35 protein-coding genes and 1 rRNA gene are annotated in these 42,913 nt (G+C 47.3%); 16 read left to right on the forward strand and 20 right to left on the reverse strand.

What is annotated here, in order from left to right:
- Positions 1 to 367 precede the first annotated feature (367 nt).
- The 3 genes from JMX98_RS10170 to fadB form a co-directional block, all read right to left on the reverse strand.
- Entirely contained in the window at positions 368 to 1,273 is a 906-nt protein-coding gene (locus tag JMX98_RS10170) for a hypothetical protein (protein ID WP_201586337.1), read from the reverse strand.
- Positions 1,274 to 1,478: 205 nt separating this feature from the next.
- Positions 1,479 to 2,651, reverse strand: coding sequence for an acetyl-CoA C-acyltransferase FadA (gene fadA / locus JMX98_RS10175; protein ID WP_201586339.1), 1,173 nt, complete (start codon positions 2,649 to 2,651; stop codon positions 1,479 to 1,481).
- Between the two features lie 248 nt (positions 2,652 to 2,899).
- Positions 2,900 to 5,059 carry a fatty acid oxidation complex subunit alpha FadB gene (fadB, locus tag JMX98_RS10180; protein ID WP_201586347.1) on the reverse strand — a complete coding sequence of 720 codons (2,160 nt, stop codon included), beginning with the start codon at positions 5,057 to 5,059 and terminating at the stop codon, positions 2,900 to 2,902.
- Between the two features lie 752 nt (positions 5,060 to 5,811).
- On the opposite strand from fadB, the gene JMX98_RS10185 reads away from it, so the two are divergent.
- Together JMX98_RS10185 and JMX98_RS10190 are read left to right on the forward strand one after the other, a co-directional pair.
- On the forward strand, positions 5,812 to 6,873 hold the full coding sequence (locus JMX98_RS10185) for a polyprenyl synthetase family protein (RefSeq protein ID WP_413786550.1): 1,062 nt from the start codon (positions 5,812 to 5,814) through the stop codon (positions 6,871 to 6,873).
- 40 nt (positions 6,874 to 6,913) lie between these two features.
- Positions 6,914 to 7,732, forward strand: coding sequence for a DUF72 domain-containing protein (locus JMX98_RS10190; protein WP_201586349.1), 819 nt, complete (start codon positions 6,914 to 6,916; stop codon positions 7,730 to 7,732).
- 232 nt (positions 7,733 to 7,964) lie between these two features.
- On the opposite strand, the gene JMX98_RS10195 is transcribed toward JMX98_RS10190, so the two are convergent.
- Positions 7,965 to 8,594: a superoxide dismutase gene (locus JMX98_RS10195; RefSeq protein ID WP_201586350.1), complete on the reverse strand. Its 630-nt coding sequence runs from the start codon at positions 8,592 to 8,594 to the stop codon at positions 7,965 to 7,967.
- 506 nt (positions 8,595 to 9,100) lie between these two features.
- Here JMX98_RS10195 and rdgB point away from each other — a divergent pair.
- The 6 genes from rdgB to JMX98_RS10225 all read left to right on the forward strand — a co-directional run bounded on the left by rdgB (position 9,101) and on the right by JMX98_RS10225 (position 16,132).
- Positions 9,101 to 9,772 carry an RdgB/HAM1 family non-canonical purine NTP pyrophosphatase gene (rdgB, locus tag JMX98_RS10200; RefSeq protein ID WP_201586355.1) on the forward strand — a complete coding sequence of 224 codons (672 nt, stop codon included), beginning with the start codon at positions 9,101 to 9,103 and terminating at the stop codon, positions 9,770 to 9,772.
- A 447-nt stretch (positions 9,773 to 10,219) separates the two neighbouring features.
- Entirely contained in the window at positions 10,220 to 11,557 is a 1,338-nt protein-coding gene (gene tig / locus JMX98_RS10205) for a trigger factor (protein ID WP_201586357.1), read from the forward strand.
- 521 nt (positions 11,558 to 12,078) lie between these two features.
- Positions 12,079 to 12,717, forward strand: a complete 639-nt coding sequence (gene clpP, locus JMX98_RS10210) for an ATP-dependent Clp endopeptidase proteolytic subunit ClpP (protein WP_172953052.1) — start codon at positions 12,079 to 12,081, stop codon at positions 12,715 to 12,717.
- Between the two features lie 132 nt (positions 12,718 to 12,849).
- Positions 12,850 to 14,121 carry an ATP-dependent protease ATP-binding subunit ClpX gene (clpX, locus tag JMX98_RS10215; protein ID WP_198336427.1) on the forward strand — a complete coding sequence of 424 codons (1,272 nt, stop codon included), beginning with the start codon at positions 12,850 to 12,852 and terminating at the stop codon, positions 14,119 to 14,121.
- Between the two features lie 321 nt (positions 14,122 to 14,442).
- Entirely contained in the window at positions 14,443 to 15,456 is a 1,014-nt protein-coding gene (locus JMX98_RS10220; protein ID WP_227680127.1) for an SDR family NAD(P)-dependent oxidoreductase, read from the forward strand.
- A 319-nt stretch (positions 15,457 to 15,775) separates the two neighbouring features.
- Positions 15,776 to 16,132 carry a c-type cytochrome gene (locus JMX98_RS10225; RefSeq protein WP_227680128.1) on the forward strand — a complete coding sequence of 119 codons (357 nt, stop codon included), beginning with the start codon at positions 15,776 to 15,778 and terminating at the stop codon, positions 16,130 to 16,132.
- Between the two features lie 99 nt (positions 16,133 to 16,231).
- Here JMX98_RS10225 and JMX98_RS10230 read toward each other — a convergent pair whose 3' ends face one another.
- The 3 genes from JMX98_RS10230 to argS all read right to left on the reverse strand — a co-directional run bounded on the left by JMX98_RS10230 (position 16,232) and on the right by argS (position 20,282).
- Positions 16,232 to 17,323 carry a PTS transporter subunit IIC gene (locus tag JMX98_RS10230; protein ID WP_265089369.1) on the reverse strand — a complete coding sequence of 364 codons (1,092 nt, stop codon included), beginning with the start codon at positions 17,321 to 17,323 and terminating at the stop codon, positions 16,232 to 16,234.
- 243 nt (positions 17,324 to 17,566) lie between these two features.
- On the reverse strand, positions 17,567 to 18,388 hold the full coding sequence (locus tag JMX98_RS10235; RefSeq protein WP_201586359.1) for an SPOR domain-containing protein: 822 nt from the start codon (positions 18,386 to 18,388) through the stop codon (positions 17,567 to 17,569).
- 64 nt (positions 18,389 to 18,452) lie between these two features.
- Positions 18,453 to 20,282 (reverse strand): arginine--tRNA ligase, encoded by a 1,830-nt coding sequence (gene argS, locus JMX98_RS10240; RefSeq protein WP_201586360.1) that lies wholly within the window; start codon positions 20,280 to 20,282, stop codon positions 18,453 to 18,455.
- A gap of 478 nt (positions 20,283 to 20,760) precedes the next feature.
- Between argS and JMX98_RS10245 the strand changes: the two genes are divergently transcribed.
- Positions 20,761 to 20,979 (forward strand): DUF2788 domain-containing protein, encoded by a 219-nt coding sequence (locus tag JMX98_RS10245; protein WP_075102521.1) that lies wholly within the window; start codon positions 20,761 to 20,763, stop codon positions 20,977 to 20,979.
- Positions 20,980 to 21,060: 81 nt separating this feature from the next.
- On the opposite strand, the gene cmoB is transcribed toward JMX98_RS10245, so the two are convergent.
- Together cmoB and cmoA are read right to left on the reverse strand one after the other, a co-directional pair.
- A complete protein-coding gene (gene cmoB, locus JMX98_RS10250; protein ID WP_201586361.1) occupies positions 21,061 to 22,092 on the reverse strand; it encodes a tRNA 5-methoxyuridine(34)/uridine 5-oxyacetic acid(34) synthase CmoB in 1,032 nt (343 codons plus the stop codon).
- A 60-nt stretch (positions 22,093 to 22,152) separates the two neighbouring features.
- Positions 22,153 to 22,929, reverse strand: coding sequence for a carboxy-S-adenosyl-L-methionine synthase CmoA (gene cmoA, locus JMX98_RS10255; protein ID WP_201586362.1), 777 nt, complete (start codon positions 22,927 to 22,929; stop codon positions 22,153 to 22,155).
- A 289-nt stretch (positions 22,930 to 23,218) separates the two neighbouring features.
- Between cmoA and msrA the strand changes: the two genes are divergently transcribed.
- From msrA to JMX98_RS10270, 3 genes are all read left to right on the forward strand, one after another.
- On the forward strand, positions 23,219 to 23,740 hold the full coding sequence (gene msrA / locus JMX98_RS10260; RefSeq protein WP_201586364.1) for a peptide-methionine (S)-S-oxide reductase MsrA: 522 nt from the start codon (positions 23,219 to 23,221) through the stop codon (positions 23,738 to 23,740).
- 64 nt (positions 23,741 to 23,804) lie between these two features.
- The gene (locus JMX98_RS10265) at positions 23,805 to 24,071 is read left to right on the forward strand and encodes a DUF1499 domain-containing protein (protein ID WP_201586366.1); all 267 of its coding nucleotides are present in this window, start codon (positions 23,805 to 23,807) and stop codon (positions 24,069 to 24,071) included.
- A gap of 240 nt (positions 24,072 to 24,311) precedes the next feature.
- A complete protein-coding gene (locus JMX98_RS10270) occupies positions 24,312 to 25,778 on the forward strand; it encodes a lytic murein transglycosylase (RefSeq protein ID WP_201586368.1) in 1,467 nt (488 codons plus the stop codon).
- Positions 25,779 to 25,952: 174 nt separating this feature from the next.
- On the opposite strand, the gene JMX98_RS10275 is transcribed toward JMX98_RS10270, so the two are convergent.
- From JMX98_RS10275 to JMX98_RS10290, 4 genes are all read right to left on the reverse strand, one after another.
- Positions 25,953 to 26,252 carry a hypothetical protein gene (locus tag JMX98_RS10275; RefSeq protein WP_075102515.1) on the reverse strand — a complete coding sequence of 100 codons (300 nt, stop codon included), beginning with the start codon at positions 26,250 to 26,252 and terminating at the stop codon, positions 25,953 to 25,955.
- Positions 26,253 to 26,569: 317 nt separating this feature from the next.
- Complete coding sequence (locus tag JMX98_RS10280) at positions 26,570 to 27,598, reverse strand: DUF4062 domain-containing protein (RefSeq protein ID WP_201586370.1); 1,029 nt, start codon at positions 27,596 to 27,598, stop codon at positions 26,570 to 26,572.
- A 186-nt stretch (positions 27,599 to 27,784) separates the two neighbouring features.
- Complete coding sequence (gene murI / locus JMX98_RS10285; protein WP_227680129.1) at positions 27,785 to 28,834, reverse strand: glutamate racemase; 1,050 nt, start codon at positions 28,832 to 28,834, stop codon at positions 27,785 to 27,787.
- A gap of 218 nt (positions 28,835 to 29,052) precedes the next feature.
- The gene (locus tag JMX98_RS10290; RefSeq protein ID WP_201586371.1) at positions 29,053 to 29,802 is read right to left on the reverse strand and encodes a DUF1285 domain-containing protein; all 750 of its coding nucleotides are present in this window, start codon (positions 29,800 to 29,802) and stop codon (positions 29,053 to 29,055) included.
- A gap of 563 nt (positions 29,803 to 30,365) precedes the next feature.
- Here JMX98_RS10290 and JMX98_RS10295 point away from each other — a divergent pair.
- Entirely contained in the window at positions 30,366 to 32,003 is a 1,638-nt protein-coding gene (locus JMX98_RS10295; RefSeq protein WP_100749110.1) for an electron transfer flavoprotein-ubiquinone oxidoreductase, read from the forward strand.
- Between the two features lie 128 nt (positions 32,004 to 32,131).
- Here JMX98_RS10295 and JMX98_RS10300 read toward each other — a convergent pair whose 3' ends face one another.
- Entirely contained in the window at positions 32,132 to 33,628 is a 1,497-nt protein-coding gene (locus JMX98_RS10300) for an alanine/glycine:cation symporter family protein (RefSeq protein ID WP_201586372.1), read from the reverse strand.
- Between the two features lie 676 nt (positions 33,629 to 34,304).
- Here JMX98_RS10300 and JMX98_RS10305 point away from each other — a divergent pair.
- The 3 genes from JMX98_RS10305 to JMX98_RS10315 all read left to right on the forward strand — a co-directional run bounded on the left by JMX98_RS10305 (position 34,305) and on the right by JMX98_RS10315 (position 37,223).
- Positions 34,305 to 34,565: a DUF4212 domain-containing protein gene (locus JMX98_RS10305; protein ID WP_105244241.1), complete on the forward strand. Its 261-nt coding sequence runs from the start codon at positions 34,305 to 34,307 to the stop codon at positions 34,563 to 34,565.
- A gap of 3 nt (positions 34,566 to 34,568) precedes the next feature.
- Positions 34,569 to 36,437, forward strand: coding sequence for a sodium:solute symporter family protein (locus JMX98_RS10310; protein WP_105244242.1), 1,869 nt, complete (start codon positions 34,569 to 34,571; stop codon positions 36,435 to 36,437).
- 237 nt (positions 36,438 to 36,674) lie between these two features.
- Positions 36,675 to 37,223, forward strand: a complete 549-nt coding sequence (locus tag JMX98_RS10315; protein ID WP_201586373.1) for a hypothetical protein — start codon at positions 36,675 to 36,677, stop codon at positions 37,221 to 37,223.
- A 14-nt stretch (positions 37,224 to 37,237) separates the two neighbouring features.
- On the opposite strand, the gene JMX98_RS10320 is transcribed toward JMX98_RS10315, so the two are convergent.
- From JMX98_RS10320 to rrf, 6 genes are all read right to left on the reverse strand, one after another.
- On the reverse strand, positions 37,238 to 37,840 hold the full coding sequence (locus JMX98_RS10320) for a rhomboid family intramembrane serine protease (RefSeq protein ID WP_201586377.1): 603 nt from the start codon (positions 37,838 to 37,840) through the stop codon (positions 37,238 to 37,240).
- Positions 37,841 to 38,070: 230 nt separating this feature from the next.
- A complete protein-coding gene (locus JMX98_RS10325) occupies positions 38,071 to 39,096 on the reverse strand; it encodes a 5'-nucleotidase (protein ID WP_201586378.1) in 1,026 nt (341 codons plus the stop codon).
- A gap of 204 nt (positions 39,097 to 39,300) precedes the next feature.
- On the reverse strand, positions 39,301 to 40,590 hold the full coding sequence (locus tag JMX98_RS10330) for a TRAP transporter large permease (RefSeq protein WP_201586379.1): 1,290 nt from the start codon (positions 40,588 to 40,590) through the stop codon (positions 39,301 to 39,303).
- Positions 40,587 to 41,114, reverse strand: coding sequence for a TRAP transporter small permease (locus tag JMX98_RS10335; RefSeq protein ID WP_201586380.1), 528 nt, complete (start codon positions 41,112 to 41,114; stop codon positions 40,587 to 40,589). Before JMX98_RS10335 ends, JMX98_RS10330 begins: the two co-directional genes overlap by 4 nt.
- 17 nt (positions 41,115 to 41,131) lie before the next feature.
- Positions 41,132 to 42,190 (reverse strand): TRAP transporter substrate-binding protein, encoded by a 1,059-nt coding sequence (locus JMX98_RS10340; RefSeq protein ID WP_192993282.1) that lies wholly within the window; start codon positions 42,188 to 42,190, stop codon positions 41,132 to 41,134.
- A gap of 444 nt (positions 42,191 to 42,634) precedes the next feature.
- Positions 42,635 to 42,749, reverse strand: a 5S ribosomal RNA gene (gene rrf / locus JMX98_RS10345).
- Between the last annotated feature and the right edge of the window lie 164 nt (positions 42,750 to 42,913).

Genomic DNA, 42,913 nt, shown 5'->3' on the forward strand with positions numbered 1-42,913 from the left:
GTCATCAAAGCTTTTCATGCTGCTAGCCATTTGCTGGGCAAGTTTTTTAAGGTCGGTTTGCTTAGTCATTGCTTATTCTCCGGTTAGTGGATTATAAGCAGTTACACAAAGTTTGGGAAACTCTCCAAAAAGCAGAATGGTCAAGATACTAAGACCTAAATATGGTAAGAATACTTGCTTTAGTTTTAGCTTGATCGATTCTTTAGCACTTAGGCTTTGTGTTCGCTTTTGCTTGGCGCTTTTGCTTACTCTCTTTTTGTTTCTGCTTCTGTTTTTATCCTTATACCTGTACTGGCTTTGCGTGTTATTATCTCGCATGTACCATTACCACTTGTTTAGATTAAATAACACCCTAAATAGACGATGCTCAATATGATTTTTTCTTCATATTTTTTAAGAACGTTTTATCAACTTCAGCCCGTAAAATCATTGCCAAGCAAATAGCCATACCAATTATCAAAAATCTAATAGCTTTTATCAGCTCTTCAGTAGCAGCCTCTGAGAGTGTGCCAGCTCTAGCAACCAATATTAACGGCTCACATTCGACTTGTTGACACGTTGACTTGATAGCTTGTAAGTAACCAGCTTGAAGGTCTGAGTTTTTTAATTTTTCAAAATAATCAATTGATGATAAGTCCGAATTTATGTACTCAGGAATTTTGGAGTTGATAAAATCATTAATTTGCTGATGTTGGTCTTGTTCTGAAAGATTGTTGTCAATATCTGTTGAGAATCGTTTTCCCAGCCAAATATTTTCACTAGCTAAAAAAGGTAGTGCTATATATAAATATACTCTTAAGATAGTCTTAGACTTGCTAGGTACTCTCGTATCTATACTAAACTTAACTTCTTGCTTACTAACAGGAAAGGTAGTTATCTGAAAATAAGTTTGTTTTGGATAGCGTCGAACCTCCTCGACATGGCTCACCTCAATCGTATCGTGAGACACTTTAGATAAATAGGCTTGACTCGTAACTATTGTAGGAAATAAAGACAGTATCATTATAAAATAAAATACATTTGAGCTCTTCTCTTCAAATAATTTAAAACGCAATAGCTTTATTTTGGGTCTCATGTAGGTAAAGACGATAGCGCTGCTTAGTATTAGCGCAATTATTCCGTCCCAGAAAGTGTCCTTTAATGGCCAAATATTTAGGTGAATGTCTAATATCCAGCGTATTACACAATAAAGAAAGATAGTTGACAGACTTGACCATAAAAAAGGGAAGAATACCAGCTTAAGCTTTATGCTAGTGAGCGCTTTATCCAACATAATTTAATACCATCCATCTAACCCTTATTAGTCTCATTGCCAAGAACACCTTTTTACCATTAGCACTTACTACCGGTAAGGTTTTATTCTTTATAAGCACAAAAAAATGCCCCTAACATAGCGTTAGAGGCAACCATTATACAAGACGAAAGTCAAACTAATAAACAAATATCAGCTTTATTCATACCTAGACATTAGGTGAAAATTAAACACGCTCAATCACAGTCGCGATACCTTGACCAAGACCGATACACATGGTTGCAAGACCAAGCTCGGTGTCAGACTGCTCCATAGCGTTTAGCAAGGTAACCGTGATACGAGCACCAGAACAACCTAGTGGATGACCCAGTGCAATCGCGCCACCATTGATGTTGACGATATCTTGCTTGTCCGTCAGGTTCAAGGCTTTGAGTACAGATAGACCTTGGGCGGCAAAGGCTTCGTTTAGCTCGATGGTCTGCATGTCATCGATGCTCATGCCAGCGCGCTTCAAGGCTTTGTTGGTCGCAGGTACCGGACCGTAGCCCATAATAGCCGCATCACAACCAGCGACAGCCATGCTACGAATACGAGCGCGAGGCTTTAGACCAAGGTCTTTGGCTTTTTGCGCGCTCATGACCAGCATCGCTGCGGCACCATCAGAGAGTGCAGATGACGTCGCAGCAGTCACTGTACCGCCTTTAGGGTCAAACGCTGGACGTAGCTTTTGCATTTGCTCCATGGTCGCATCAGGGCGAATCACTTCATCAACGGTACATAGTTGCAAGCGGCCATCAGCATCGTGACCTTCGATACCGATGATTTCATTGTCAAAACGGCCTTCAGTGGTCGCAGCCCACGCACGGCGATGTGACTCAAGACCAAACGCATCTTGTTCCTCACGCGTGATGTTGTTCATACGGCCCAGCATTTCAGCGGTCAAGCCCATCATGTTTGACGCTTTTGCATAATGCTTGGAGGCGGCAGGGTTTAGATCGATGCCATGCATCATACCAACGTGACCCATGTGTTCAACGCCACCAATAACAAACACATCACCTTGACCGGTCATGATTTGTGCAGCAGCGGTGTGAAGTGCTTGCATAGAAGAGCCGCACAGACGGTTGACCGTTTGACCACCAGCGGTTTTTGGAATACCTGCCAGCAGGCCAATATTGCGGCCGATGTTCATGCCTTGCTCTAGTGTCTGGTTGACACAACCCCAGATGATGTCTTCGATGTCATTGGTATCAAAGTCATTACGTTCGACCAACGCACGTACCAGTTCAGCTGACAGATTATCAGCACGAACATGGCGGAACATACCGTTTTTAGATCTTCCCATCGCCGAGCGTACGCCATCTACGATGACCACATCTTTTGGACTTAAAGTTGTCATACTATCTTCCTTTTCAATTTTTATTGTCAGTGTTGTCGATTTAATCGGGCTCTATAGCCATCTATCACGCGATCCGTACATCAGTACGATAACTATCTAGATGTTTTCGCGCTGGATGTTGCGGCGCTGGATATTATCGCGGCAGGCCAAACCTGATAAAACCGACCAAAACGGTGCGTCTGCTATTTTTTTATCGCCGATAACGATGTCAGCAAACGCACCCCACTTATCCTAATACGGTATGCTCGTTACGCTGTGGCGTAAAAAGTCTCGCCAGCGGCTGCCATGTCGCGAATCTTTTGCGGCGCTTCATAAGCTTTGCCAAGGTGCGCGTATTTTTCGCATAGTGCCAAGTAGTTATCGAGACCCATTTGGTCGATATAACGACAAGGACCACCGCGGAATGGCGGGAAACCGACGCCCATAATCATCGCCATATCCGCCTCACTTGGCGTGCTGACGATGTTGTCTTCTAGGCAGCGTACGGTCTCATTACAGAAAGCCAGCATGGTGCGGTCGATGATGGTTTGATCATCAAACTCTTTTTTGTCGCTATCTGTCGTGGCTTTAAGTAGCTCATAAGTGGCATCGTCAGCGACTTTCTTTGGCTTACCGCGCTTGTCGGTTTCGTACTTATAGAAACCAACGCCATTTTTTTGACCTAGGCGCTCGTTTTCATATAGATGCTGGATAGCGCCTTTATAATCAGGCTTCATGCGGTCAGGGAATCCTTCTGCCATCACTTCTGCGCCGTGCACGCCCGTATCCAAACCGACGACGTCGATTAGGTAAGCAGGACCCATCGGCCAGCCGAATTTTTCCATGACTTTATCGACATGGGTAAAGTCCGCGCCTTGCTTAAGTAATAAGTCAAAAGCACCAAAGTATGGGAATAGGACACGGTTCACTAAGAAACCTGGGCAGTCATTGACGACGACGGGCACTTTACCCATTTTAGTTGCGAGCGCAACCGTGGTGGCAATCGCTTCTTCAGAGGACTTCTCACCGCGGATCACTTCAACTAGCGGCATACGATGTACTGGGTTAAAGAAATGCATACCAACGAAGTTCTCTGGGCGCTCAAGCACTTCTGCTAAATGCGTAATAGAGATCGTTGAAGTATTCGAAGCCAAAATCGCGTCTTCTTTGACTAAGCCTTCGACTTCTTTGAGTACCGCGTGCTTCACTTTTGGATTTTCTACTACGGCTTCGATAACGATATCAGTCTCGCTAAAGTCGCCATAGTTCAAGGTAGGACGGATACGGCTTAGCGTTTCGCCCATTTTCGCTGGGGTCATCTTTTTGCGTTCGACCATTTTGCCAAGTAGTTTACTCGCTTCACCCATACCCAAATCTAACTGCTCAGATTTGATATCTTTCATGATGATCGGCAAGCCTTTACTAGCGGCTTGATACGCGATACCACCGCCCATGATGCCTGCACCTAATACCGCGGCTTCATTGATTTCATGCGCTTGTTTGCTGTGTTTCTTAGCCAGCTTCTTAACCAGCTGATCATTTAAGAACAGACCGACTAAGCTCTCAGCTTGTGGCGTTTTAGCGGCTTTGGCAAAATAAGTGGCCTCAACTTCGATAGCTTTGTCACGTGGCAAATTGACGTGCTTTTCAATCGCTTCGATAGCGAGCGCTGGCGCTGGATACTGCTTAGGATTGGCTTTAGAGAAGATCATGCCTTTGGCGCTATTGAACGCCATCGCTTGCTCAAGCTGGTTTAGCTTTACAGGATTTAGCTTCTCTTCACGCTTGGCTTGCCAGTCAAGCTCACCTGAGATACATTTTTTGACTAGGTCAATCGCAGCGTCTTGCAAATCATCAGCAGAAACGGTCGCATCTACCAAGCCTAGTTTTAGCGCTTCTAGTGGTTTTTTTGGCTTACCTGTAGCGATTAGCTCAAGCGCATTGTCGATACCGATGACACGCGTACTACGTACCGTACCGCCGAAGCCCGGGAAGATACCTAATTGAGTCTCTGGCAGCCCGATGCTGGCTTTTTCGCTCATCACACGGTATTCACACACTAGAGTCATCTCACAACCACCGCCTAGCGCTGCGCCATTGATAGCCGCTACTTTTGGAAATGGCAAATCTTCAAAACGGTTAAAGGTCTCATTGATACTCACCACCCAGTCTTTGATCTCGTTTTCTGGGTTTTTAAATGAGCCAACAAACTCTGTGATGTCAGCGCCCGCGATAAACACGCCTTTGCTTGAAGTGACAATAAGGCCTTTGACATCGTCGGCTTTTTCTAGTGCGCTCACCGCTTCACCAAACTGTTTGTTGGTCTCGGCATCAAACTTGTTCACGCTCTCATTTTCGGCGTTGTATTGCATGTTGGCGATGCCATCTTCTAGCATTGTCACCGTGATGCGATTTCCTTGGTATACCATTTGAAACTCCTTGCTATATAACGAAAGCTACGTTTTGGATTACAATCAATAGCCAGTTACTGTTAGTAAAATGGGTAATAGCACTGTGCGCCGATGCTACCATCAAGACAAACCTCGTCTTGACGACAAACCACTAGCGGGCACACAGTGAAGATATCTTTATTATCCAGCGCTCATAGTAATGTACTTATTTTTACGTCGCTTGTACAACATCGTTTGGCGCTTTGTTTATATATTACAGGTATCTACTACGGCTGTCGGTGCTGATTGGGAAGCGCCATCGCATGTAGATGCAGCGATGACGGTTTGGGCAGTCCAGCTCACTCACGCCGGCGACTGCCTTTATCAGCCCATTTCCACGGCAATTAGTGTAGGGGATTATGCCCCTCACTGTCACAAGCTAATACCATACTCACAAGTCACTCTTAAGTCGAGACTCGCCTTTACCTAGTGGCTAACGTGCTTTAAGTGACCAGTTGTATACTCAGTGGACAGCCGCCTCATCACAACACATTCAATCACTAAATAAAACGGGCAATACGTAACGAGGATTAGTTGCAGGGCGTACTGCATTACATATGGCATTGTCTCTTGTGTTTTTTAGCGTGTTTTTTGACAAAAAACTGCCAAAAATTTGGCGCGGATATTACGCGCTTCATAAGCAGGGCCTGCTATCATGCTACACTATCGCTATTTTTCTTGTCTCTCTTATAAATGGTTGGATTATGACTGTCTCTCCTACTTCAGGCTTTATGTCTTTTTTGCGTATAAATGACGGCGCGCATGATAATGCTGATCACCATATCAATAATAAAACCAAGCAGTTTCATCAGATTGTGCGCACGCAGATTGCCAAAGATATCGAGGTGTTATTTGCGTATGCCAAGCTGCCAAGCCCGCTGCTGGATGCCTGCCAATATGTGATGACGGGGCAAGGTAAGCTGGTGCGTCCGCTACTGGTCGCTAGCGCCTTTGCCAGCGTGAATGATGACCGCTGGCAAAACGAGGCGCAGCCTATCAGCCCAGATATCTCTGAGACCATGACGCAAGGCAACACGGTAAACCCTCTATTAGAAAACCTGTTAGAAAACGACTCCGATTATGATATGGCGCGCCGAGCGGCATTGGCCGTCGAGCTGTTGCATGCCTATTCATTGGTACATGATGACTTGCCCTGTATGGACGATGACGCGCTGCGCCGTGGGCAGCCAACCGCGCATATCGTCTTTACCGAGGCAACCGCCCTACTGGCAGGGGACGTGCTCCAAACCCTCGCCTTTGAGGTACTGACCGCAGAGCTGCCGACTTTTGCGCCATTTGATGCCGCGATAGCCAGTCAGCTGCTCGCGGTATTTGCGCCGCGTGCTCGCCGTATGGTCTCAGGGCAAATGCTGGATCTCAATGCCGAAGCCAACCCCGATATTACCCAAAGCCAATTAGAAGCCGTCCACCGTGATAAAACCGGCGCGCTCATCGAAGCGGCGATGCTGATGGGCGGGATTTGTGCTGGCGCGACCGCGCAAGAGCGCATGGCGCTACAAGAATGCGCCCAGCATATTGGTCTGGCTTTTCAAGTCCAAGACGATATCTTGGATGTCACCACCAGCACCGACACCCTTGGTAAACCTGCTGGCAGCGATGAAAAACTGGATAAATCCACTTATGTCAAACTGATGGGAGTTGAGCAGGCGACCAGCTATGCGCAGTCGCTGTTTAATGACGGACGCGCAGCCATCTTGCGTGAGTTGGGCGGCAGTAAGGACACCAACGCCTTATTGGCACTCATCGAATGGCTATGGTCACGTAAAAAATAAGCTGAGCAATAAACATTAAAACCGATAAAAGGTGGTCAACATGGACGGCACCCCGACACCGCGTATCTACCTTGGCACCGGCGGATATAGCGATACCGACTTGCTTGGTACGCTGTACCCAGCCGGCACCAAAAAGACAGACTTCTTACGTGAGTACGCCAAGCAATATGGCGCGGTGGAGATTAACAGCACCTTTTATGCGCCCATCGGACAAAAAGCCTTTGCTGGTATGATCGATAAGGCCTACGTACAAGCCGATAGCGAGTTGAAGTTTGCCGTCAAGTTGCATCAAGACTTTACCCATGCACGCAAAGGCACAAGCGAGCATGCACAAGCATTTTTAAACGCCCTATCACCACTCATCGAAGCCGATGCGCTCGCGCCTTTACTATTGCAATTCCCCCATGGCTTTGATCGTACTCGTGAGCATCGGCTATATCTGGCCAATCTGGTCAGCTGGTTTGGCGACTACCCACTCGCCATTGAGTTTCGTCATAACGCATGGCACACCCCGCAAGTGGTCGATAGCTTTGTCAAGCAAGGTCTCATTTGGTGCAGCGTTGACTATCCTAAAGTCAGCGGTCTACCGCCATCACGATTGATATTCACCGAGCGCACCGGTTATCTAAGGATGCATGGTAATAATCTAAACTGGTGGGATGCGATGAGCGCCGCCGATCGTCATGATTATCGCTATAGCGAGGCGGAGATGCAGGACTGGGCACAAGCGATTGCCAATCAGCGACAGCATTTTGATACGCTGTATATCTTCTTTCAAAACACCGTCAATGCTCATGCTTATTATAATATTGCGATGCTGCGAGAGGCGTTGGGTAGGTTTGGTTTTGAGGTACTCTGAACAAGTTGAACGTTAAAACGTAGCGTGTCCCCTACATACCAACGGTTGTTTTAACCTTTGTTTTATATGAATAGCAGAAGCCACTTAAGATATAGGGTATTTTGTTTGAAAATTTACTTTTATAAATGGTGCGCAGGGCACACCCCACAGAAACTAATTTTTGATAATAGTAAACCAAAAAAGGACGCTTCTCAGCGTCCTTTTTTAAAATCAAAACCTTAAGTCTTAAAGATTACTCTTCAACACCGGCATCTTGACCTTTATATTTCGCGTTTGCGTAGTCCCAGTTTACGAGCTTGTCTAGGAACGTATCTACATAGTCAGGACGACGGTTACGATAATCGATGTAGTAAGCGTGCTCCCATACGTCACAAGTCAATACCGCGACTTGACCATGGGCCAATGGGTTGTCAGCGTTACCAGTCTTCGCGATTGATAGTTTACCGCCGACTTTATCAGCGACAAGCCAAGCCCAACCAGAACCAAACTGTGAAGTTGCTGCGTTTTTGAACTCTTCGCGGAACTTGTCATAGCTACCAAAATCTTCTTCGATTTTTGCTTTGAGATCACCAGTCGGTTCGCCGCCGCCGTTTTCTGGGGTCATGCAGTTCCAGTAAAACGTGTGGTTCCATACTTGCGCTGCTTGATTAAACATGGTTTGCTTGCTGTCATCTTTTGCCGTGGCTTTGATGATCTCTGGCAATGTTTTGTCTTCTAGACCAGAGCCTGGTAGCAAGTCGTTTAGTTTATTGACATACGCCGCATGGTGCTTGTCATGATGGTATTCTAGCGTTTCGGCACTGATATGTGGCTCTAGCGCGTCTTTTGCATAAGGTAGATCTGGTAGAGTAATGTTTGACATAATTATTTTATCCTTGCTTATTTGCCGCTCTTATCTCACCTGCCCCACAGAGGCAAGCAACATACCGAGCTAAATTGGCTGAGTTTATTGTTTGAGATGAATTTTATCGCTTAATACTTTTGTCGTTTAATACATGATATTTTTACTCACAATATCACGTATTGTCATGAATCCAAAAGTAACATTAGTGTTATTTTTTGCCCGAAAGCCAAGTGTTTGGCTTTGCGGGCGTTTATTAACTTAATATTCACAAGCTATAAGATATCATTCACTGAATCTTGGCACCTATTATAGCAACAGTACGCGGCAATATCAGTTACTAAATGTTATGGACGATACAACCTGTATAGCAATTGGTTATTTATCGAGCCACGCTATCTGGTTGTTTGAGCTTAACCGGTATAATAAATGGGCGGATGCGAGCCATTATGCATGCCTACTCTATTTAGCCTAACCCATTTACTGGTAACGTCTTCTTTTGTCCCTCGACTTGATGGAATGATTTTATGAGCACTACCACAGGCCAACTATCTGGTCACCCCATACCATTGCCAAATGAGGCAACCGCTGCCAGCCAGTGGATACTCGCCAGTAATAACAAAGGCAAGCTTGCTGAGTTTAAACGTCTATTTGCGGCGGCAGATTTGGATGTGACGATCGTCCCGCAAGGGCAGCTTGATATCGATGATGCCATCGAGGATGGGCTCAGCTTTGTAGAAAACGCCATCATCAAGGCGCGGCATGCCAGCCGAGACAGCAACCTGCCTGCCATTGCAGATGATTCAGGGTTATGCGTGCCCGTATTGGGCAATGCGCCTGGCATCTATTCGGCACGCTACGCAGGCGAGCATGGCAATGATGCTAAAAACAACGCCAAGCTCATCGCTGATTTGCAGCCTATTCGCGCCGCCTCGCCAGATACGCCTATCAAAGGCATGTTTGTTTGTGTGCTGGCGATGGTACGCCATGCCGACGACCCGCTGCCGATTATCGCACAAGGTCTGTGGCATGGTGAGATCTTGCAGGCAGCGCAAGGCGACGGCGGCTTTGGTTACGACCCCCTGTTTTGGCTGCCCAAGCTACAAACGACGGCCGCCAGCCTTAGCGCCGCTGACAAAAACAGCATCAGTCATCGCGGCCAAGCCATTCGGCAGTTATTGGCGCAGCTACCGCTATGACAGTTGACGCGCTCTAAAACAGCGTTAGCGCTAATGATGCATGTCATCAAACATAAGATAAATAAAGAACGCTTTATAGGTAAACACTAGGCAAACAGATAATTTTTACTTTAATAAACAGATAGATTATACTGTTCTACTTTTAAAATTTTGTTGAAGGCCGTTATTTGCCTGTATAATTCAGCAAAAAGCGTTATTATGCGCGGCATAAACGGTTTATTATTGATATTTGATAGCGTGTACTCAAACGCTGCCTGACAGCGCTTGGCCTTATAGCCGTGGCACAGTTAGGTTATAGGGACGCCTGAGGCGATTGCTTAAAGGCCAGCTGAGCGACTGCGTGCTATCACTATCCCCTATTTATTCCAACGGCAATCAGCAGCACACGCCCGTATTTTGACGTGCGATTGTCTATCATTATTATTTAACCCTAAAGGTGTAATTAACATGGCTACAGATTTGCAAGTCACAACCAACAAGCTATCTAATAAAGAGACTCAGCTGACGGTTAAAGTCCCCGTAGAAAAAATCCAAAACAAAGTAGAAGGCCGCATCAGCCAAGTGGCGAAAACCGCCAAAATCGACGGTTTCCGTAAAGGCAAAGTGCCAATGTCGCACATCCGCTCACAGTACGGTGCGGGCATCCAGCAAGAAGTGATCAACGATGTGATCCGTGATACGGTCTTTGAAGCGATCAAAGCTGAAGACATCCGCGCCGTTGGCATGCCAAACATCGACGACGTCAAACTAGAAGACGACTTTTTGGTGTATCAAGCCACTGTTGAGATCTTCCCAGAAATCGACGTACAAGGTATCGATGAAATCGAAGTTGAGCGTCACACTGCAACCGTCAGTGACGAAGACGTCGACACCATGATCGAAAACCTGCGAAAGCAGCGTCAAGAGTATGTTGAAAAGAAAGGCAAAGCAGCCAAAGATAACCAAGTGACCTTTGACTTTGAAGGCTCTATCGACGGCGAAAAATTTGAAGGCGGCTCAGCTGAAGACTTCAAATTGGTCATCGGTAGCAACCAGATGATTCCTGGCTTTGAAGCGGGTATCAAAGGCATGAAAGCTGGCGAAGAAAAGACCATCGATGTGACTTTCCCAGAAGATTATCAAGCCGAAAACTTAGCCGGTAAAGAAGCTCAGTTCAAAATCAACGTCAAACTGGTCGAAAAACCTAAGTTACCTGAAATCGACGACGAGTTCCTAGAGCTATTTGGCGTGACCGAAGGCGGCGTTGAGAAGCTAAAAGAAGACGTACGCAAAAACATGGAACGTGAAATCAAAAACGCTGCGCGTAGCCAAGTCAAGCAAGCGGCTTTTGATGCATTGCTAGAAAAGAACGAGTTTGACGTGCCAAACGCCATGCTAGAGCAAGAAATCGAGCGTCAGCGCAACATGATGATGCAGCGTTTTTCTCAGCAGTTCGGCGCTAGCGCTGACAGCTTTGACAAAGACATGCTGCCAAATGAGCTGTTTGAAGAGCAAGCGCTACGTGCTGCCCGTCTTGGCATCATCGTCGCTCGCATCATCGACACCAAAGGCCTAGAAGTCGACCAAGAGCGTGTCGAAAACTTCATCAAAGAAGCGGCAGAAAACTACGAAGACCCAAGCGAAGTCATCGAGTACTATACCAATGACAAGCAGCAACGCGCCAACATCGAGTCTGTGGTACTAGAAGACCAAGTAGTCGACTATTTGATCAGCCAAGGTAAAGTAACTGACAAAGAAGTCAGCTACCAAGACCTGCTCGCCGCTCAGCAGCAGCAAGCAATGTAATCTTGCTTAGTCGTCCAGCCAGACCATTACGATCATCGCTAAGCACGGGTGATCATTGGTAACGACGACCAAGGTAATACAAAAATGCCCTAACCATTGTGTTAGGGCATTTTTCTTGGTAGATAGTTATTGATAGAGTGCTGGCACGTACGCCCACCCTGACTGACTTTTTATCGAGTGTTTTTCATCATCGTTTATGACCAACCCCTTGATAAATGGTTGCAGACGCCTTATTAATAGACAGTCATTTATCAATTTTCACATTAAAAAGTTACTATTGCCTCAATAAAAAAGTTACCATTAGCTCAATTATTTTTTAGCGACACCTAGATGGTTTTATGGTGATAGTTTTATGGCATCTGGCTCGTACTAGGTATAAACGGCCGTATTTACAATGATAAGCCGTCAGCAAAGCTTGGCCACTCGCTACCCTCAAACCCTTTATTTTATGGACTTATACATAGGACATCTTTATGACAGATTATGATCGCATCACCGCCAACCCGCATTTTGATATGTTGATGAGTGCGCACAACGACGTACAAAACATCCAAAGCGCTCCACAGTCTGCCTTAGTACCCATGGTGGTCGAGCAGTCTTCACGTGGTGAGCGCTCGTTTGATATTTTCTCGCGCTTGCTGCGTGAGCGTGTGATTTTTTTGACCGGTCAAGTCGAAGACCACATGGCCAATCTTATCGTTGCTCAGTTGCTATTTTTGGAAGCAGAAAACCCAGACAAAGACATTCATTTATACATCAACTCGCCAGGCGGCTCAGTCAGTGCCGGTTTGGCAATTTTTGATACCATGAACTTTATCCAGCCTGAGGTATCGACCATCTGTATGGGCGGCGCGTATAGCATGGGTTCATTCCTATTGGCAGCAGGCCAAAAAGGCAAGCGTTACTCACTTGCCAATGCACGTGTGATGATTCACCAGCCATCAGGCGGCGCGCAAGGTCAAGCGACCGATATCGAGATTAATGCCCGTGAAATCCTCAAAATCCGTGATCGCCTAAACCGCATTTTGGCTGAGCGCACCGGCCAGCCGCTTGAAAAAATCGAAAAAGACGTCGAACGTGACTTTTGGCTCGATGCGCAAGAAGCCAAAGAGTACGGTCTGGTCGATGAAGTACTAGAGCGTCGTCCGACTTCGTTGTAGGCTTTGGGCGCCGCGCCATCATCGCGATATGCGCAGCCATTTTGTTACATTTTATGCCTGAGCACTTGCTGTTTGGGCATTGATGGACATACTCAGAATACTTATAAGCTTTAAATTTTAGGAGCGCCTTTTATGGCAGAAGATAACACCCCACAGTGCTCATTTTGTGGCAAAGCCAAAAGTGACGTACAACAGCTCATTGCCTCTGACGACGCCAATATCTGTAATGAGTGCATCGAGCTATGTACCGACTTAATCGCAGACAGCGCCGAGCAGAGCGACGATAGCGATATTGACACCTCGTGGGTCAATAAAAAACTACCAACGCCAAAAGAGATACGTGCCAAGCTTGATCAATATGTCATCGGGCAGGACGCGGCCAAAAAAGCCTTGGCGGTGGCGGTTTATAACCATTATAAACGACTAAAAGTCAGCCAGACTTTGGCCAATGACAACAAAACAGCCAAGATTGGCGCTGATGATGCCATGGTTGAATTGGCAAAAAGCAATATCTTGCTGATTGGCCCGACCGGCTCTGGTAAGACACTACTCGCGCAAACCTTAGCGCGCCTGCTCGACGTGCCTTTTGCCATGGCCGACGCCACTACCTTGACCGAAGCAGGCTACGTCGGTGAAGACGTCGAAAACATCGTGCAAAAACTACTGCAAGCGGCTGACTATGATGTGAGCAAAGCTGAGCAAGGTATCATTTATATCGATGAGATTGATAAAATCAGCAAAAAAGGCGACAACCCGTCTATCACGCGCGATGTATCGGGCGAAGGTGTACAGCAAGCCCTGCTCAAGCTCATCGAAGGTACAGTTGCTGCTATCCCGCCTCATGGTGGCCGTAAGCATCCACAGCAAGAGCTGATCCAAGTCGATACCAGCAACATCCTCATCATCGTTGGTGGTGCGTTCGCTGGCCTCGACCAAGTGATTCAGCAGCGTACCGAAAAGGGCGGTATCGGTTTCAATGCGGATGTCAGCTCAAAAGACGACAGCCGCCGTAGCTCAGATTTGCTTCAGCAAGTCGAGCCTGAGGATTTGATTAAGTTTGGTTTGATTCCTGAGCTGATCGGTCGTCTGCCGGTACTGGCCGCGCTCGAAGAGCTGGATGAAGAAGCGCTGGTGCAAATCTTGACCGAGCCAAAAAACGCGCTGGTCAAACAGTACAAGTATTTGTTTGATATGGAAGGCGCTGAGATTGAGTTTACCAAAGAAGCCCTCGATGCCATCGCCAAAAAAGCCATGGAGCGCAAAACAGGCGCGCGTGGTCTGCGCTCTATCGTAGAAAACGCCTTGCTAGAAACCATGTATGAGCTACCATCGATGAAAAACGCCAAAACCGTGATGGTCGATGAGTCGGTCATCAATGAAGGCAAAACGCCTAAAATTGCTTAATCTGAGCATGACCAAAGATAGCAGGACAAATGGTAGGCTATCTTGACAATAATCCTAAAAAAAAAGCGTCTGGCAGCAGTGCTCAGGCGCTTTTTTGTGTCCGCTCGTCTGTATGCATAAATATATATGCCCAAGCGCACAAAAGGCGTATAAAAAATCCATAAAAAATGACAGTGGCGTTTATCAAACCTTGTCAGGGAGACGCATAAATCATGCTAAGGTAGATTATCCATCTAAACCCGTATCTTTGGTAGCGATAGCGCGCCTGCGACATGCGGTTTAGATACCCACCAGGATGATGATGACAAAGGATTGTTTATTATGCGCAACCACATGGCCACTATGGCAAGCTCGCTACGCCGCCACCTTCCTATCGCCTCTCAACAAAATCACGACATCGCGCCATATTATCGCGATCATGTCGCTGCTATCACGGGCGCAGGCTCTGGTATGGGGCGTGAGCTGGCCATTCATTTGGCAAAAATGGGCTGTCACCTTGCTCTATCTGATATCAATCCTGAGCAGCTGGCGCAGACCAAGGCGCTGCTCATCGGCTACGATATCGACGCTTGCACCACAGTACTTGATGTCTCAGACCAAAAAGCCGTCGCAACCTGGGCAGAGGCGGTGATGAATGAGCATGGCAAAGTCAATTTTATCTTTAACAATGCAGGCGTGGCGCTGTATTCTACCGTAGAAGGCAGTAGTATCAGCGAGCTTGAATGGGTGATGGATATTAATTTTTGGGGTGTGGTCTATGGCACCAAGGCGTTTTTGCCTTTGATTAAAAATAGTGTCAAAGCCACTGAAACGGACAATAGCAATCACACAGACAAAAACGCCCGCCAGTTTTCTGAGCATGGTCATATTGTCAATATCTCCAGTCTCTTTGGACTGACCGCCCAGCCCTCACAATCTGCCTATAACGCCAGCAAGTTTGCAGTGCGCGGCTTTACCGAAAGCTTGCGCCAAGAGCTCGATATCCAGCGCTGCGGCGTATCAGCGACCTGTATCCATCCAGGTGGTATCAAAACCAACATTGCCAATAGTGCACGCGGTAATGACAGCATCAATGACATCGGCATGCGTACTGGCCCCAAAGCCATCAGAAGTTTTAATAAGTTTTTGAAGTTCGATGCCAGTGAAGCCGCTTGGCTTATTTTGCAGGCGGCCGCGACCAACCAGCGCCGCTGCCTGATTGGCAACGATGCCAAAATGATCGATGCCGTACAGCGTATCTTTCCCTCGGCATATAGCCAGATACTAAACGACGCCAACAAACTCTCACGTAAGCTCAAACCGCGACGTGCCAAAAAACCCAATCATGGCAGATAACTTTTTCTTGTTCTATCTTGAGTCGCCTCACTATAAAACAGACACAGCACAACTGAGGGCAGTTTTGCATCGCTTCTGGCGGCGTAGGCGCAGCAATCAAAATTGACACTCATCGCATATGAGACAGTTACCTACTGGTTTTACTTAGAATTGACACAAAAAGGCGCTTAACCCATGTGTGGTTAAGCGCCTTTTTTCGATTTATCGCTCGCGTCCACTCGCTACAAGAACGGGGCAATGGCTGCTTTCAGCGTTCGATGAACGGCACGCCACTGGATCTAGATTCAGTGGAGATGAATGCCTTTATCTCTTATATGACATGGCTATCACAAGATATGCCGATTGGGTATCGCCAGAAGGCCGTGGGTTTGTCAAGGTCGACAACACGCTGACCCCAGACCCCGTCAAAGGCAAGGAGATATTTGCCAAGACCTGTAGCACCTGTCATGGTGACAATGGTGGAGGTCAATACAATGACGACGGCGCAGGTATGGCGCGTACCTATAAGGCAGCAGCTTTTGTGAAAGGTAAAATTCCGTTTGGTCAAGGCAATACCCTAACCGATCAAGAAGCCATCGATGTGGCCAGCTACTTCACCCACTTGCCGCGCCCCGTCAAAGCCAACAAAGACAAAGATTGGCCAAAAGGCGGCGCGCCGGTTGATGTACGCCGTTAGCAAAGGTCAGTGGTTTAGACAATAAAAACACTCAGATAAAAAGCCCAGCTATAAATACACTGGGCTTTTTTGCGGTATGCATAACCATCATAGTAATACTTAAGGTAGCTTCATATCACCTTCTACCAGCCAGCCCATACGCCGCATCACATAAGCGACAACACCGGCAATCACGGCTGGCAGCACAAACATCAATAACACAATCGCCGTCCATAGCTGTGCGGTGCTCATCAGTCCTTGCGAGGCCTCGATAACGCCAAATACCCCGACCAACCCCGCCGTCCCCATGCCAGCGCCAGTTGCGGTACATGCCAGCCCAAAGCCGACGGTCGCAATAGGGCCGACGATGGCGCTTGCGATGACCGCAGGCAATAGCACCAATGGTTTTTTTAGTACATTGGGAATCTGTAGCATACTGGTGCCAAGCCCCTGAGAGATCACCCCGCTCATGCCGTTGTCCTTAAAGCTCGCTACCGCAAAGCCGATCATGTGCGCCGCACAGCCCACCACTGCCGCACCGCCTGCCAGCCCGCCAAGCCCGATAGCAATACAGATGGCAGCGCTGGAGGTGGGAAGTGTCAGCAAAATCCCCACCACCACAGCTATCACCACCCCCATCAATAACGGCTGCAGCTCAGTAGCTGCTTGGATACCTTGTCCAATAGCGCTGACGGCAGCGACGATGGGCGGATTAAGTAGGGCACAAACCAGCAACGCCGCACTACATACCACCAATGGCACCAACAAAATATCAAGTTTGGTTTTACCTGCGACCCACGTACCAGCACGATACGCAAATACCGATGTCAAATACGCGCCAATCGGATTGCCTGGTATGGCGACAAAAGTCGCAGGTGCGCCTACCTGAGCGGTAAATAGCGTCCCTGCCATTAGCGCCTCGGAGTGGGCACCGAGCATACCAGCGACCAAGCAACTGAGCATCACCAGCGTCGGTGCTTTTAGATAGTATGCAATACCCACGCCGATACCCGCCCCCATCATGACTGAAGCCAGCTTGCCGACAGCCACCAGTGCTGGCAAATTTAACCAACCACCGATTTGCGAGATAATAAGACCAGCTATCAAGGTGACAAACAAGCCCAACGCCATGCCAGTAAAAGCATCAATAAAATATTTTTGAAAAAAAGCCTTAATGACACCGTGGGGTGCTACTGCGTGCGATACAGTCATAGCCATGCTCTTTGTAAGTTTTGGAGATAAATTGTGGTCAAATAAGGAAAATAGCGCCGTTCATATCGGGATATTGACCAGCTATTTGACGATGGTTGGCAAAATTTAGCCATTTTTAGCCCATTTAGATAACTATCGAGTGAATTGAAAACACGCCCTAAAATAAACGATAAAAAAGGCGTCGCTCGTACCAGTAAGCGACGCCTTTGTTTATAAACGAATCATCCTCCTAAGCTGCCGATGCTAGCGGCGCTGCTCGACGATGATAGAGTCGATGCCGTTATTTTGTAGGCGCTGCTGGGCGCTGGTCACCGCTTGACGATTATTCATCGGCCGTGAGATGACCTGATAGATGGGCAAGCCATTACCTGTGGTGTTTTTTACCACTCTTGCATCGACACCTGCCATCAGTACTTGGGCGCGGCGACGATCTGCTTCATCAGCATCACCAAAGCTATTGATCTGCAAAATGTAGGTGGCTGCCGGTTTGGCGGCCTGTACGCTAGCGGTTCCGGCACCTGAGTTATTGCTACGGTTAGCGCCATTACTATTGCTAGTAGGCGCAGGGCCATCGTAAGTGGCGTCTTCTTCGACAATGACAATCTCATCACTGTTTTCGCCAGTGGCCGCGCCATTGCCTTGATTAGGCGCTGTCACTGTGCCATCCGCGATACCGATATTATCTGACTCATCATCACGGCTGGCGCTACTATCCTGCGGCTGAGTGACGACCACATCCGGCTCAAAGGCATTGATATCGCCTATTGCGCCGTTGCCCACCTCGGCGATGTCTTCATCAGGAATCGTCGCCATTTCTTGACTGGGCAATATGTCATAAAACTCATAATCAGCATTATCCGTGTCGGTATCGACACGCGGCTGTACCTGACGGTCTGGGTCATCGCCGGCGGCACTATCTGCTGGACTAAAATCAAACAATGGCGAGAGGTAGATAAACACCCCAATCATCAAGGTCAGTATCGCCCCGACGAACATCCATAATAAGCCTGACACACTACTGGTTTTGCGCTTTTCGGTCGCGCCTTTAGGTTTTTTGGCTAGCATGGATCTGGTTCTCCCTACTGAATCTAACTATCATTAAATTACGCTTATCGGCCGTCTCTTTATACTACATGCTAGACGGGGCAGACAACCCTAACAAATTAAGTCCGTTGGACAATACTTGACGCACCGCTTTTGACAACCGTAGACGCGCCTGCATCAATGCCATCTCATCAGTGCTCGGTGTCTGACCTGATGTCAAGCTCACCGGCAAGATGCGGTTGCTGTCGTACCAGCCATGAAACAGTGCGGCCAGCTCTTTTAGATAATTGGTCAAGACGTGCGGCTCGTAGCCGGTTGCCGCGCGCGCCAAGGTCGCAGGATAGCCTGCTAGCAGCTTGATCAATTCATCTTCATTAGGAGCGCTTAGCCTCGTTTGCTGCGCTTGACCGATGGCATCATCTATCACAAAGCCACTGTTTTCAAGCTTCTCTAACACGCGGCAGACACGCGCATGCGCGTACTGAATGTAATAGACTTGGTTGTCTTTACTTTGCGACTTGGCCAGCTCCAGATCAAAGTCCACATGCACTTCAGGCTTACGCGCCACATAATAAAAACGCGCCGCATCGTTACCCACCTCAGAGCGCAGCTCGCGCAAGGTGACAAATTTGCCTGAGCGTGACGACATTTGTACTTTTTCACTACCGCGCCATAAGGCCACAAACTGTACCAATACCACATCGAGGCGCGCCTCATCGATGCCAAGCGCAGTCAGCGCCGCTTTTACCCGCGGGACATAACCGTGGTGGTCTGCGCCCCAGACGTTGATGACTTTATCAAAGCCGCGGTCAAACTTGTTTTTGTGATAAGCAATATCAGAGGCAAAGTACGTCGTTTGCCCATTGGCGCGGCGTACCACGCGGTCTTTTTCGTCACCAAAATCGGTCGATTTAAACCAAATATTGCCATCTTTTTCATACAGATAGCCTTTGTCGTCTAGTATCTGTAAGACAGGTTCGATCTCGCTATCGATTGAGCGCTCGCTAAACCAGCACTCATAACGCACCCCAAAGTCATTTAAATCATCTTTGATATCCGCCAAGATACTGCTCAGCGCAGCGTCTAAAAACAGCTCATAACCCTCGCCTAGCAAGGATTTACTATTGGCAATCAAGCCATCGATATGAGCTTCTTTGTCGCCTGATACCAGTGTTTTTTCGCCATCGGCATTGGTATCAAAGATAGCATCTGCTGGTACGTCTTTGGCGACGTCAGCGAAAGGATGAACGTAGCTGTCACCATGCTGCACCTTTAGAGTCTGTGCGATATCTCGGACATACTCACCTTGATAGCCATTGACCGGAAAGGTCACCTGCTCGCCGTTGATCTGCAAATAACGCAAGTAGGTGCTGGTTGCCAAAATATCCATTTGGCGACCGGCATCATTGACGTAGTATTCACGCGTGACATCATACCCCACCGCCTCTAGCAAATTGGCGACGCTCATACCGAACGCTGCGCCGCGGCCATGACCGACATGCAAGCTTGAGGTTGGGTTGGCAGAGACAAACTCGACTTGGATTTTTTGCCCGGCAAATTGCTCGCTTAGACCAAAGCGGTCTTGTAGCTCAAAGATATCTGCTAATACTGCAAACTTGGCATCGCTGTTCAAAAACACATTGATAAAACCAGGGCCGGCGATTTCGACTTGGCGAATGTCTTGATTATCAGGCAACGCGGTGACGATTTTTTCAGCCAGCATACGCGGATTGCTCTTGGCTGCTTTGGCTGCTGTCAGCGCGATGTTACTGGCAAAATCACCATGGCTCAAATCCTTGGTACGGGTGATCTGGCTATTGTTTTTCCAATCAGCAGGCAAGATGTCTTGCGCCTGTAAGGTTTGAACAGCTTGGTCAAATAATGCGGTTAAGGTATCGATTTGGGCTTGTGACATAGGGTATAAACTCAGTTAAATAAACAACAAAAACGGTATGAAACATGACGAATGCGAGCAGTCGATATGGGATTATTATAATAGCGACAGGCTATGCAAAAGAGGCATTAGTACTAAAAAACAAGTAACCTATAAATATAACAATCTTTGTGCTGTATTGCACTATTTACGATAAAATTAGTGTCAAAATACAACACTTTAAGCCCAATTTGCCCCTCAGTATTGGCTATCTGATAAAGACGGCGCGCGCCGCGCTAAGCGTGGCACAACACCGAGCATTATGATTGTAGCGTTACTGTTGTCCAAGGCTTTGCGGTAGTTTATACCCAGTACATTACACGCTATAATGACGGTTTGTCTTGCTGTCTTGCTGTAGTGAGGCAATACGCCCCATTGCAGCCGAGTCGCCTGCCATTATCCAGACGATAAAATAATAAAGACAATCAAACAACGCGTTACCACTTTATAGGACTATCTTATGTTTGCTATTGCTGCTAGTACCATCACCAGCTGGGGGTTGTACGTCTTACTACCAATATTTATCGCCTTTTTATTTTTTATTATGTGGGACATCTCTAAAAAATCTGAGGCTGGACGCGCTGGGACGTTTTGGATCTTTTTGGCACTGGGTGCTGGGTTTGTGGGCTTTTTACTCAAGCTCTTACTAGAGGTCGCCTTTGAGAGATGGTTGATCTAACCAATGCTCTAGGGTCCTTAATTCAACCGACAGTCATCCAAATGGGTTCGAAGCGGCTAAACACTGCACTGTTTTACTGTGCTATTTTTTGGCAATAATGGTCGCGCGCATCGGGGCAGGATAGCCTTCTACAGTTTTTGTTCGGTCATTAGGATCTAAAAAATCTGCTAAAGAGTGATACGTCATCCATTCGGTTTGGCGCTGCTCATTGGTCGAAGTCGTGGCCACATCGACGCAGCGCACGTCTGTAAACCCTGCTTTTTCAAGCCAGACGATTAACGCTGCAACAGAGGGTAAAAAGTACACATTATTCATCTGCGCATAGCGGTCATGCGGCACCAGTACAGTATTGGCATCGCCTTCGATTACCAACGTCTCAAGCACCAGCTCGCCGCCTCTGACCAGCTGCCCCTTTAGCTGTTGCAAATGCTCAAAGGGTGACTGACGATGATAGAGCACCCCCATACTAAACACCGTATCAAATAGCTGACTATGCTCAGGTAAGGCTTCGAGTGGGACGGGGATATAATGCGTTTTATACCTATCAGCCGCGCCGACAAAATGCCGAATCGCCATAAACTGATGATAAAACAAGCAAGAGGGATCGATGATAATGACCGTCTCCGCGCCAGCCCCTGCCATACGCCAGCCATGATACCCAGAGCCGCCGCCGACATCGAGCACGCGCCGTCCTTTTAAGGTGCCCAAATGCGGCGCAACTCGCTGCCATTTCCAGTCACTGTGCCACTCGGTATCGATCTTGATACCTGACGCATCATCGCCGATTTGACCACCGATCTGAAACGGCCCTTTGCGCCACGGCATCAGCTGCTTTAATAGCGCCGTTGTTTGCTTGCGCTGCGAGTCACTCAGATTTGCCTCAATGGTCAACACATCAGTGTCTAGATGAACAGCATCGACGACCAATTCTGGCAAACGCGCCACCGACGCCTGATAAGCCGGCGCGTGCGCATAGTTGGCTTTGTCTTTGATGGCACCCAGCCATGTTGGCAACTGGGTCAGCCACTCATAAGCCGTCGGCTGCTGCTGCGCAAGTGTTAGCAAGGTCAAATACAGCTCACGTTTGGCGCGCAAGATAGTGTCATTAAGCATAAAAGCGAATTACCATGTGGATCAAAAAGTAAGGTTAAAAATTGCGTCCTCAAAGAAAGGCTATTTAAACGCCACAATCGAGACAAAGTTCAAAAACTGAAACCACGTCAGATGCCGCGCAAAACCCACCTTATCCAAACGCTGATGGTGCCCGTCTAAGGTATCGGTGATAAGGACGTTTTCTAGCGCATTACGCTTGCCGCTGATTTCCATCTCGGTATAGCCATTAGCTCGCTTAAAGTCATAATAGCGCTCAACCAGCCACGCATCATACTGCTCATCAAACGCATGGGTTTTTTCAGTCAACACCAATATACCGCCCTCGCTCAGTGCATTATAGATATTCTCTAACACCGCCACTCTATCGGCGGCTGGCAAAAACTGTAGCGTTAAATTCAAAATCACCATATCGCATGGCTCAAGTGTCACATCGCGGATATCGGCGGTGACGACTTCGATATCGTGCTCAGGATAGTTATCATTGAGCACAGTTGCCGCTTTTGTGGTCATCGCAGGCGAGATATCTATCGCTTTAATCTGTAAATCCTGCGGCGCAAATTCCCCAGCCAACGCCATGCTAGCTGCACCGAGTGAGCAGCCCAAATCATACACACGGCTGACACGGCGGCCATCATTACCTTGCTGACGGTACTTGCAATGACGCCGAGCAAAGATAGGCAACATCGCCAGCACTTGACCATAACCTGGTACACTACGGCGAATCATATCTGGAAAACACGCCACCACCTGCTCATCAAAAGAAAAGCGCGCCGCTTTATCGAGAGGTGTGGTAAATAAGGTGTCATGCTTGATAGTGGCAGGATTGGATTGGCTCATGGGGCGACTCGTTTCGATAATAGCAAAAGCCCATTATAACATTACTGTTTGTTACTTATCGCCATCAGATGCCCTGCTAAGCTAAATAGGTCACGCTAAGGGCAATCAATTGATGATTGAAGCAGTCGTTAAACTAACCGTGTCATTGAGTTGATAGAGCCTTTAAGCAGGTCGTTGAAAGTTGAAAAATGACCGTCTGCGACCAATATTTACACCAGTAGCGCTATGTCACTTTTAGAATGAAGTGATTATATAACCTGATCATCTCTTTATAATAATAGGAAAAATTATGCAAACCATTATCTTAGGCGGTGGCTGCTTTTGGTGCACCGAATCAGTCTTTTTGTCCGTAAAAGGGGTATCGTCCGTGACCTCAGGCTATATGGGCGGCGATGCAGTATCGGCCAATTATGAGGCCGTCTGTAGCGGCACCACAGGTCATGTGGAGGTTATCAAAGTCGATTTTGATGACACTGTTGTCCCTCTGGAGGTGATACTTGATGTGTTTTTTGCCACTCACGACCCCACAACCAAAGATCGTCAAGGCAATGATGTCGGCAGTCAATATCGTAGCGTGGTGTTCTATACAGACGATGAGCAAAAACCAACCGTCGATCGCACCATCAACAAACTGCGCGATATGGGCATCAACGTCGTCACAGAAGTCCATCCTGCTATGACGTTCTATAAGGCTGAAGAGTCGCACCAAGACTTTTTTAATAGAAACCCAGGCCAAGCCTACTGCAACTTTGCCATCCCACCCAAACTTGCCAAACTGCGAAAAGAGTTTAGCGAATATATGGTCAATTAACTGGCGCGCCATCACGGGTGCATCATTCGGCTAAAGGCCAGCTGGTAGGACGTACCGTCACGCTATGCGCCGCAGTTATTACTCACGCTTATTTACGATCAAGATAAAGGAGCTGGTGGTGATAGACGCAGACACCGGTATTGTGGAGGCGACAGATACGACGCCTTGGTTTGGTTTTCAGGACGATGTGGTGATACGTGTCGCCGATGCAGGTAGCAAGCGGCTGGTCGATATTCGTAGTAAATCACGAATTGGTGGCAGCGACTTGGGCGAAAATGCTGAGCGTATTCGTCGTTTTATCAAAGAGCTGGATAAGATTTTAGAGTCGTAGCGACATCCTTTAGAAGCTTGGCACGCAGCAAAAACCGCTTGCAACCTCACGCCTACGTCAATTTATAGTAACAGGGTGCTGCGACCGCTTTTCTTTATTATGCAGATTGGTTACTCTAAGTAAATATGACGATTTTGCACTTTATGCTGTTTTATTGATCGCTCTTATTTATAACCATTACTTATCATCACGTCCCATCACCATTTCTCATAATAATTTTGATGTTTATAGGATATTTTCATGCGTTTGACTCCTCTTTCGACCCTATCCATGCTGGCTGCGGCTATCGGTCTGAGCTTTGCCAGCACTGCCCAAGCGGCCAAACCACCAGCGCCAGACTTGTCCAATAGCGAGTTTCAGCAGTGTCTAGATAGGTTAAAAGGCTCTAGTAAGTTTCGCGGCGTAGACAGCTTTACTTTCAACAACTATCGCCCAGCTCAGCCTGACCCTAGCGTTATTCAGTCGCTTAACTATCAGCCCGAGTTTCAAAAAGATGTCTGGGATTATCTATCGGCGCTGGTGGACAAAGAGCGCGTCGAAGATGGTATTCGTGCCAAGCACCAATGGCGTGATACGCTGCGCCAAATCGAATCGCGCTATGGCGTAAAAGCCGAGCACGTCCTTGGCGTCTGGGGCGTGGAGTCCAACTTTGGTCAGACACTGGGTAAAAAACCGCTATTTGAAGCCTTAGCGACTCTCTCCTGCTTTGATCGTCGCCAAAGCTACTTTCAGGGGGAGTTTGCCAACGCGCTCAAAATCGTCCAACGCGGTGATATCGCACCAAACGACATGACAGGCTCGTGGGCTGGCGCCTTTGGGCAAACGCAGTTTATGCCGAGCACCTTTTTGGAGCTGGCCGTCGACTTTGATGGCGATGGTCGCCGCGACCTCGTCAATAGCGTCCCTGATGCACTAGCCTCTACCGCCAACTTTCTGGACAACCGTGGCTATCGTACAGGGGAGCCGTGGGGTTATGAAGTCAAACTCCCTGATGGCTACTGGGCGGCGTCCAACCGTAAAAACAAGAAATCTATGAGTCACTGGCGCAGCCAAGGTCTGACATTGGCAAATGGTAGCCCGCTGCCCTATGATTTGAGTAGTGCAGGACTGCTATTACCAGCTGGTATAGAAGGGCCGGCGTTTTTGGTTGGTAAAAACTTTGACACCTTTTACTCGTATAACGCGTCAGAAAACTACGCATTGGCCATCGCGCACTTGTCAGATCTGATCACGCGCGAAGACAGCAGCAAGACAGATTTTATCACTGCGTGGCCCACAGATGACCCAGGTATCAGTCGCCAACAAGCCAAAGACATCCAGCAAGCACTGCTCGATGCTGGCTATGATATTGGCGGCGTCGACGGCATCATCGGTGATAACACTCGTACGGCGATTCAGCAATACCAGACCAGTCACGGTATCTTCCCAGCTGATGGCCGTGCAGGGCAAAAATTTTATCGTGCTATCGTTGGCAGTGCGGCCCCAAGCCCGCGCTCGTATGGTCACCCATACTCTCAGCCCGCCAATAGCCAACCCCTAAACCCAGCACCCGCCGATCGTATGGGGCAATTGATCCAGCAGCAGACCACCGCGCCAAGCGCTTACTCTCAGTCGCCGCAGCCCTCTACGTCTAGCAACCCGCGCTATCGCCGCGTGATCGGCAGCGACGGTACTATCAAGCTGGTACGTATTGATGAAGGCTCATAACCGCTAGGTTTTATCGCTCTCCCCCTGACAGCAAAAAGGCCACGCTATAGCTAGCGTGGCCTTTCTATGTATTTTAAGACGAGACCTTTAGGACGATACATTTAACAGATAAGTCTTTAGCCTTGGCCTTTTGACAAACCTACGTTTTGATCCTTTGCTCATAGTGACGCGGTGTTATACGATAGGCGGCGGATTGGGCTTACCATTGTCGCCATCCCAGTTTTCCCGTGCCTTGTCGTCTAGGTCAGCAGGGGTTTTTGGCTCCCATTTGCCATTTTCTTTCCACGTCTCATCACCCCAATCCGCATCTTCTTCTTTTCTATCCAAGTCTTTGTAGGCTTGGCTAGGGTCGATGCCGCGGCGCTTCATGTCGGCAACTTGCTCTTCTAGGGTGCGAAACTGATCGGCATCATGCATGGCTTTTTCTAAGCCGTCGATTTCATGGTTGCGCTCATCATATTTAGAGTTGCTCATGTCTACTCTCCTTAATTATTCAGTGATCGTCAATGATACGTATCTCAGCGCTATTGTATGATGTGTTATCGTTTTAGTGATTTTGTTCTTTAGTCATTTCGTTCATGGCCTTCGGCTATCGACTGAACGTGCGCTGACTCATGATTCTTATTATCACCAGTCCTGCTCAGATTCACAACCTCTGCCACGTATGCTTTGTATTACAAAACGTAGTCGCGCGCGCAGATGCTTGCGGTATATCTGCTCGAGACAGCTACTGCTGGAGGACTACTGAGAAAAGTAAACCAATAAAGAAGAGAAAATTTAAAAAAAATAGATTAAGACTGAGACGGGGTGTTTTTTAACAAGTTTTTTGCATAAAAAGTCAGCTTCCATAGCTCCTGCGATACCCGTGTGCCATAGGTGGTCAGCTGTATCCAATTGGCACTGACCAGCTGACGCTGCAAGACGTTTAAGTCGTCTTGCGATATCTGACAGCGCGCAACCGCGTGGACATTTGGCATGTCTTGCTTGACGTCTGCTTCAGCTTTTGATGCTATCAGCCGGTTGATGGCGGTTTGTAAACCATAGCTAGAGAACGTCGAGGGGATTTTTGATAAGGCGCTCAGTACCTCTTGCCATGTCAGCGTCATCGGCCGTGTCACATCTGTCAGGTTACCCCCTGCATAGGCTTGCGCACTATAGGAGATATCAAAGGACTCTGTCAAAACGATGGGGTTACTGACATTATCTTCTGCAAAGCTGGCTTTGGGCTGCTCATGACGGTAGGCAAGATTATGTTGGGTCAAGCTGTTTTGGTTGATGGCTTTTTTGGCGGACAGCCGCTCAGCGGGTTTTTGCATAGTAGCTTGTTTGCTAAACTCAATGACCTCGTCACTGGCCTTTATCCAGCCGCCCGTGACTTTATGTGCAACAATGATGGTGTGATAGGCTTCTACCAGCAGGCTTTCGATTTCATCAGCGTTGTCATAGTAGTATATGCGATTGTCTTGCTTGGTCACTGCGTTGATAAATTCTTGTAACTGGCGGCTGATAACGCTGTCTGGCGGCTGGTTTTTGATTAAGACCAGTAAAGGCTTGAGCTTGGCTTTGGCATTTAGATAGCTCAAATGCATTTGGCTGACGCCGGTTTTTTGTGCGGTGCCATAGCTATCACCGATTACCATCAACGCATAGTCGCAGGAGTCGATGCATTGGCGCCCATATAACGATGCCTTTGACAGTTGGCTTGACACATCATAAGTCAAAAAAGCGCGGGCCTGAAAAAATATCGCTAGGTTATCCAATACCAGCAATTGATCATTATCAGCGCATATGACGTGGATATGATAGCGACGGTTTGGCACAATCACCTCTAAGCTTCAGTCATGACATAAGTAACGAGCAGATAAAATAAAGCACAAATATCTTGTTTTGCACAGACTAGCATAAACTTATAGAAATGGAATTATTTTATTTCGACTATAGCAGTTTCATCGTCATATAGGCGCGCCTGACACTCAAACCGCTGATCAGAAAAACCATGATAGCACTTATTTAGAAGCGTATTGCAAAACGGTCTCTTGTCCGACCAATTGTTTTATCAAAGCGCCCAACGTATCGTTATATTTGCTGGCATAAAAAGTCAACGGCAGTCGAATACTAGGCGATATTTGATGGTTTGTCGCTATCGCTCGGTGAGCATTGTTGTCATTCTCGCCATCATCATTGCAATATTCATTGATATGGTTATTACCATTGCCTTTAATATTAGCACTTGCCAATAGCTGATTGCTCAGTAGCAGCTGCTTGACCCGCTCTGCAATCGCCTGTCCTGAGTCCAATACCTGTATCGATAACTGCTGGCGCGCAATTTCCTCCAACAAGAAACCCTTAAAAAACGGATAATGCGTGCACCCAAGGACCAACTGATCGATACCAGCTTGCGCGAAGACCGTGAGCTGCTGACGTAAACGCCGCGCGGTCTCGTCCGCCTCTGGCATGCCCGCCTCCACCCATGGCACTAGTAGAGGGTCAAAGTACTTAGTCACTTCTACATTATTGGGCAGGGCAAACGCATCGATAACCTTGTTTAGTAACGCACCATTTAAGGTCGCCTTAGTCGCTAGCACCGCCACGCGATGGGTATTGCTGGCCAGTACCGCCGGTTTTAATGCTGGCACCAATCCCACAATAGGCAGCTGCGGATAACAACGCCTAGCCGTCTCTAGCGCATAGGCAGAGGCACTGTTGCAAGCGATAACGATAAGTTTGCAGCCTTGCTGATACAGCCACTCGATCGCTCTTAATGTCAGCCTCTCAATATCGGTGCTGTCGCGATTACCATAAGGGACATGTAGCGTATCGGCATAATAGACATAGCGCTCAGCAGGCAGCTGCTCGGCCAGATGCAGATACACAGACAGACCGCCTACCCCCGAGTCAAATAAGCCTATCGGTGCGTTTGGGTCGGCATGATAAGTCGTTGCCTCAGCTGCCACCTCATGAGCAGCAGCCTGCCAGATAGCCGCTGTCTTCATGTGTTTGGCTAGCACAGCCTCAGGATGTGCCCTATCCACGTTTAGCGCGTCATTTTTGCTCATACCCTTCATGGCTGTACTGTCGTTTTTTTGGTCATATTAGTATCTTTATACTACTGATTGCGTGACTTGTCGGTAGTCAATCAAACTGCTACACATATCCTGTCACGCTTTGCTATTTATTGTTTGTGCTGCAAAGTAGCAATAGCTTAAGGCCTTGATAGCTTAAGTTATTGCTACTTTGATTGGTACATTAATTGGTACGTTAAAACATTGATATGTTAAGGCATCGATAACTGATAGCGTTGCCCACCACTTTGTAAGGTTAATATCGTCTCGCCGTTTTGCTCTGTCAGCTCACCAATTTCAGCCAAATGATAAAACGTATTGCGGCCGATCAGCGCCATCAAGCCCTGTCTGACGAGCATATACGGACGTATTTGCTGCTCCACTGCTTGTTGCTGATGGTCTTTGGCGTTTTGTGCATTATTGGCTTGAGCGCTGCTGGCCTGAGGCTGACTCTCGGCATGCTTGTCTGATACATTAGGATTATACACCTTTAAGACGATTTTGTGCTCGTCATCTAGGCGAACGACATCGCCTGTGGTCGTGGTAAACTCCAACCAGCGCAGGCCTGCTTCCTCGACGATACCTACATCGTTGATCAATAACGGCGCATCTTCAACTTGAATACGAATTTTTTGTACAGGCGTCTTTAAAAAGTACTCTGTTTTGCCCTGATTTTCTTCTTTCCACAAAATCGTGGCAAACAGACTCACCAATGACTCTCTGGTCATTTTCCCGCCTTCATGCCACCACTCGCCATTTGCCTTGATCACCAAATCCATATCCGTCACTTGCTCAGGATGCCAGCGCTCTAGGGGCGGTATGGCTCGCCCCTCGCGCGTCCCAGCAGTGGTCTTTAGATACTGGCTCAATGCGTCCATACTATTTAGGTCTGATGGCACGTCGTTTGGGGCTTGTGGCGTATCGTTTTGGTGTTTATTGGCTTGCTTGTCGTGGCTATCCATCTTATGATTTCCTATCTAGTATGCAAAGTTTGGCAAATCTATTATGACTATAAATTTTAGTTTCAGGTATGATGAATCTTTGTCGTCAATCACTCATCATAATTAGCTCATTATTTTAATTTTACCTTAACATCGATACTCACAAATGCGTATCGTGTTTGTAGGACTTTTCTTTTATAATAAGTAACGATTTTTCATTTACGTGTTTTTATTTACATGGTTAAGTGGGTGCTGTATCGCTGTATCAATGAGGCGTTTTTTAAGGTGTTGATATCTTTGCATAAATGGTTTGTCGCAAAGAGCCCAGCTCATTGTTATTGATACGGCGCAGACAGTTTTTATCGGGCAGCCATATGTCGAGTGACGTTAGCGCCACAAGTCTATTATTTAATTGTTAAGCTAATGATGCCCTGAGATAAGCCACCATAAGTTTAGGAGTAGGTATGCAAGAGCAAGACAATCAAAAGCCAGTCGTTGATGGCGATACTGTAGCGACAGATACGGTCGAGCAAGACGTGCAAGCACAAAGCGTGGCTGCAGAGCCTGAGATAGAACGCGAGTCTATGGAGTTTGATGTCATCATCGTCGGCGGCGGTCCTGCAGGTTTGTCTGCGGCTATCCGTCTGCGTCAGCTTGCCATTGAGGCGGGCAATGATGAGTTTATGGTTTGTGTGGTCGAAAAAGGCTCTGAGTTTGGCGCTCATACCTTATCTGGTGCAGTCATCGAGCCACGCGCGCTCAATGAGCTCATCCCTGACTGGAAAGAAAAAGGTGCCCCACTCAACGTACCTGCGACCGAAGATCGTTTTTATTATCTCAATTCAGCCACGCGCTCGACCAAAGTACCTGACCCCTTAATCCCAGCACCGATGCACAACGATGGCAACTATATCGTCTCGCTAGGCAATGTGGTACGCTGGCTTGCCGTACAGGCAGAAGAGCTAGAAGTGATGATGTTCCCAGGTTTCCCTGCCGCCGATATCTTATATAATGATGATGGCTCAGTACGTGGTATTTTGACAGGCGATATGGGTGTGGCGGCTGACGGTGAGGCCAAGCCAAGCTTTGAGCCAGGCTATGAGCTACTGGCCAAATACACCATCTTTGCTGAAGGTAGCCGCGGTCACTTGGGCAAACGTTTAATCAGCCGCTTTAGTCTCGATAAAGACGCTGATCCTCAGCATTATGGTATCGGTCTAAAAGAGCTGTGGGAAGTGGCACCTGAAAAACATGAGCAAGGCGTGGTCATGCACGGTCTTGGCTGGCCATTGACCGAAACTGGCTCGACGGGTGGCTGGTGGTTGTATTTCGACGAAAACAACCAAGTCAGCTTTGGTCTGGTGGCAGATTTGTCTTATCACAATCCATATATGTCGCCATTTGATGAAATGCAGCGCTTAAAGACGCACCCTGTTATCAAAAATGTATTAGAAGGCGGCAAGCGTATTTCCTACGGTGCCCGTGCCCTGACCAAAGGTGGCCTAAACTCTCTACCAAAATTCACCTTCCCTGGCGGCGTGTTGGTCGGTGACGATGCTGGTTTCTTAAACCCAGCCAAAATCAAAGGCACGCACACCTCGATGAAATCAGGCATGCTTGCGGCTGAGGCGATTTTTGAGGCGCTGCAAGCCGACCGCCAGCACGACGAAGTGGTGGCTTATACCACTATGTATAAAGAGTCGTGGTTATATCAAGACAACTATGAGTCACGCAACTTCTCCCCTGCGATACATCGCATGGGTCTGTTTATGGGCGGCGCCTTTACCTTTATCGAGCACAATCTATTAAAAGGTAAAATGCCACTGACCCTGCATGACAACATCCCTGACTACGATCAGCTAGAGCGTGCCAACCATGCCTATCAGCCGACTTACCTAAAACCAGATGGTAAGCTGGTATTTGATAAGCTGTCATCAGTATTTATCTCTAATACCAACCACGCAGAAGATCAGCCAACACATCTTAAGCTCACTGACCCAACGGTGCCAGTGTCGATTAACCTGCCCCTCTATGCCGAGCCTGCGCGTTTGTACTGCCCAGCGGGCGTCTATGAAGTGGTCAAGGATGCCGAAGGCGCAAAATTCGTCATCAACGCGCAAAACTGCGTACACTGTAAGACTTGTGATATCAAAGATCCATCACAAAACATCACTTGGGTCACGCCAGAAGGCGGCGGTGGCCCCAACTATCCAAACATGTAATGGTGTTGGAGAGCCTTGAGCAGTCATCTGCTCACCGCTGAGCAATAAAAAACCGCCCTTAATTTATAAGGGCGGTTTTTTAATACTTATACATTCAATGTCTCAATTAAATGATGCGACAACCCATCTTAATCTGTCCAAGCGTCACGGTTGGCTTCGTCTTTTAATTTGACAAAATCATCAGGGTCAAATTTGATTTGTGTACCTGATTTGCCTTCTTTGATTTGACGCTCGTAGTCACGCAGTATGCGTAGCGCCACAGGAGACAAGAGCAAAATAGCCACCAAGTTGACGAGTGCCATCATACCCATGGATAAATCCGCAAAGTTCCAAATCGAAGGCAAGCTGGCGATGGCACCGATAAACACCATTCCCAATACCATAAAGCGAAATATCATGATCATTACTTTGGCGTTTTTGGCGCCTGAGATAAACTCAAGGTTTGACTCGCCATAGCTGTAGTTGGCAATGATAGAAGTAAAAGAAAAGAAGAAAATAGCAATGGCGACAAAGATAATACCCAAATCACCCACGTACTGCGACAACGCCAGCTGTGTCAGCTGAATACCTTCTTGCTCGACATTGGGGTCGACCACACCTGACAAAATGATGATAGCAGCCGTTGCGGTACAGATCACCAGCGTATCCATAAACACGCCGAGCATTTGCATAAACCCTTGCACCGCGGGATGGTCAGGATGACTTTTGGCTGTGGCTGCCGCATTGGGCGCCGACCCCATGCCTGCTTCGTTAGAAAACAATCCGCGTTTGATACCATTGATCATCGCCTGAGCGATACCATAACCGATGACCCCGCCCGCTGCTTGCTCAAATCCGAAAGCTGATTTTACGATCAAGGCGATGGCAGCTGGGAATTGGCTAAGGTTGGTGATGATAATAAACAGTGCCAATAAAATATATAAAATCGCCATGATAGGGACGATTTTGCCCGCGATACGAGCCACCGAGCGCAACCCTCCAAACACAACAGGCGCGACCAGTGCCACCAATATAAAGCCTGTCATCCATGTTGGCACGCCAAAGGCTTCGTTGGTCGCTTGTGCGATGGTGTTGGACTGTACGCCATTGAAAGCAAGACCAAAGGCCACGAGCAGACACAGTGAGAAAAATATCGCAAGCCAGCGTTTACCTAAGCCTTTTTCGATATAGTAGGCCGGTCCACCGCGGTACACATTGTCGTTGTGAGGGACTTTGTATGCTTGGGCGAGCGTCGACTCGATAAAGCTGGTCGACATACCAACCAGCGCGGTCATCCACATCCAAAACACGGCACCTGGGCCACCGAGATAAATCGCAATCGCAACCCCTGCCAAGTTACCCGTACCCACACGCGCCGCCAGCGACGTCATCAATGCTTCAAATGAGCTGATACCGCCATTTTTGCGTCCTTGGTTGGAGACGCGCAGTAGCTTCCACATATGACCAAAGTGGCGAAACTGAATAAAACGTGTCACGACAGTAAAATACAGACCTGCGCCAATCAGTACAAACATCAGCAGACCATACCAAGGGTTATTGGCAATCAACCAATCATTATTCCCCCAGATAATACCGACACCATAATTTACGAGGCTGTTAAACCACCCTACTATCCCTTCACTCATATCAACTCCTCGTGAATATTTTTTAAAACTTGCTTATTTTTTGCGTTTTATATCAAATAAACGCCATTAAAACCAGCATACCATGCTCAGTCGTCAAATCTGCTGTGCATTTTATAGAGATTCAGTGCGCCATAACCATCACGTTTACTTATCGGTTCACTATATTTATTTTTAAAATAAATACTACAGGCTTCTCCTATCCTATAGAATGATAAAAGTAACCAATTTACTGCATAAAGTAAGTCAGCGGTGATGGTTTTTACATACTGTCATCCACCTATCAGGTCTTTATTACTAATGGTTATGCAGGGTTTTTGGTTTATGACTATTTGTTTGCAGTGACGCAGACTTGAAAGTGATAGACTAAATTTTATAAGCATTGTGACTTATTGAATATTCACTTATTGTCATGATTGTTTGGCATACTAAAAACTTTAAGACGCTTGTCAGGAAGACGAGACGGTAATCAAAGACAGTGGATGGTCTGCCCCTCCTTTCTTCCTCAAATATCGTTTGTTATAGCGCTCTTAAATACAGTGATCTTGGCAAATAGTCATCATGCTAAATCAGCACTCGCGTTATCTGATCGTCAGTACGTGCTTGTCAGATGTCTTTATCAGACTGACGAGACTGAGATCAACCATGATATTTTAGGTAAGACAAAAGGAGTTGTCCTATGGAAAACCACAACGATCCATCCGGTTATTGGCGCGCCAATGTCCGTCTCATTTTAGGTAGCCTAATCATTTGGGCACTATGTTCTTATGGATTCGCAATTTTATTGCGTCCCCTCTTAGCAGGTATCAGAATCGGTGGTACTGACTTAGGCTTTTGGTTCGCTCAGCAAGGTTCCATTGGCGTATTTATCATTCTAATTTTCTTCTACGCGTGGCGTATGAATAAGTTGGATAAACAATACGGCGTAGACGAGGAATAGAGCATGAGCCAATATATAATTAATATTATTTTTGTAGGAGCGTCTTTCGCGCTGTACTTCGGTATCGCGATTTGGGCACGTGCTGGGACCACCAGTGAATTCTATGTGGCAGGCGGCGGCGTACATCCAGTTGTAAACGGTATGGCTACCGCTGCTGACTGGATGAGTGCGGCGTCCTTTATCTCCATGGCAGGTTTGATTGCTGCTGGTGGTTATGGTGCTTCAACTTATTTGATGGGCTGGACAGGCGGTTATGTACTACTCGCTATGTTGCTTGCCCCATACTTACGTAAATTCGGTAAGTTTACGGTTCCAGACTTTATCTCCGATCGCTTTTATTCCAAGACAGCAGCGATGATTGCGGTGGTTTGTCTGATTGTGGCATCGACCACCTATGTTATCGGACAGATGACTGGTGCAGGTGTTGCTTTCTCTCGCTTTTTGGAAGTGGAGAATGACACAGGTCTTCTCATTGCCGCAGTAGTGGTGTTTTTCTACGCAGTACTAGGCGGTATGAAAGGCATTACCTATACACAGGTCGCTCAGTACATCGTCTTGATGATTGCCTATACCATTCCGGCTGTCTTTATCTCGCTTGAGCTGACCGGCAACCCTATTCCAGGTTTGGGTCTGTTTTCTACGCATGCTGAGTCCGGCGTGCCTATTTTGACCAAGCTTGATCAAGTAGTCACTGATCTTGGTTTTGCTGCTTATACTGCTGATGTGCCAAACAAGCTTAACATGGTACTGTTTACGCTATCACTTATGATTGGTACAGCTGGCCTACCACACGTTATCATTCGCTTCTTTACCGTTCCTAAAGTGGCCGATGCACGTTGGACAGCGGGTTGGACACTAGTATTCATCTCACTATTGTACTTTACTGCTCCAGCGGTAGGTGCGATGGCTCGTCTAAACCTCATTGATACGGTCTATCCACAAGGGGTTGCAGAAGCATCTTTAGAGTATGATCAACGTCCAGACTGGATGGCAACATGGGAAGACACAGGGCTTATCAAGTATAACGATCTAAACAATGATGGTCGTATCCAGATGTATAACGACAGTGGACTTGGTGCCGCTCAAGTAGCCCTTAACACCGCTGAAGCAGAAGGTGGCGATGTCACCGCTGCTACAGCAGAAGTCGCCAAGGCGCAAGCCGCTCACGACCAAGAGCTTGATGGACGCTTTGCTGAAGCAGGTTGGGCGGGTAATGAGCTGGATGTCAATAACGATATCTTAGTCTTAGCCAACCCAGAGATTGCTCAGCTGCCACCTTGGGTGATAGGTCTTATCGCTGCTGGTGGTTTGGCAGCTGCGCTATCGACTGCGGCAGGATTGTTGCTGGCCATCTCGTCTGCCATTAGTCACGACTTAATCAAACGAAACCTCAACCCAAACATCACTGATAAAGGAGAGCTACAAGTTGCTCGAATCTCTATGGCGATTGCGATTGTGGTGGCAACGTGGCTTGGCCTAAATCCGCCAGGGTTTGCCGCACAGGTGGTGGCCTTGGCCTTTGGTATCGCTGGTGCCTCCTTGTTCCCCGCGCTGATGATGGGTATTTTCTCTAAGCGTATTAATAACTTAGGTGCTATCTGCGGGATGCTCGCCGGCCTTATCACGACCTTGGTATATATCTTTGTCTTTAAAGGCTGGTTCTTTATCAGTGGTACTGCCAACTTCCCCGATACCGCAGAGTACTGGTTGTTTGGTATCTCACCGCTGTCGTTTGGGGCCATTGGCGCGCTGATTAACTTTGCAGTCGCCTTTATCGTTTCTTATTCGACAAAAGCGCCACCGCTGCACATCCAAGAGCTGGTTGAAAGTGTTCGCTCTCCGCGCGGCGCTGGCGGTGCCATCGACCACTAGGCGTACGAGCCATGTGGGCTCTATAATCAAACCACGCTAAAAGGATAAATGTTGAACGTCACTTTTTTTCTTGGAATGATTATAGATATCATACGTAAAGTGTCACTCACAGGCAGGCGCTGCTTGTGAGTGATTTTTTTATCCCTTTAGGTGCAGAATAAGTTTTGGATGGTTGCCAGATTTGTTTTTGCCTAAATAAAACGCAAACCGCCCTAACCCATTAAGAAGGAAGATTTTATGCTTTTTGAGTTTATTGCCACCATGGCCGCAGCGTTTGGTATGGCTGGACTGGCACTGATCATAACTCACCTTAGTAAACTGGCGGGCAAACGCGCGCCAAAGTGGCTGGTGCCACTCTTTGCAGCGATTGGCATTTTTACCTTCCAAATTCATCAAGAATATAACTGGTATTCTCAGCAGGTCAGCAAGTTACCCGCGGGCGTAGAGGTGGTAAAAACAGCAGAGAGTCGCACTTGGTTTCGGCCTTGGTCTTATGTCAAGCCGCAAATACTGCGTTTTATCGCCGCAGATATCAAAAATGCCCGTGTCCAAGTAGACAATGCCGATATGCACTTAGTCACTCTTTATTTGTTTGAAAGACGTAGAAGCGTACAAAAAATCCCGCAAGTCATCGATTGCGCAGCGCCTGCGCGTGCAGATTATATACTGCCAAAAGCAGGCAATACCCTATCGCTTGATGAACATGTGCAGCAAACCAGCACATGGCACCCATTGACCAAGGCGGATTCTTTATTTATCCGTGTTTGCACAGATAGTAATCCATAACGCCTCTGGCATGTTTAGCGTATAGAGCCTACCTGATAGGTATGTTTGGAGTTGGCACCCAATAGCAGACCGGCGCACAAGCCGCCGAAATGCGCGGCAAATGAAATGCCTTGCTGCGGCATCAAACCTTGCTTGATAATCAACCAATAGCCTGTACCCATGATAATACAAGCGAGCAGGTAACCCCAACGTCTGGCAAATACCGCGCCGCCGATCATATACCCAATCATGGCAAAGCATAGCCCCGATGCGCCGATATGAATAGAAGACGGCGAACCAATGACCCAAGTGACCAGCCCTGAGGCAATCACCAGCTTAATCACCGTACGATAGGCGTTTTTTTCAAACAAGCCAAACAAAAATAAAATCTGCAACAACGTGATGGTATTGCCCAATAAGTGAGAAAAGTTGCCGTGCATTGTCCATGAAGCGACTACCCCTATCATGCTACCCACATCTAAGGCGCGCGGTACAATACCAAACACATTCCAGATGCCAAAAAAGACCGTTTCATTTAAAAAAAACATCCCCCACATCGGCATCAGCACAAAAGCATATAGTCCGATGACTTGTTTGACCCGTGTCATGATGAGAGAAAATAACTGCTGCCCATTCATATCGTGACCTGCCCTTGACTCTATGCTTTGTATTTAATATTTATGCTATAGTCGATTCTAAATAAAACAGATATAGTCGATACACTCTAAAAATGTCATAGCGCTACTGGGATGCTATTTTTAAACGTAAGTTGCGCAGCCTCTGGGAACGCAGCACGCAAGTAAAATTTATACCAGTAGCGCGTTTAAATCCATAACAGTTTTACATTCAGCTAACTATACGTTGTCTGTCAACGTGGAACTGGTATAAATAGCAGACTGTTTTCTTTATCAGCGGCCAAATAGCTATCACCATGCAGCAATGAGGCTGAATGATAAGGCACCAAAGCCGTTGGGATAAAACGGCGCGCCGCATCGATATGCTGGATTGAATCATCAAAAAAGATATGCGGCGCAAAGGTTCTGAGCACCGCTGTCTTTTCTAGTCCACCCAAAAAAAACGCCATATCGACATTGACGCCCCACTCTCGCAATGTTTTGATGGCCCGCAGATCGGCAGGGGCATTGCGAGCGGTCACCAGAGCGATTTTTACCGGAGAGTAGCTAAGCCCCGCCGGCAGACGCTCTTGCAAGTTTGAGAGCTTAATCAAGAGCTCGGCATACGGCCCCTTCTCTATCGGCAAATCCCGCATTTTGGCTTCACGGTCATGAAAGGCGCGTAACCCTTTTTGCTTATAAAGCAGCTCACCTGAGTCATCAAAGAGCACCGCATCACCATCAAAAGCGATACGCAGCTGCTGAGTATCCAGCTCATAAGTGTTGACAGGCGTCGCATCCAAGATGGCACACGCACAAATATTGGCATCCGCAACTTGCTGCGCGTCCTCGCGATTGGTGGTCAAAAACAAGTCCACATTAAAATCATCGATATAAGGCGCCACCGGGCTACCTGAGATAAAAGCCGATCGAGAAATATTGAGGCTATGCTCACGAATGGCATTGAGAACCTGAATACCAGTATCAGGGCTGCTTTTTGAGACGATAACCACCTCAACCAGCGGCGCTTCTAGCTCAGTTTCTTGACTCTCAGCCTGACAGTATCTGTTCAGGTTTAGCAGCGCTTTTATCAGGGGATAGCCTGCGCCAATGCTTAAAGGATCGTTTTCGCGCTCCGTCATATAATCGCGAAACGCTTTAATGGCCGTATCAGGATGCTGCGCTAATAACTGCGACAAATAGCTCTCAGACTCCGTTAAATCAAACAGCGCCGTTGCAGAGATCGCTACAATCAACGTATTACTAAAATCAACTGCCATAATAAAAGGCTCTCACTTGTCAGGCTCCATGGTAGGGTTTATTGTAACAAGGCGCTATCAGAAGATATATGGCACTTTTATGACTGGCGCTAGCACCGATAGCAAGCGTGATCGTTCAATTATTACAACAAAAAAGCCATATTGCTTTATAAACAATATGGCCATTTAAACACAGTTACCGTTTAGACTATTATCTGAGAAAGGTTATGCTAGCAGTACTAGAGAAATCGCAGGGAACGCCACCAAAATCACCAAGCGAATCACATCGGAAACAATAAACGGCGCCACCCCTCGAAACATATCAGACAGCTTAATATGCGGTGCCATCGCCTTAATCACAAAGATGTTCATGCCCATCGGCGGCGTAATCAGTCCAAGCTCTACCGTCAGTACCGCAATGATACCAAACCATACCGGATCAAACCCTAAGGCTATAATGATCGGATACACCACCGGAATGGTGATGACCAGCATCGCCAAGGCATCCATAAACAGCCCTAATAAGAAGTACATGATCAAAATACAAATCAGCACCACCATTGGACTCACTGCCAAGGTACCAATCCAGCTCGCTAAGGTATATGACAATCTAGAGACTGAGATAAAGTAGCCCAGTGCCTCTGCACCTAGTAGCATGAAAAACACCACTGCAGATAATGCTAAGGTTTCAATCAACGACTGCTTCAGTCCCTTCATACGCATGCCTTTGGCAAATGCATAAGCCCAAGAAATGAACGCCCCGACAGCAGCGCCTTCCGTTGGGGTAAACAACCCAAAGAAAATACCAGCGATAATAACGATGAAGATAAAGCTAAAGGGAATGAGTCCTGTCAACGCTACAAGCTTGGCTTTCCATGAGGTAGGTTCACCGCGCTGCGCCAAGTGTGGTTTCCAGCGCACCATGATCATGACAGTGATCGAATACATGACCATACCTAGCATACCGGGCAAAAACCCTGCAATAAACATGTCACCGACCGACTGCTGGGTCAAAATGGCATAAACCAGTAAGGCAATACTGGGCGGAATCATAATTCCAAGCGTACCACCAGCCGCTAAAATGCCGCAGGCAAAGCCTGGCTGATAGCCATACTTCTCCATTTGTGGTAAGGCCACTTTGGTCATGGTAGAGGCGGTCGCTAACGATGATCCCGAGATTGAGGCAAAGATACCCGATGAACCGATACCGGCGATTCCCAAACTACCCCGAACACCGCCAAAGATGGTGCGGGTTGCTTCAAACAATTTGCCTGCCATACCAGAATGAGTGGCAAAAACGCCCATCAAGATAAATAACGGAATGGCACTAAAGTCATATTTGGCTAAGACGTCGACGGGGAGGTCTTTGAGCATTTGTACAGCGCCACTCGGTGCCGTCACAGCGCCAAAGCCGACCAGACCAACACCAAGCATAGCAAGGGCAACGGGTACTCGTAAGACGACGAGTAGGATCATGACAACTAAGCCGATGGCTCCAACGATTTCTGGACTCATGCGCCTGTCTCCTCAGCGTCAAAAAACTCGCCTGTCTTAAAGATATTGATGGACTCGATCAAGGATCGAATGGCCAGCAAAGCACTTAAAAAGGCGCTGACAAGATAAATGGGCATCATTGAAACCCGCAAATCTTGGGTAACTTTGCCAAACTCGATAGCATCAACGGCGCTCTCAAACAGCCCCCAAGCAAAGACGATACCGATGATAAAGAACCCCAGCATAAAGACGCCCATCATATAGCCTTTGATAGACTTGGGCATCTTTTGGGTGAAAACATCAACAATGATTTGTGAGCGTTCGACAAAAGCGGCAAAGGCAGCTAATAGCGCAAACAGCATAAAATAAGAAACAATCTCGACGCTGCCTTTGACAGTGAAACCAAACTCACCACCGGTGAGCTTGAAGATATAACGGGCGGTAACATCTAGCATGGTTGTCAAAACGATGATGATCAGACTGATACCACCGATGAGCTGACATAGCCGTGAGATGAAGGTACTGATTTTGACCAAGTAGGCCATGCGGCGACTCCTTTAGGTTAGACCTTGCAGGCGGCGCTGGCGGCTTTGGCTTTTTCGTAGACACTATCTGCATCTAGGCCCAAAGCATTTACATCTTTGAGATATTTCTTTGTGCCTTCTAATAACGGACCTCGCCAATCCGGATCATTTAATGGATCTGGAATCTCCACAATCTCATCGCCTTTAGCTTGAGCCGCTTTTATTGCCATATCGTCATGTTTATCAAATACTTCACCTACCTTTTTGGCAAGCGCCATGCCTGAGTTGTTATCAAGAACTTGTTTTAAATCATCAGGCAGGGCGTCGTATTTGTCCTTATTCATCGTGACCATCAGGGCAGAGCTATAAAAAGGAATATTGGTATGATACTTGGTGATTTCGTCTATTTTAAAAGCTGTCACAGCTTCCCACGGAAAGCTCAAACCATCAACGACACCGCGCTGTAAAGAAGTATACATATCATTGGCAGGCAGACCCACAGGCGAGGCTCCAGCACTTTCTATGATATCACCAGCGACCGCAGAAGGACGACGAATACGCATGCCCTTCATATCTGCTGGCGTGCGTATTAGCTTATCGGTCGTGTGCAAAGAGCCAGGTCCAGCACCATACATAAAGAGGAGATGTGAGTCTTCATACTCACCGGCCAAGGTGCCGTCATCATAGAGGGTTTGTAGCATACAGCCCATCTGTGTGGCAGAATTAGACAAACCTGGAAGCTCAGTGATCTGCGTTAATGGAAAACGTCCACTGGTATAACCATGCGCTTGTGAGCCGATATCTATGGTGCCTTTAGCAGCGGACTCATAGGTCACGTCAGCTTTTGCAAGACCTGCTGAAGGGTATAGCTCAACTTTTAATCGGCCATCAGAATCAGTTTCGATTTGCTTGGCCCATGGCTCAAAAACTTCTGTACTGATTGAGGAGGTTGCAGGCCAAAAATGAGAAAAACGTAGGACAGTGGTTTCTTGAGAATTTGCTGATACACCATCGGTACTATCCGCAGATTGATTTGAACAACCAAAAAGACTCGCGGCAGCTAATGCACCAATCGAAAAAAGGGGAGCTAACTTCATTATCAATTCCTTTTGATAACTGTAAGAATAAAGGTCAAAGACAAACTTAGTATTTATCTCGTCAAATCATTTATGACGTTACAAGCCTAAAACATCCTTTTATAGACCTGTAATAAATATTACTATTTAAAATTAGCAGTTATAATGATATAAGTCAAATCATTTTGGATGTATAAACTTGTTGTCAAGTCAAAAATCGCTTACTAAAACCAAAGCCAATAACAGCTAACCCATAAAAAAGCCCCAACATACTTTAGTATGTTGGGGCTTTAGGAATAGGGAGCTGACGATGACCTGAGAACCGTTAAAAAATTGCATGCCAATTTTAGGTTCGCAAGAGCTATTCCTTTAAATAGGAATAGCTGCGTAGGTCACATGATAATGACTAAATTAAAGATAAAAAAAAGAGCCACCCGGTTAAGGATGACTCTTCTTAGAATAGAGAGCTGACGATGACCTACTCTCACATGGCCGGAGCCACACTACCATTGGCGCAACGATGTTTCACTTCTGAGTTCGGGAAGGGATCAGGTGGTGCCATCGTGCTATTGTCGTCAGCAAAGGGGGTTAGATATGAGTCTGTGTGTTTTACTTAATGACTTAAGTATCACTTATCCTAACTGAATCAAGGATAACGGTGATATCGATATAATGCTTGATACAAACCACTTGGGTGTTGTATGGTCAAGCCAAACGAGCAATTAGTACAGGTTAGCTACACGC

This window comes from Psychrobacter sp. HII-4, assembly GCF_904846595.1.
Lineage (GTDB): Bacteria > Pseudomonadota > Gammaproteobacteria > Pseudomonadales > Moraxellaceae > Psychrobacter > Psychrobacter celer.

Bases quoted from the DNA above. Each gene is read 5' to 3' on its own strand.
- JMX98_RS10295 (WP_100749110.1), top strand. From the start codon at position 30,366: ATGGAGTTTGATGTCATCATCGTCGGCGGCGGTCCTGCAGGTTTGTCT.
- clpX (WP_198336427.1), top strand. From the start codon at position 12,850: ATGGCAGAAGATAACACCCCACAGTGCTCATTTTGTGGCAAAGCCAAA.
- JMX98_RS10170 (WP_201586337.1), bottom strand. From the start codon at position 1,273: ATGTTGGATAAAGCGCTCACTAGCATAAAGCTTAAGCTGGTATTCTTC.
- tig (WP_201586357.1), top strand. From the start codon at position 10,220: ATGGCTACAGATTTGCAAGTCACAACCAACAAGCTATCTAATAAAGAG.
- fadA (WP_201586339.1), bottom strand. From the start codon at position 2,651: ATGACAACTTTAAGTCCAAAAGATGTGGTCATCGTAGATGGCGTACGC.
- cmoB (WP_201586361.1), bottom strand. From the start codon at position 22,092: ATGCTTAATGACACTATCTTGCGCGCCAAACGTGAGCTGTATTTGACC.
- JMX98_RS10230 (WP_265089369.1), bottom strand. From the start codon at position 17,323: ATGACTGTATCGCACGCAGTAGCACCCCACGGTGTCATTAAGGCTTTT.
- JMX98_RS10310 (WP_105244242.1), top strand. From the start codon at position 34,569: ATGAGCCAATATATAATTAATATTATTTTTGTAGGAGCGTCTTTCGCG.
- JMX98_RS10315 (WP_201586373.1), top strand. From the start codon at position 36,675: ATGCTTTTTGAGTTTATTGCCACCATGGCCGCAGCGTTTGGTATGGCT.
- JMX98_RS10340 (WP_192993282.1), bottom strand. From the start codon at position 42,190: ATGAAGTTAGCTCCCCTTTTTTCGATTGGTGCATTAGCTGCCGCGAGT.
- JMX98_RS10290 (WP_201586371.1), bottom strand. From the start codon at position 29,802: ATGGATAGCCACGACAAGCAAGCCAATAAACACCAAAACGATACGCCA.
- fadB (WP_201586347.1), bottom strand. From the start codon at position 5,059: ATGGTATACCAAGGAAATCGCATCACGGTGACAATGCTAGAAGATGGC.
- rdgB (WP_201586355.1), top strand. From the start codon at position 9,101: ATGAGCACTACCACAGGCCAACTATCTGGTCACCCCATACCATTGCCA.
- JMX98_RS10235 (WP_201586359.1), bottom strand. From the start codon at position 18,388: ATGCTAGCCAAAAAACCTAAAGGCGCGACCGAAAAGCGCAAAACCAGT.
- JMX98_RS10275 (WP_075102515.1), bottom strand. From the start codon at position 26,252: ATGAGCAACTCTAAATATGATGAGCGCAACCATGAAATCGACGGCTTA.
- cmoA (WP_201586362.1), bottom strand. From the start codon at position 22,929: ATGAGCCAATCCAATCCTGCCACTATCAAGCATGACACCTTATTTACC.
- JMX98_RS10330 (WP_201586379.1), bottom strand. From the start codon at position 40,590: ATGAGTCCAGAAATCGTTGGAGCCATCGGCTTAGTTGTCATGATCCTA.
- JMX98_RS10320 (WP_201586377.1), bottom strand. From the start codon at position 37,840: ATGAATGGGCAGCAGTTATTTTCTCTCATCATGACACGGGTCAAACAA.
- JMX98_RS10195 (WP_201586350.1), bottom strand. From the start codon at position 8,594: ATGTCAAACATTACTCTACCAGATCTACCTTATGCAAAAGACGCGCTA.
- JMX98_RS10220 (WP_227680127.1), top strand. From the start codon at position 14,443: ATGCGCAACCACATGGCCACTATGGCAAGCTCGCTACGCCGCCACCTT.
- murI (WP_227680129.1), bottom strand. From the start codon at position 28,834: ATGAGCAAAAATGACGCGCTAAACGTGGATAGGGCACATCCTGAGGCT.
- JMX98_RS10305 (WP_105244241.1), top strand. From the start codon at position 34,305: ATGGAAAACCACAACGATCCATCCGGTTATTGGCGCGCCAATGTCCGT.
- JMX98_RS10300 (WP_201586372.1), bottom strand. From the start codon at position 33,628: ATGAGTGAAGGGATAGTAGGGTGGTTTAACAGCCTCGTAAATTATGGT.
- argS (WP_201586360.1), bottom strand. From the start codon at position 20,282: ATGTCACAAGCCCAAATCGATACCTTAACCGCATTATTTGACCAAGCT.
- JMX98_RS10225 (WP_227680128.1), top strand. From the start codon at position 15,776: ATGGCTATCACAAGATATGCCGATTGGGTATCGCCAGAAGGCCGTGGG.
- msrA (WP_201586364.1), top strand. From the start codon at position 23,219: ATGCAAACCATTATCTTAGGCGGTGGCTGCTTTTGGTGCACCGAATCA.
- JMX98_RS10335 (WP_201586380.1), bottom strand. From the start codon at position 41,114: ATGGCCTACTTGGTCAAAATCAGTACCTTCATCTCACGGCTATGTCAG.
- JMX98_RS10185 (WP_413786550.1), top strand. From the start codon at position 5,812: ATGTCTTTTTTGCGTATAAATGACGGCGCGCATGATAATGCTGATCAC.
- JMX98_RS10245 (WP_075102521.1), top strand. From the start codon at position 20,761: ATGTTTGCTATTGCTGCTAGTACCATCACCAGCTGGGGGTTGTACGTC.
- JMX98_RS10270 (WP_201586368.1), top strand. From the start codon at position 24,312: ATGCGTTTGACTCCTCTTTCGACCCTATCCATGCTGGCTGCGGCTATC.
- clpP (WP_172953052.1), top strand. From the start codon at position 12,079: ATGAGTGCGCACAACGACGTACAAAACATCCAAAGCGCTCCACAGTCT.
- JMX98_RS10190 (WP_201586349.1), top strand. From the start codon at position 6,914: ATGGACGGCACCCCGACACCGCGTATCTACCTTGGCACCGGCGGATAT.
- JMX98_RS10265 (WP_201586366.1), top strand. From the start codon at position 23,805: ATGCGCCGCAGTTATTACTCACGCTTATTTACGATCAAGATAAAGGAG.
- JMX98_RS10325 (WP_201586378.1), bottom strand. From the start codon at position 39,096: ATGGCAGTTGATTTTAGTAATACGTTGATTGTAGCGATCTCTGCAACG.